At 55.2% G+C, this 57,671-nt stretch carries 48 protein-coding genes and 4 tRNA genes (2 of these 52 cut by a window edge); 30 read left to right on the forward strand and 22 right to left on the reverse strand.

The window, feature by feature from the left end; translation table 11 throughout:
• The 4 genes from fdhF to trpC all read left to right on the forward strand — a co-directional run.
• Nucleotides 1-1,305 carry the end of a formate dehydrogenase subunit alpha gene (fdhF, locus tag ACUN8H_RS16025; protein ID WP_445533063.1) on the forward strand. It extends 1,485 nt beyond the left edge of the window, so the window shows 1,305 of its 2,790 coding nt (coding positions 1,486-2,790); its start codon lies beyond the left edge, outside the window; it ends in the stop codon at nt 1,303-1,305.
• Between the two features lie 132 nt (nt 1,306-1,437).
• Nucleotides 1,438-2,028, forward strand: coding sequence for an anthranilate synthase component II (locus ACUN8H_RS16030; RefSeq protein WP_445533064.1), 591 nt, complete (start codon nt 1,438-1,440; stop codon nt 2,026-2,028).
• A 36-nt stretch (nt 2,029-2,064) separates the two neighbouring features.
• Entirely contained in the window at nt 2,065-3,081 is a 1,017-nt protein-coding gene (trpD, locus tag ACUN8H_RS16035; RefSeq protein ID WP_290696041.1) for an anthranilate phosphoribosyltransferase, read from the forward strand.
• Nucleotides 3,082-3,122: 41 nt separating this feature from the next.
• Nucleotides 3,123-3,926 carry an indole-3-glycerol phosphate synthase TrpC gene (gene trpC, locus ACUN8H_RS16040; protein ID WP_445533065.1) on the forward strand — a complete coding sequence of 268 codons (804 nt, stop codon included), beginning with the start codon at nt 3,123-3,125 and terminating at the stop codon, nt 3,924-3,926.
• A 28-nt stretch (nt 3,927-3,954) separates the two neighbouring features.
• Here the strand turns inward: trpC and ACUN8H_RS16045 are convergent, their stop codons facing one another.
• The 5 genes from ACUN8H_RS16045 to ACUN8H_RS16065 form a co-directional block, all read right to left on the reverse strand.
• Nucleotides 3,955-7,098 (reverse strand): efflux RND transporter permease subunit, encoded by a 3,144-nt coding sequence (locus ACUN8H_RS16045; RefSeq protein ID WP_445533066.1) that lies wholly within the window; start codon nt 7,096-7,098, stop codon nt 3,955-3,957.
• A gap of 16 nt (nt 7,099-7,114) precedes the next feature.
• Nucleotides 7,115-8,170: an efflux RND transporter periplasmic adaptor subunit gene (locus ACUN8H_RS16050; RefSeq protein WP_445533067.1), complete on the reverse strand. Its 1,056-nt coding sequence runs from the start codon at nt 8,168-8,170 to the stop codon at nt 7,115-7,117.
• A gap of 103 nt (nt 8,171-8,273) precedes the next feature.
• Nucleotides 8,274-11,375: a D-2-hydroxyglutarate dehydrogenase YdiJ gene (gene ydiJ / locus ACUN8H_RS16055; protein ID WP_445533068.1), complete on the reverse strand. Its 3,102-nt coding sequence runs from the start codon at nt 11,373-11,375 to the stop codon at nt 8,274-8,276.
• 102 nt (nt 11,376-11,477) lie between these two features.
• On the reverse strand, nt 11,478-12,068 hold the full coding sequence (locus ACUN8H_RS16060) for a DUF4202 domain-containing protein (RefSeq protein WP_445533069.1): 591 nt from the start codon (nt 12,066-12,068) through the stop codon (nt 11,478-11,480).
• A 162-nt stretch (nt 12,069-12,230) separates the two neighbouring features.
• Entirely contained in the window at nt 12,231-13,478 is a 1,248-nt protein-coding gene (locus tag ACUN8H_RS16065; protein ID WP_445533070.1) for a dicarboxylate/amino acid:cation symporter, read from the reverse strand.
• A gap of 313 nt (nt 13,479-13,791) precedes the next feature.
• Between ACUN8H_RS16065 and serS the strand changes: the two genes are divergently transcribed.
• A complete protein-coding gene (gene serS, locus ACUN8H_RS16070) occupies nt 13,792-15,069 on the forward strand; it encodes a serine--tRNA ligase (RefSeq protein WP_445533071.1) in 1,278 nt (425 codons plus the stop codon).
• Here serS and ACUN8H_RS16075 read toward each other — a convergent pair.
• The gene (locus tag ACUN8H_RS16075) at nt 15,014-15,796 is read right to left on the reverse strand and encodes an SIMPL domain-containing protein (protein ID WP_445533072.1); all 783 of its coding nucleotides are present in this window, start codon (nt 15,794-15,796) and stop codon (nt 15,014-15,016) included. The genes serS and ACUN8H_RS16075 overlap by 56 nt on opposite strands.
• A gap of 350 nt (nt 15,797-16,146) precedes the next feature.
• Between ACUN8H_RS16075 and ACUN8H_RS16080 the strand changes: the two genes are divergently transcribed.
• On the forward strand, nt 16,147-17,250 hold the full coding sequence (locus ACUN8H_RS16080) for an AI-2E family transporter (RefSeq protein ID WP_445533073.1): 1,104 nt from the start codon (nt 16,147-16,149) through the stop codon (nt 17,248-17,250).
• Between the two features lie 219 nt (nt 17,251-17,469).
• Here the strand turns inward: ACUN8H_RS16080 and trxA are convergent, their stop codons facing one another.
• Nucleotides 17,470-17,793, reverse strand: coding sequence for a thioredoxin (trxA, locus tag ACUN8H_RS16085; RefSeq protein WP_008959554.1), 324 nt, complete (start codon nt 17,791-17,793; stop codon nt 17,470-17,472).
• A gap of 373 nt (nt 17,794-18,166) precedes the next feature.
• Here trxA and cysB point away from each other — a divergent pair, with 373 nt between their 5' ends.
• Entirely contained in the window at nt 18,167-19,141 is a 975-nt protein-coding gene (gene cysB / locus ACUN8H_RS16090) for an HTH-type transcriptional regulator CysB (protein ID WP_445533074.1), read from the forward strand.
• A gap of 45 nt (nt 19,142-19,186) precedes the next feature.
• Here the strand turns inward: cysB and ACUN8H_RS16095 are convergent, their stop codons facing one another.
• Both ACUN8H_RS16095 and pabB read right to left on the reverse strand, forming a co-directional pair.
• Nucleotides 19,187-19,819 (reverse strand): phosphoadenosine phosphosulfate reductase domain-containing protein, encoded by a 633-nt coding sequence (locus ACUN8H_RS16095; RefSeq protein ID WP_445533075.1) that lies wholly within the window; start codon nt 19,817-19,819, stop codon nt 19,187-19,189.
• A 134-nt stretch (nt 19,820-19,953) separates the two neighbouring features.
• Nucleotides 19,954-21,309 (reverse strand): aminodeoxychorismate synthase component I, encoded by a 1,356-nt coding sequence (gene pabB / locus ACUN8H_RS16100; RefSeq protein WP_445533076.1) that lies wholly within the window; start codon nt 21,307-21,309, stop codon nt 19,954-19,956.
• A 347-nt stretch (nt 21,310-21,656) separates the two neighbouring features.
• Between pabB and ACUN8H_RS16105 the strand changes: the two genes are divergently transcribed.
• From ACUN8H_RS16105 to prpD, 6 genes are all read left to right on the forward strand, one after another.
• Nucleotides 21,657-22,349, forward strand: coding sequence for a GntR family transcriptional regulator (locus tag ACUN8H_RS16105; protein ID WP_445533126.1), 693 nt, complete (start codon nt 21,657-21,659; stop codon nt 22,347-22,349).
• 28 nt (nt 22,350-22,377) lie between these two features.
• Nucleotides 22,378-23,268: a methylisocitrate lyase gene (gene prpB / locus ACUN8H_RS16110; RefSeq protein ID WP_445533077.1), complete on the forward strand. Its 891-nt coding sequence runs from the start codon at nt 22,378-22,380 to the stop codon at nt 23,266-23,268.
• A 74-nt stretch (nt 23,269-23,342) separates the two neighbouring features.
• Nucleotides 23,343-24,470 carry a bifunctional 2-methylcitrate synthase/citrate synthase gene (prpC, locus tag ACUN8H_RS16115; RefSeq protein ID WP_445533078.1) on the forward strand — a complete coding sequence of 376 codons (1,128 nt, stop codon included), beginning with the start codon at nt 23,343-23,345 and terminating at the stop codon, nt 24,468-24,470.
• A 70-nt stretch (nt 24,471-24,540) separates the two neighbouring features.
• Complete coding sequence (acnD, locus tag ACUN8H_RS16120) at nt 24,541-27,150, forward strand: Fe/S-dependent 2-methylisocitrate dehydratase AcnD (protein WP_445533079.1); 2,610 nt, start codon at nt 24,541-24,543, stop codon at nt 27,148-27,150.
• 27 nt (nt 27,151-27,177) lie between these two features.
• Nucleotides 27,178-28,377, forward strand: coding sequence for a 2-methylaconitate cis-trans isomerase PrpF (gene prpF / locus ACUN8H_RS16125; RefSeq protein ID WP_445533080.1), 1,200 nt, complete (start codon nt 27,178-27,180; stop codon nt 28,375-28,377).
• A 51-nt stretch (nt 28,378-28,428) separates the two neighbouring features.
• On the forward strand, nt 28,429-29,913 hold the full coding sequence (prpD, locus tag ACUN8H_RS16130; RefSeq protein WP_445533081.1) for a 2-methylcitrate dehydratase: 1,485 nt from the start codon (nt 28,429-28,431) through the stop codon (nt 29,911-29,913).
• A 79-nt stretch (nt 29,914-29,992) separates the two neighbouring features.
• Here the strand turns inward: prpD and ACUN8H_RS16135 are convergent, their stop codons facing one another.
• Nucleotides 29,993-30,277 carry a ComEA family DNA-binding protein gene (locus ACUN8H_RS16135; RefSeq protein WP_445533082.1) on the reverse strand — a complete coding sequence of 95 codons (285 nt, stop codon included), beginning with the start codon at nt 30,275-30,277 and terminating at the stop codon, nt 29,993-29,995.
• Nucleotides 30,278-30,547: 270 nt separating this feature from the next.
• Between ACUN8H_RS16135 and pyrF the strand changes: the two genes are divergently transcribed.
• Nucleotides 30,548-31,249 (forward strand): orotidine-5'-phosphate decarboxylase, encoded by a 702-nt coding sequence (gene pyrF, locus ACUN8H_RS16140; protein WP_445533083.1) that lies wholly within the window; start codon nt 30,548-30,550, stop codon nt 31,247-31,249.
• Nucleotides 31,250-31,286: 37 nt separating this feature from the next.
• On the opposite strand, the gene lapB is transcribed toward pyrF, so the two are convergent.
• The 3 genes from lapB to ACUN8H_RS16155 form a co-directional block, all read right to left on the reverse strand.
• Complete coding sequence (gene lapB, locus ACUN8H_RS16145; protein WP_445533084.1) at nt 31,287-32,492, reverse strand: lipopolysaccharide assembly protein LapB; 1,206 nt, start codon at nt 32,490-32,492, stop codon at nt 31,287-31,289.
• The gene (locus ACUN8H_RS16150) at nt 32,493-32,798 is read right to left on the reverse strand and encodes a LapA family protein (protein ID WP_445533085.1); all 306 of its coding nucleotides are present in this window, start codon (nt 32,796-32,798) and stop codon (nt 32,493-32,495) included.
• 98 nt (nt 32,799-32,896) lie between these two features.
• Nucleotides 32,897-33,193 carry an integration host factor subunit beta gene (locus ACUN8H_RS16155; RefSeq protein ID WP_008959540.1) on the reverse strand — a complete coding sequence of 99 codons (297 nt, stop codon included), beginning with the start codon at nt 33,191-33,193 and terminating at the stop codon, nt 32,897-32,899.
• 204 nt (nt 33,194-33,397) lie between these two features.
• On the opposite strand from ACUN8H_RS16155, the gene ACUN8H_RS16160 reads away from it, so the two are divergent.
• Both ACUN8H_RS16160 and ACUN8H_RS16165 read left to right on the forward strand, forming a co-directional pair.
• Complete coding sequence (locus ACUN8H_RS16160) at nt 33,398-33,691, forward strand: FAD assembly factor SdhE (RefSeq protein ID WP_008959539.1); 294 nt, start codon at nt 33,398-33,400, stop codon at nt 33,689-33,691.
• Entirely contained in the window at nt 33,651-34,082 is a 432-nt protein-coding gene (locus ACUN8H_RS16165; protein WP_445533086.1) for a hypothetical protein, read from the forward strand. Before ACUN8H_RS16160 ends, ACUN8H_RS16165 begins: the two co-directional genes overlap by 41 nt.
• 25 nt (nt 34,083-34,107) lie before the next feature.
• Here the strand turns inward: ACUN8H_RS16165 and nadB are convergent, their stop codons facing one another.
• The 7 genes from nadB to uvrY form a co-directional block, all read right to left on the reverse strand.
• Nucleotides 34,108-35,691 (reverse strand): L-aspartate oxidase, encoded by a 1,584-nt coding sequence (gene nadB / locus ACUN8H_RS16170; protein WP_445533087.1) that lies wholly within the window; start codon nt 35,689-35,691, stop codon nt 34,108-34,110.
• 312 nt (nt 35,692-36,003) lie between these two features.
• A tRNA-Leu gene (locus ACUN8H_RS16175) sits at nt 36,004-36,090 on the reverse strand.
• Nucleotides 36,091-36,161: 71 nt separating this feature from the next.
• A tRNA-Cys gene (locus tag ACUN8H_RS16180) sits at nt 36,162-36,235 on the reverse strand.
• Nucleotides 36,236-36,321: 86 nt separating this feature from the next.
• Nucleotides 36,322-36,396: transfer RNA gene (locus ACUN8H_RS16185), tRNA-Gly, on the reverse strand.
• An 84-nt stretch (nt 36,397-36,480) separates the two neighbouring features.
• Nucleotides 36,481-37,029: a CDP-diacylglycerol--glycerol-3-phosphate 3-phosphatidyltransferase gene (pgsA, locus tag ACUN8H_RS16190; RefSeq protein ID WP_445533088.1), complete on the reverse strand. Its 549-nt coding sequence runs from the start codon at nt 37,027-37,029 to the stop codon at nt 36,481-36,483.
• Between the two features lie 96 nt (nt 37,030-37,125).
• A complete protein-coding gene (gene uvrC, locus ACUN8H_RS16195) occupies nt 37,126-38,940 on the reverse strand; it encodes an excinuclease ABC subunit UvrC (RefSeq protein WP_445533089.1) in 1,815 nt (604 codons plus the stop codon).
• A 41-nt stretch (nt 38,941-38,981) separates the two neighbouring features.
• Nucleotides 38,982-39,632 carry a UvrY/SirA/GacA family response regulator transcription factor gene (gene uvrY, locus ACUN8H_RS16200; protein ID WP_445533090.1) on the reverse strand — a complete coding sequence of 217 codons (651 nt, stop codon included), beginning with the start codon at nt 39,630-39,632 and terminating at the stop codon, nt 38,982-38,984.
• 218 nt (nt 39,633-39,850) lie between these two features.
• Between uvrY and ACUN8H_RS16205 the strand changes: the two genes are divergently transcribed.
• A tRNA-Ala gene (locus ACUN8H_RS16205) sits at nt 39,851-39,926 on the forward strand.
• Between the two features lie 121 nt (nt 39,927-40,047).
• Here the strand turns inward: ACUN8H_RS16205 and argF are convergent.
• A complete protein-coding gene (argF, locus tag ACUN8H_RS16210; RefSeq protein WP_445533091.1) occupies nt 40,048-40,971 on the reverse strand; it encodes an ornithine carbamoyltransferase in 924 nt (307 codons plus the stop codon).
• Between the two features lie 195 nt (nt 40,972-41,166).
• On the opposite strand from argF, the gene grxD reads away from it, so the two are divergent.
• The 8 genes from grxD (at nt 41,167) to ACUN8H_RS16250 (ending at nt 47,269) form a co-directional block, all read left to right on the forward strand.
• Nucleotides 41,167-41,517, forward strand: coding sequence for a Grx4 family monothiol glutaredoxin (gene grxD / locus ACUN8H_RS16215; RefSeq protein WP_008959532.1), 351 nt, complete (start codon nt 41,167-41,169; stop codon nt 41,515-41,517).
• 140 nt (nt 41,518-41,657) lie between these two features.
• Nucleotides 41,658-43,694, forward strand: a complete 2,037-nt coding sequence (dnaX, locus tag ACUN8H_RS16220; protein WP_445533092.1) for a DNA polymerase III subunit gamma/tau — start codon at nt 41,658-41,660, stop codon at nt 43,692-43,694.
• Nucleotides 43,695-43,753: 59 nt separating this feature from the next.
• Nucleotides 43,754-44,080 (forward strand): YbaB/EbfC family nucleoid-associated protein, encoded by a 327-nt coding sequence (locus ACUN8H_RS16225; RefSeq protein ID WP_290696077.1) that lies wholly within the window; start codon nt 43,754-43,756, stop codon nt 44,078-44,080.
• A 3-nt stretch (nt 44,081-44,083) separates the two neighbouring features.
• Nucleotides 44,084-44,689: a recombination mediator RecR gene (recR, locus tag ACUN8H_RS16230; RefSeq protein ID WP_290696078.1), complete on the forward strand. Its 606-nt coding sequence runs from the start codon at nt 44,084-44,086 to the stop codon at nt 44,687-44,689.
• 46 nt (nt 44,690-44,735) lie between these two features.
• The gene (rnd, locus tag ACUN8H_RS16235) at nt 44,736-45,872 is read left to right on the forward strand and encodes a ribonuclease D (protein WP_445533093.1); all 1,137 of its coding nucleotides are present in this window, start codon (nt 44,736-44,738) and stop codon (nt 45,870-45,872) included.
• A complete protein-coding gene (locus tag ACUN8H_RS16240) occupies nt 45,869-46,189 on the forward strand; it encodes a YcgL domain-containing protein (RefSeq protein ID WP_445533094.1) in 321 nt (106 codons plus the stop codon). Before rnd ends, ACUN8H_RS16240 begins: the two co-directional genes overlap by 4 nt.
• Nucleotides 46,190-46,201: 12 nt before the next feature.
• A complete protein-coding gene (locus tag ACUN8H_RS16245; RefSeq protein ID WP_445533095.1) occupies nt 46,202-46,777 on the forward strand; it encodes an acyl carrier protein phosphodiesterase in 576 nt (191 codons plus the stop codon).
• Nucleotides 46,778-46,813: 36 nt separating this feature from the next.
• On the forward strand, nt 46,814-47,269 hold the full coding sequence (locus tag ACUN8H_RS16250) for a YcgN family cysteine cluster protein (RefSeq protein ID WP_445533096.1): 456 nt from the start codon (nt 46,814-46,816) through the stop codon (nt 47,267-47,269).
• 106 nt (nt 47,270-47,375) lie between these two features.
• On the opposite strand, the gene ACUN8H_RS16255 is transcribed toward ACUN8H_RS16250, so the two are convergent.
• Nucleotides 47,376-49,475 carry a S9 family peptidase gene (locus ACUN8H_RS16255; RefSeq protein WP_445533097.1) on the reverse strand — a complete coding sequence of 700 codons (2,100 nt, stop codon included), beginning with the start codon at nt 49,473-49,475 and terminating at the stop codon, nt 47,376-47,378.
• Between the two features lie 62 nt (nt 49,476-49,537).
• Between ACUN8H_RS16255 and ACUN8H_RS16260 the strand changes: the two genes are divergently transcribed.
• From ACUN8H_RS16260 to ACUN8H_RS16280, 5 genes are all read left to right on the forward strand, one after another.
• Nucleotides 49,538-49,966, forward strand: coding sequence for a hypothetical protein (locus ACUN8H_RS16260; RefSeq protein ID WP_445533098.1), 429 nt, complete (start codon nt 49,538-49,540; stop codon nt 49,964-49,966).
• A gap of 45 nt (nt 49,967-50,011) precedes the next feature.
• On the forward strand, nt 50,012-50,791 hold the full coding sequence (locus ACUN8H_RS16265) for a class II glutamine amidotransferase (protein ID WP_445533099.1): 780 nt from the start codon (nt 50,012-50,014) through the stop codon (nt 50,789-50,791).
• A 237-nt stretch (nt 50,792-51,028) separates the two neighbouring features.
• On the forward strand, nt 51,029-52,699 hold the full coding sequence (locus ACUN8H_RS16270) for an AMP-binding protein (RefSeq protein ID WP_445533100.1): 1,671 nt from the start codon (nt 51,029-51,031) through the stop codon (nt 52,697-52,699).
• 163 nt (nt 52,700-52,862) lie between these two features.
• Nucleotides 52,863-56,867, forward strand: a complete 4,005-nt coding sequence (hrpA, locus tag ACUN8H_RS16275) for an ATP-dependent RNA helicase HrpA (protein WP_445533101.1) — start codon at nt 52,863-52,865, stop codon at nt 56,865-56,867.
• 128 nt (nt 56,868-56,995) lie between these two features.
• A protein-coding gene (locus ACUN8H_RS16280; protein ID WP_445533102.1) for a beta-ketoacyl-ACP synthase III crosses the window boundary here: on the forward strand, nt 56,996-57,671 show its 5' portion. 446 nt of this gene lie beyond the right edge of the window; only the first 676 of its 1,122 coding nucleotides appear in the window; the start codon lies at nt 56,996-56,998; its stop codon lies off the right edge, out of view.

The raw sequence follows: 57,671 nt of genomic DNA on the forward strand, positions 1-57,671 counted from the left end.
GAAGCGCTAAAGCAGAGTGTGGCGATGAGCAGCCCTGAAGCCATGAGCGAACATTGCGGTGTTGCGCCAGACATCATTCGAGATGTCGCCCGACGCTACGCCAATGCCGAGAAAGCGATGATCTTTTGGGGCATGGGTATCTCACAGCATACTCACGGTACTGACAACGCCCGCTGTTTGATCTCGCTGGCGCTGGCCTGTGGCCACACCGGCCGCCCCGGTACCGGGCTGCATCCGCTGCGTGGCCAAAACAATGTGCAGGGGGCTTCGGATGCGGGCTTGATCCCTATGGTGCTGCCTGACTACCAGCCAGTAGGTGACGCTCAGCTGCGCGCCGCTTTTGAAGAACTTTGGAGCACACCGCTAAATGCTCAGCCGGGCCTAACGGTAGTGGAAATTATGGACGCCATTCACGCCGGTCAGATCCGCGGGATGTATATTCTGGGCGAAAACCCGGCAATGTCTGACCCGGACCTGCACCACGCACGGGCTGCGTTGGGCAAGCTTGAACATTTGGTGGTGCAGGATCTGTTTGTCACGGAAACCGCGCAGTTTGCCGACGTCATTTTGCCCGCCTCAGCCTGGCCGGAAAAAGAGGGCACGGTGACCAATACCAATCGACAGGTTCAGCTGGGCCGTATTGCCTTACCGTTACCTGGTGAGGCCAAGCCCGACTGGTGGATCATTCAACAGATTGCCAATCGTTTCGGGTTGGGATGGGCCTATCAACAGCCTGGCGATGTGTTTGACGAGATGCAGCAGGGCATGGCCTCGCTCAATCACATCAGTTGGGAGCGCTTGGCGCGAGAAGGATCGGTGACTTACCCTTGCGCCGCCGACGATGCTCCCGGCCAGGACGTCGTATTCAGCGATGCCTTCCCTCGACCAGGCGGGCGGGCCAAATTCTCCCCCACGCGGCTTTTACCCCCCGATGAGCCGGTCGATGACGACTTCCCGACAGTGCTGACCACAGGCCGCCAGCTTGAGCACTGGCATACAGGGTCGATGACGCGGCGCAGCGTTGTATTGGACGCTTTAGAGCCGGACGCGGTCGCCAGTCTTTCTCCCGGCGAGCTTAATCGCCTGGGGATCGCACCGGGCGACCCACTGGCCATTACGACCCGCCGCGGCACGATTACACTGGCCGCGCGAGTCGACCCGAACATCCCCGATGGAATGGTGTTTGTGCCGTTTGCCTATGCTGAAGCCGCCGCGAATCTACTCACCAATCCGGCACTCGATCCCTATGGCAAAATCCCTGAGTTTAAGTACGCCGCCTGCCGACTCACCCAGGGCGGTACTTAACCCCTGCAAGAGAGGCGCAGGTTGCGGTATCATCGAACGCATGAAGCGGATGGCAATCGACGACTAATCTGGGTAACCGCCTGGATGACAAAAGAGCCATTGCACAGGCTTTTATAGGAGTATCAAGGGGTTATGGCTCAAACAGTCTTAATGCTCGATAACTACGATAGTTTCACGTTCAACATCGTGCAGTACCTTGGCGAGCTGGGCGCAGACGTCATCACTCACCGTAATGACGAGATCACCATTGAGCAGATCGAAGCGCTGGCGCCTACACACCTAGTGGTATCGCCAGGGCCCTGCACGCCCAATGAGGCGGGTATTTCCATGGCCGCCATTGAGCACTTCGCGGGCAAACTTCCTATCTTGGGTGTTTGCCTTGGCCATCAGGCCATTGGACAAGTTTATGGTGGCAAGGTAGTGCGCGCTCCGCAGGTGATGCATGGCAAGACATCAGCCGTACTGCACGATAGCCAAGGCGTGTTCGAAGGGCTGGATAACCCCGTGGAAGTGACCCGTTATCACTCCCTTGTCGTCGACAAAGAGACGCTACCGGATTGTTTGGAAATTACCGCCTGGACCGGCGAGGACGACGTTACCCCCGGCTTGATCATGGGGTTACGCCACCGCGAGCTGGATATCGAAGGGGTGCAGTTTCACCCTGAATCTATTCTTACCCGCCAAGGCCATGAGCTTTTGGCCAATTTTTTAAAACGCGGCTGACGGCCGGTTTCAAACGCTTTAGGGGCTCCTCTGCTCATGCAAATGCGAGACGCGATTAATGCGGTGATGCGCCGCGAAGACCTCTCTTTCGATGCTATGCACGCTTTGATGCGCCAAATCATGACCGGCGATGCCAGCGATGCACAAATTGGCGGGCTGCTGGTCGGCCTGGCCATGAAGGGCGAAAGTGCTATCGAAATTAGCGCTGCCGCCCAGGTAATGCGCGAGCTAATGAAGCGTGTTGAGCTTAACGCTGAAAACGTGGTGGATATCGTCGGCACCGGTGGTGATGGCGCTAATCTCTTTAACGTTTCCACCGCGGCCAGTTTTGTGGCCGCCGCCGCTGGTGCTCATGTGGCCAAGCACGGTAACCGCAGCGTTTCGTCGTCTTCCGGCAGTGCCGATTTATTCGATGTGGCGGGTATCTATCTCGATCTCAAACCTGACCAGGTAGCACGCTGCATCGAGCAGGTGGGCGTGGGCTTTATGTTTGCTCCCAACCACCATCCGGCCATGCGCTACGCTATTGGCCCGCGTCGCGAAATGGGTGTGCGCACACTGTTCAACATTTTAGGCCCGTTGACCAACCCCGCTGGCGCACCTAACCAAGTGCTAGGTGTTTACGCGCCAGAACTGGTGCCGTTAATGGCGGAAGTGCTTAAAACCTTGGGTAGCCGCCACGTGATGGTCGTGCACTCCGAGGAGGGTCTGGATGAAATCTCGCTTGCCAGCCCGACGTTAGTCGCCGAGCTAAAAGAGGGTGAGATTACCCAATACACCATTACGCCCGAGGAACTGGGCATTGAGCGCCAAAGCTTGGCAACGCTGAAAGCCAACAGTGCCGAAGATAGCTTACGCTTGGTTAAAGCCGCCCTTTCGGGGGAAGGCGCCGCTGCTGATATGGTTGCGCTGAACGCAGGCGCAGCACTTTACTGTGCAGGGGTGGCCGACACATTGAAAGAGGGCGTGATGGTCGCCCAAGACGCCCAGGCGTCCAAACTGCCGCTGGAAAAACTCAAAGAGCTTTCGCACTTTACCAGCGTGTTTAAATAGTCAGTTTTCAGCAGCACGCTTTTCAATAAGATGAGATTACTATGACTCAACAGTCAACGCCGACTATTTTAACTCGCATTCTGGCCCGCAAAGACCAGGAAGTGGCTGAGCGCCGCCAAGCCGTATCTGAAGCGGATTTACTCGCGTTAGGAGAGCAGCAGAGTGCTCCGCGTGGCTTTATTGAGGCCCTCAATACACGCATCGCCGACGGGGATGCTGCCATCATCGCCGAGGTGAAAAAAGCCTCTCCCTCGAAAGGCGTTATTCGTGAGGAGTTTCACCCGTCCGATATCGCCAAAAGCTATGCGCAAGTGGGCGCTGCCTGTCTATCGGTGCTCACCGATGCCGACTTCTTCCAGGGCCATGAAGACTACCTGATCGCCGCGCGGGATGTGTGTACGCTACCGGTAATTCGTAAAGACTTTATCACCCATGGTTATCAGGTCAGTGAAGCGCGGGCCATTGGTGCCGACTGTATCTTATTGATCGTCGCCGCCCTGGATGACGCACAGCTGCGTGATCTACAACAGCAGGCCAATCAGTTGGGTATGGATGTATTGGTAGAGGTGCACGATGCTGAAGAGCTGGAGCGCGCTTTGGCGCTGGAGCTAAAACTGGTGGGTATCAACAACCGCAATTTGCACACCTTTGACACCAGTCTCAATACAACGCTGGATCTGCTGCCGCGTATACCGGAGAGCGTTACCGTGATTACCGAATCGGGTATTCACACTCGCGATGACGTTGAGCTAATGCGCGACCATAATGTCAATGGCTTCCTGGTTGGTGAGGCGTTTATGCGCGAAAACGACCCCGGCTTGGCGCTCAAACGGCTCTTCTTCTAATCGAAGCCTCCCCTGATAAAACCCCAGCTTAGGCCGGTCGTGTTGGGTTTTTCCAACTCAGCACGGCCACCGTCAGGGCAGGTAAGAAAGTGACGGTGACAATCGCCGTGCCGAGCAGCCCAAAGAGAACGATGGCACCGACGCCGCGGTAAAGCTCGGTGCCTTCCCCCGGTAAAAATACCAGCGGTGAAAGACCGCACAGGGTCGTCAGCGTGGTCATCGCAATGGGCCGTAATCGGCTCTCTACGGCGTGATGTACGGCGTCACGAACGCTCATGCTCGCCGTGCGCAGATTCTCCCTCGCCTGATGGACCACCAAAATAGGGTTATTGACCACCGTTCCCATCAGAATTAAAAAGCCTAGCATGGTGATCATATCAAACGGCTGACTGATGGCGTTCAAGCCAATTTTCGGTAGTTGGGCGCCGACGGTATTCATTAACCATAGCCCCACAATGCCTCCCGCGGCGCCGAGTGGAATGGTAGCCAGAATCAACAGTGGGTAGCCCCAGTGGGCAAAAATGGCCACCAGTAACAAATAGACGATCGCCAAGGCAATCAAGGCGTTGCCGGTGAGGGCTTGGCGGGTAGCGTCTAACTGGTCGCCTGCGCCGCTGACGGTGACATTAATGTTAGCTGGCAGCGTACCTTCGTCGCTCATGGCATCTATCACTTCCCGCTGCATGCGCTCAATACCGGCTTCCAGCGCCACGCTGCGCGGTGGAATGACGTCCAGCGTGACACTGCGCCGCCCATCGACCCGCCGCAGGGTGGCCGTACCTACGGTTTCACGAATCTCAGCGAGGGTATTAAGCGGCACGTTGATGCCTGATGGTGTGTGGATAGGCAGGGTAGCGAGGTCATCCAGCGCGATATTCCCCGCCCCAGGGCCGTAGCCGTAGAGATCGATTTTTTCGTCATCGAGGTAAAAATCATCCAGGTAGGCGCCATTGGTGAGCACTGCCACGGTAGTGCCCAAGGCGTTGGTGTCCATACCTACCTCAGCGGCACGCTCCCAGTCGGGATACACCTCAATTAATGGCTGGCCGAGATCAAGTGCAGAAGGGCGGGACTGAATGCGTGGGTTGTCGAAAACACCTTGAGCGCGTTGGTAAATGGCATTAGCGGTGGTGTACAGCTCGTTTAAATCGTTCCCGGCGATATCCAGCGTGATACTGCGTGTACCGCCGTCATTGCTGGAAATAATCGAGCCACGCGCGGCAAAGGCACGCATATCCGGGTAGGCTTCAAAACGCTGAGTGAGCGCATCCATCAAGGCTTCGATATGGGTAGGATCGCTGGTTTCAGCAATGATCCGCAGGCTTTGGGCCTCGGCTTGAATGCCCATGGTGCGAATCGGCGGAATATCGGTATCGCCACGCTCAAAGCGTTCAGGATCGGCGCCTACATGGGGCTCGAGCTCTTGCTGCAGGGTTTGGGCAATCGCATCCATGGTGGCTAGGTTATAGCTCGCCGGGGCGTTCATGCTGGCGAACGTTTTGGCCTCTTCGCCCTCAGGCAAGTACTCCGCTGGGGGCGTCAACCAAACGAAAATCCCAATGCCACCGACAATGCCCAGCACGATGGCAAGGACGCGCCGCGAGGCTGTGCGGATCATGCCATCAACCAACCATAGGCAGCCACGCACCCAGCGTGGCGTTGCCGTTGAAGCGCTCTCTTTACCGCGAAAATCGATATGCGCGCCGAGAGTGGGAATGACCGTAATCGCCACCACCATCGAAATGATAATCGAGGTAGAGATGGCTACCGCAATATCCGAATAGAGCTGCCCGGCTTCCTGCTGAATAAAGAAGATCGGCACAAACACCAAGATAGTGGTCAGCGTTGAGGCGAGCACCGCAGGCCATACTTGCTTGACGCCCTCAAGCGCCGCCTCAAAGCGCGCTAAACCACGCCGGCGCTGGGTTTCTATGCTCTCCAGCACCACGATGGTGTTGTCTATCGTCATGCCAATGGCGAAAGCGACACCCGCCAGCGAAATGACGTTGAGTGTACGGCCCGCCAACAACAGGCCTAGAAAAGCAGCGATGGTGCAGATAGGGATACCAATAATCCCGGCCATGGTGGCGCGTGCCGAGCGCAAAAAAGCGAACATCACCAAGGTGGCAAACATTGCGCCCAAGCCCAAGTTGACCCAGACATTGGCAATCGACGACTCCACATAGCGCACGTCATCGCTGGAAAGCGTCATGCGCATGCCTTGTTCTGCCAGGAGCCCTTCGTTAAGCACCGCGACTTCATCAAGCATAGCGCGCTTGATATCGATCACATTGGCACCCGGCTCCCGGCGAACCTGCACGCTCAATACCGGCTGGCCATCCGAGCTGTAAGCCCGGGAGGTCAGTTCGGCGTAGGATTGTTGTACCTTCGCGATATCGCCAAGCCGGGTAACGGCGTCCCCCTCGCGTTTAAGAATGAGCGCTTCAAGACTCTCAACATCTTCAAACCGGCCGACAGTGCGCAGCAGGTAGCGGCGTTTGCCGCTCTCAAGATTGCCGCCGGACACATCCTGGTTGCGGGCCTGAAGCGCGGCCTGAATATCAGGAATACTTAGTTCACGGGCGGCCAGTGCCTCAGGGTCGATCAGCAGTTGCATTTGCCTTTCTGCGCCCCCAGAGACAGTGACTTCCGATACGCCCGCTACACTCTCAAGTCGCGGTCTTACATTGTCTTCCAGGTAGTCGCGCATGGCGGGCATATCAAGCTGGCGCGGGTTGCCTTCCAGGGGGCCAACGTTAAAGTACATAAAAGCGTTGGCGGAAAAGGAGTTGGCGACGATGCGGGGCTGGTCGACGTTGTTGGGGTAGGAGGGCACTTGGCTTAGCGCGTTGTTAACCCGAATCAACGTCTCGGTGAGGTCAACACCAAACGGGAACTCCAGCTCGATTTCGGCGCTACCGCTGCTGGCGGTGGACTCCATGCGCTGCAGGTTGGGCACGTTGCGCAGGAATTCCTCCTGCTCGATCAAAATGTCCTTTTCGATATCCTGTGGCGTCGCGCCCGGCCACTGTGTCTCGATGCCCACGACGCGGGTTTCAAGGTCGGGAATCATTTGCACCGGGATCCGCCAGATAGCCGCGATCCCTAGAATCAGCAGGATCAGCGTAATCACACTGACCAAAATGCCGTGACGAATAATGGCGGCAAACATAGGTGAGGGGGCTCCTTTAGTCGTCGCTTAGGGTCACGTTCTGCCCCTCTTCGAGGCGCTCATTACCAACGACGATGACGCGGTCGCCCGCTGATATTCCCTCATTGACGGCCACCTCTCCCTGATGGCTGCTGCCGATTTCAACGCGTTGCTCAAATGCTTGCCAAATATCGTCGGTTTGGCGGGCGAGCCAAACGCTGACGCTGCCATCGGGGCGGCGAATCAATGCATCCCGCGGTACGCTGGGCCCGCTCTCACCGTTAACCTGTAACCGGCCCTGGACGGCCATGCCCGGCAACATATCGAGCGGAGTATCTGGCGCTGCACGAAGTAGAAACTGCCGCGAACTGGCATCCAAAGGAATACGTGCCAAGGTGCGTGCCGTGTGCCATTGCTCATCGCCTTCCAGGCGCACCTCTAAGGTGGAACCTTTAAAGCGTTGGTAAGCCGACAGTGGTACCGAAAAATCGAGCCTAAGCGACGCTAAATCAACCAGCGTGAGCAACGCATCACCTGGGTTGATCCACTCGCCAACGTTGCTCTCCCGTTGGGTAACCATACCGTCAAAGGGGGCACGTATTTGGTGACGCTCTAGCTGCAGCTGAGTGAGTGCATAGTCTGCGCGGCGCGCTTCAAGCGTGGCCTGCGCGGCGGCCAGCCTGCTTTCACGCTGGCGCCGATCGCTGGCAGCAAAGTTTTGCGCCGAGAGCTGATTCGCCTCGTTAACCAAACGCTGAGCTTCGTCGCGCTCAGCTTCTGCCTGGGCCAAGTCGGCGCGGGCGCGCTGGTTTTCTAAGGTGATATCGCGGGTATCGAGCGATAGCAACGGCTCGCCTTGAGTAACGTTGTCGCCCATTTCAACCGTCAGTTCACTGATCAAGCCTGCTTCCGCGCTCGAAAGCTGTGAAGTACGCAGGGCGCTAACACTGCCCATAAGAGGGAGTATTTCTATCCTCGGTGCGTCGGCCACTATCTGTGTTTCAACACGGTTTTCTTGCGCCGTGATGGCACCCGACAAACTAAGCGTTAACAACCCAGCGCCGAGGCGGGTCAGTAGGGGGAGTAGGGACAACAAGGCAGCTCCTGAAAACGCTTTAATACAGCGCGTCGTGTCTATTGACGTTCCGTGTGTTAACTCCCCCAACCTTATACAAGGCTCGTCGTTTGTACAATCTTTAACCGCTTTTTAGGGCCGTTAATAATGCTTGCAAAGGGTGTGGCAGCGCCGTTTTCGAGTAGCGCTTGGCCTGGCTCCGGCAGGAGTAGCCGGTAGCGAGTAGCTTGCCCGTATTGTCACTTGCCTCTACGTGGGGCTGCCAGGACTGCGCATAGATAGTCTTTGACGTTGCAGCGTTGCGCGTCTCGTGACCATAGGTGCCCGACATACCGCAGCAGCCGGTCGCCATTATCTCAAGCTCAAATCCAAATGCGGCAAATACCTGCTGCCACGCTTTAGGACTGCCTGGGGCGTTGGTTTTCTCCGTGCAGTGGGAAAGCAGCTTAAAGCCTGGGTCGGTTAATGTGGGTTGGCTGGGTGCTAGCGTATTGATGCGAGTTGCCAGCCACTCCTGCAGCATCAGCACTTCCGGCACTGCCTCATTGCCTAGCGTTTTGACGTACTCCTGACGGTAGGTAAGCGTCATCGCCGGGTCGATGCCCACCATAGGGATATCAAAGCGTGCCAAAGTGCGTAGCCGTTCAGCTTGCTTGGCGGCGGTACGCTCAAAGGCGCCTAAAAAGCCCTGCACCTGGAGCGGTTTGCCGTTGGCCGAAAATGGCATGACAAATACACGCAGGTTGAGCCGCGAGAGAAGTTCCACCATGTCCATCACCAGCTTGGCTTCAAAGTGGGTGGTGAAAGCATCTTGAACAATAATCACGCTATTGGCACGCTGCTGTTCGGTTAATAGCCCCAGCGAGAGCGGGGTTGCCTCGGCGATGCCCCACGCTTTCATTTGTTTTTTTACACTGGCCCGGGAGAGCGCTGGCGAATCGCTGATACCTACCGTGGTGCGCATCAGGTTTTCCACCCAACGCTGGCCAAGGAGCGCGTTGTACAGCGGGGCGGTTTTGGCCAGCGTAGGCAGCATAAATTCGGTGCCACCAATAATATAATCGCGCAGCGGGCGCAGGTAGCGACCGTGGTAAACCTCTAAAAACTGCGAACGGAACTGGGGGACGTTAACTTTCACCGGGCACTGTCCCGCGCAGGATTTGCACGCAAGACAGCCCGCCATGGCGTCATACACTTCGTGGGAGTAGTCGTGATGCTGTTGGCGACTCAGTGTGTTGGCCGCGCGTCGCGGAAAGCTTTTGATAAAGCCCAAGCCGCCTTCGGCCTTCTTCTTGCGGGACTCTTCCACCACATCGATCCCTGCCTGTGATTGCAGGCGCAGCCACTCGCGGATAAGGCTGGCGCGGCCTTTGGGCGAGTGGCGGCGATCCCGGGTCGCTTTCCACGATGGGCACATGGGGTCGTCCACATCGTAGTTGTAGCAGGCGCCGTTACCGTTACAGTAGACCGCCGCGTCATACGCCTGCCAGGCACGTTCATCAATGGTGCGGTCAAACTGTCCGCGAATCGGAACGCCATCGACCGTTAATAAATCAGGATCGCTATCTTTGGCGATTAACATCTCTTCTTCAGCAGGGGTCGCGATCTTACCGGGATTCAATTGGTTGTAAGGATCAAACGCCGCTTTCACCCGCTGTAGGCTAGGGTAGAGCTCGCCGAAAAACCTCGGTGCGTATTCAGAGCGCACGCCCTTGCCGTGTTCACCCCAAAGCAGCCCGCCATATTTTTGGGTGAGTGCCGCGACCTCATCGGATACCGCGCGAATCAGTTTTTCCTGTTCGGGATCTTTCATATCGATGGCGGGGCGTACATGGAGTACGCCCGCATCCACATGCCCAAACATCCCATAGGAGAGTCCTCGGGCATCCAGGGCAGCGCGGAACTCGGCGATGAAATCCGCCAGATGCTCCGGCGGCACCGCGGTGTCTTCTACAAACGGAAGGGGACGCTTCTCTCCTTGCACGTTGCCAAGCAGGCCTACCGAGCGTTTACGCATGGCATAGACTTTCTGAATCTGGCCACGCCCTTCTGCCAGGGTGTAGCCCAGGCGTTCGACGCTGGCATCCTGGCTCAGATGGTCGGTAAATGCTTTCACCCGCGCAGCAAGGACAGCCTCGTCATCGTCATTGAACTCGATCAGGTTGATACCGCCAATGGGGACACTCGCGTGAGCGGGGAAGAAGGCCGCCACGCTGTCCCATACGAAATCCTCCATGGCGAGCTTGAGGACAGTGTCATCCACCGTTTCGATGGACGTGGGGCGTGCGCTGGACGCCATCAGCGCCTTGGCATCCCGGAGGGCGTCCATGAAGCTGGTGTAACGAACGTTGACCAGGGTGGCGTGCTTGGGAATCGGCAGCACGTTGAGTACGGCTTCATTCAAAAAGCCCAGCGAGCCTTCCGAACCGCACAGCAAGCTATTGAGATCAAGCTGCCCTTGATCATTGCGCAGGTGGGCCAAGTCATAGCCGGTCAAGCAGCGATTGAGCGGCGGAAAGGTAGTCTCAATCAATGCACGCTGTTGATCGATAATCTCAGCAGCGGTGGTATGGACGCGACCAACAATGCCCTCTTGCTGACGCTCAGCCTGCTCCTCCTCCGGGGTCAGCGCACGGCTATGCAGATGCTTTCCACCCAGCAGAACGGTATCCAGTTCCAGCACATGGTTGCGGGTCTTGCCGTATTCACAGCTGCCCTGGCCGCTGGCGTCGGTCGAGACCATGCCGCCAATGGTGGCGCGATTGGAGGTCGAAAGATCGGGGGCGAAGAACAATCCGTGGGGTTTGAGCGCAGCGTTGAGCTGATCTTTCACCACGCCGGCTTGAACCCGCACACGGCGTTTCTGCACATCGATGTCTAAAATCCGGTTCATATGGCGGGAGATATCCACCACGATACCGTCGGTAAGCGACTGGCCATTGGTGCCCGTGCCGCCGCCACGCGGTGTTAATACGATCCCCCGATGGGTAGTTTGCGCAGCCAGTCGGGTTAGCCGTTCGAGATCTTCAGCATGCTTGGGGTAAACCGCCGCCTGGGGCAAACGCTGATAAATCGAGTTGTCGGTGGCCAGCACCGTGCGGTGGGCGTAATCCGGGGCGATTTCACCTTCGAAGCCGCGTGTCTTTAGCGCATGTAAAAAGCGTACATAGTCTTTGCCCAAGCGTTCAAACGGGGCGGTACGGGTGTCCAAGGGTGCAATCATAGTTGATCAAGTCGTCAGTGCCGGGGGCGCAATAAAAGAAGACCGCTACTTTACCGCAGCGGCTGCTTGGCTGCATCTCACCGTCGCGCTTTCCTCCACGCCTTACTCGGCATCCAGCGCTTCTTTGACCAGCGCTAAGGAGGCGTCCGACATCGGCAGTGCGAGGGCAAGTTCGTGGGCGCGGGGTGACATTTTGCGCCACGTCATCTGCACGATACGCACCATATGGTCGTGTTCGATCTTACGCGAGAAGTCGGCAAAGTAATTCTCCAGAAATACCAGACAGGCGGAGTCTTCCAGCGCTTGAACGTCAGGATCGCGGCCCAGGCCTTTTTTGCCAATTATCGTCGCTGCGCGGTCGGCTTCTTCGGCTGGATAGCCCGCATCACGCATTAACTGGGCAGTGGTCTCGCCCGCCCGCTTGCCCTGGTCGCGTCGCCAGGTCAAATAACCCACACGTCCTTCGGGATACGCTTCACGGGGCACTAGCCAGCGCTGCAAGTGCTGGGCACGCACGGCCAAACGCAGCACCTCATCCGGTGCATCATGGACGCGCTCTAGCCACTCACTCATGCGCTGGGCGTAGGCCAGCTCCTGGGGCATGGATGTGCCATCGGCAAGCGTCGTGGAGCGTGGGTCCTCGGCGTGTAGGGCGTCAATGGCAGCGAGCGTTTGATCAAAGGCAGTAGACATAGTGGCATTGCTCGGCTTCGAGTGAATAAGGACTAGGTTGCCGAGAAAACGCATGAATCACAACTGCGGTGTGGAAGAGATGGTCATTGAAAGGGGGGAAGCGCCCGCTGCTAATCAAAGCGGGCGCTTTTTACACGTTACCTATAAACGGTAGCGTTAACATTAGCGGCGATTGTAAATTTCTTCGTTGAGCTCACCCTCGCTTTTGCCAACCAGGGTGGTCACCATTAAATCACCCGCCACGTTGACGCTAGTGCGCGCCATATCCAGAATGCGATCAATCCCCGCCACCACGGCGATGGCTTCCAGCGGCAGGCCAATTTGCGCCATCACGATTGAGAGCATGATTAAGCCAGCACCCGGTACCCCGGCGGTGCCGATGGAGGCCAGCGTGCCAGTGGCGACAATCATGCCGTAATCCATCATGCTCAAGTCGGTGCCGGTCATTTGGGCGATAAACAGTACCACTACGCCCTGATAAAGCGCGGTGCCGTCCATGTTGATGGTAGCGCCCACCGGTAGCACAAAACCGGATACCCCTTCGGAAACGCCCAAGTTTCTTTGCGCACAGCGGATAGAGACCGGCAGAGTGCCTGCTGACGAAGCAGATGAAAATGCCACCACGATAGCGTCCAGGCTGCCCTGCAGATAGCGTATTGGGTTTAACCGCCCCAGCAGGGAGATAAACCCCGAGTAAATTACCAGTACGTGAAGAATGCTGGCCAGGTACGCCACACCAATCAGCTTGGCCAGCGGCAGTAAGATTTCCAGACCGTACTGTCCCGAGACATGAGCGATCAAGCCAAACACGCCGAAGGGGGCAAATGCCATCACGATGCCGGTGAGCTTGTACATCGCTTCGGCAAAACTGTCGAACACTTTCATGACCGGCTCGCCTTTCTCACCAATCAGCGTCAGCGAAATACCCAAACCAATGGCAAACACAATGATCTGCATAATGTTGCCGTTGGCCAGGGCGTCCAGTGGGTTGCGAGGCACTAAGTTAACCAGAATAGAAACCAGCGATGGTGCTTCGTTAGCGGCCACTTCAGATTCGAAACTTAAATCAACGCCCACGCCCGGCTGTAGCAAGGTGGAAAGCACTAGACCGATGGAGATAGCAAAGGCGGTAGTAACCAAATAAAGCGTAATGGTACGCGCGCCAATACGGCCCATTTTCTGGGGGTCGCGCATGGAAGTAATACCCACCACTAGAGTGGAAAATACCAGCGGTACGATCAGCATCATGATGGCGTTGATGAATATGTCGCCCAAGGGCTTGAACACGCTGGCGGCATCGCCCAACAGCGCACCCGCCAAAATACCCAGCGCCAAGCCCGCCAGAATCTTCTTCCATAGGGCAATTCGTCGCCACCAGGCAAACTTTCCTTGCTTTGCTGTCTCTTGCACTGCCTTTCTCCTGTCAAAAAGTGTGAAAACCTATAATTCAGCGATTCACCAGTCGAATCGGCGCGCACTCTATCACTTTTGGCTAATAGGCGTTGATGGATATACAGAACGGACATGACGCATGTGGATGCTGCCCATCGGGGGCATCAACACACTCAGGCTTGCACAGAAAAAAGAGCAATGCTTTACGCTTAATCCCGTGTCATGTAGTCCCGCCCATGGCTCCCCGGCGCGCTTTTGCCTACAATAGGCGCTTTTCTGCACGCGCATTGGCGCGTTGCTCTTATTGTTTTCAGGCCAAGGGACAGGATTCATGCTCGATCCGAAACTGCTGCGCGGTGATCTTGACACGGTTGCTCAACAACTGGCCCGCCGGGGCTTTGTGCTTGATAAGGCGGAACTGCAGGCGCTGGAGTCGCGCCGCCGCGAACTGCAGACACAAACCGAGCAGCTGCAAAACGAACGCAATATGCGCTCTAAAGCGATTGGTAAGGCCAAAGCCAACGGTGAAGATATTCAGCCGTTGCTGGATGAGGTCAGCGATTTGGGCGATCGCCTGGACAAAGCCAAGGGCGAACTGGCCGAGGTGCAGGAGGAATGGGATGACGCCATTAGTGGTATTCCTAACCTGCCCCACGAGAGCGTGCCGGAAGGCGAAAAAGAAGCCGATAACGTCGAGCTGCATCGCTGGGGCACGCCCCGCGAGTTTGACTTTACGGTGCTGGATCACGTCGATCTGGGTAAGAAGTCGGGGTATCTCGATTTCGAGCTGGCGGCCAAGATCACCGGTGCTCGCTTTGCGGTAATGCGCGGGCCGATTGCGCGACTGCACCGGGCGCTGGCGCAGTTTATGCTGGATACTCAAACCGAGCAGCACGGTTACGAAGAGTGCTACGTGCCGTATATGGTCAACCGAGACTCGCTCATGGGCACCGGCCAGCTACCGAAGTTTGGCGAAGATCTGTTCAAGCTGGACGATGAGCGTGAGTACCACCTGATACCCACTTCGGAAGTGCCGCTTACCAACTTCGTGCGCGATGAAATCGTTGAAGTGTCGGCACTGCCGATGAAACTTACTGCGCACACGCCGTGTTTCCGTTCTGAGGCGGGCTCACATGGCCGCGATACCCGCGGTATGATCCGGCAGCACCAGTTCGATAAGGTCGAGATGGTGCAAATCGTCGAGCCGGAGAAGAGTTACGAAGCGTTGGAAGAGATGCGCGGCCATGCAGAGGCAATACTGCAGGCGCTGGAGCTGCCCTATCGTGTGGTCACGCTATGCACCGGGGATATGGGCTTTGGGGCCACGAAAACCTATGACTTGGAGGTGTGGCTGCCTAGTCAGGAGACGTATCGCGAGATCTCATCGGTTTCCAACTGTGAAGATTTCCAGGCGCGGCGCATGCAGGCGCGTTTCCGCCACCCGGATTCAAAAAAACCACAGTTGTTGCATACCTTGAACGGTTCGGGCCTAGCGGTAGGACGCTGCCTGCTGGCGGTGCTTGAAAATCACCAGCAGGCGGACGGCTCGGTGACTATTCCTGAGCCGCTACGTCGTTACCTGGGCGGTGCGGCGCGTCTGGCCCTTTAAGCGCCCACTCAACGCTAACCCCAGCATCAATACGAATGGTGCCAGGGTTGTAATCACTGCTGACACTGGATTGGCTGGCGCCAGCGGCATCGCTCTCTGCCCGCATTGACATCATGCGTGGTTGGAAGATAGGCGATTGCGTTTCTTCGATACGCTGCACATGGCCTAGTTCGGCATCTAGGCTGTCAGCCATCAGGTTTGCCTTGTGCTGGGCTTTTTCCAGCGCTTTAACCAAGGCTTCGTCAGTGGCAGCATCGCGGTCTTGTAGGTCGAATTGCACGCCGTCCAGCGAGTTAACACCCGCCGCAATAAGGGCGTCTAGCACCTCGCTTAGTTGGTCAAGGTCAGTGAGTTCGACGGTAATCGGTCGCTCTAGGCGTGTGCGCTGGAGTGTTTCATGTTCTCCATCGTCGTTGCGCGGACCTTGAACATGTTCTGGGTAGACATTCAGCGAGCCCGCATTGATGGCATTGCGTTCAAGGCCGGTGGCTTCCATCTGTTCGATTAATTCGCTGGCGCGGCTTTCTAAACGCTCACGGGCGTCACTAAGTGCGCTACTATCGCTCTCTTCCAAGGTAGATAGCGCCGGCGTGTTTTCCCAAAGGCGTGCATTGAGGGTGGCTTTGTTGGGCGCGACTTCCACCCACGACTGCGCTTGGACGTGCAGGCTAGGCGGCACTTGTTGCGAAGGCGACGCCTGAGCAAGCGGTGCGCTTAGAAGTGCCACTAAGGCGCCCCCTAAGAGGCCGTAGCTGAGCTTCTTATGGCTGAGTGTTTTTAGTTTGGAATGATCCGAACCAGGCTTTTGAGAATGTAACGCTCGTGAAATCATCATTAGATTACCTTGTATAATTAGGGGTGGCGCAAAGCGTTATTCGTTTTACAATCCTGTTTTGTAACGGGTTCGAAGTGATTTGCATACGGCTTCAAACCAGTGCTGGACGTCGTTTGGAAGTGCGCAGGAAAAGAAAGTTCAGCAAGGAAGAGTGGACACCATACAGTTGCTTATTGTTTGCACGGTTTGTGCACTATGATCAATGCAGCCATTATAGTTGGATAACAGGCTAGGGAAGGGTTATGTCGAAAGTGTCTGATGAGGATTACCGCAGTATTCCGCTCAATGCCACCCTGGCGCTTGCCGCGTTGGTAGTGATTATTGCTGGGATGAAAGTAGGCGCTGATTTATTGGTGCCGTTGCTGCTGGCGATATTTATCGCGGTGGTGTGTACCTCGCCCGTGCAGTGGCTGCATCGCTGTGGCTTGAGCATGCGTGTGTCGGCCTTTCTAACCTTGATGGTGTTGCTGGCGTTTATATCGCTCATTGGTCTGCTGGTGGTTAATAGTTTTAGCACTTTTTTGACGGCGCTACCGGAAATTGAGTCTCGGCTGTATGAACAGTATTGGAACTTGCTTAATGCGCTCTCTTCACGCGGATTGGCAATCAATCCAGATCAGATCAACTCCCTCTTTGAAGGCGAGGACGAAGGCTCCTGGATGCCAGCGCTGTTGAGCCAGCTTGGCAATCTCTTCATGCAGAGCATTATTGTCGGGCTGCTGGTCATCTTCATGCTGTTTGAAACATTGAATGTACGTGACAAAGTCTCCAGGGCATTAGAGAACCCTGCGCCTAGCTTGAAGCGTTTCAGTGAGTTCAGCCTAACGCTAAAGCGCTACCTTGCCGTTAAAACCATGATCAGTCTAGCCACGGGTGTGCTGGTTTGGCTCTCCTGTCTAATTGTGGGTGTTGAGTTTCCGTTGCTATGGGGTGTATTGGCCTTTGCACTCAACTTCATTCCTAATATTGGCTCCGCGCTGGCCGCGATACCGCCAGTTCTCTTGCTACTGATTGCCCAAGATGGTGGCGCTTTTCAAGCGATGCTTTTAGCTTCGGCCTATCTGGTGATCAACTTTGTGCTCGGTAACTTGATTGAGCCGCGAGTAATGGGGCAAGCGCTCGGGCTTTCTACCTTTGTAGCGTTCTTATCACTGGTCGTATGGGGATGGATATTTGGTGCGGCGGGAATGCTGCTTTCGGTAATGCTGACAATGACGCTGAAAATTGCCTTGGACAGCCACCCGGAAACGCGTTGGATTGCTCGGCTGTTAGGGCCTGGAAAGCGGCGTTTAAAAGATAGTAGGGCAAGCGATGCGACCCTGCCGCCGTGGAGGCGCAAGCATTAGAAAAAATAATACCGCCGACACTGTCGGCGGTATTTATACATGCTAGCAGCCTGTCGGGCTTGACCGATCGTCGCGAGAATCACGGATTTTGAGCCAGATTTATCGATCGATTGAGGCGAATAGCGCGCTATTTAACGAAATCGATCGAATAAAGTTGGCCAAAATACCGGGGTTCGCAGTAGATCAGTGTTAAGTCCGACAGGCTGCCAGGTGCAGCTATCAAGCGTTTTGTTCGATGAACTGCGTTAGTTGGGATTTAGATTGCGCGCCAACCAGTGAAGCGACCTTGGTGCCCGCTTTAAAAAGCATCACGGTCGGTACGCCGCGTACGCCTTGCTCCGCTGCAATTTCAGGTGCATCGTCAACATTAACACTGACTACTTTCAGGCTGTCTTGACGCTCTGCAGCTACTTCATCAACGACCGGGGCCATGACTTTGCACGGGCCACACCAGGGCGCCCAGAACTTCATTAGCACAGGCTGTTCAGCGTTGAGGACTTCTTGCTCAAAATTGGCGTTGGTGACATCAACATTATTAGCCATTTGCTTCTCCCGTTTGCGTTGCTCTTACTGTTTCGTTGCCTCAAATGGAGCAACGGTCATTCCGCGATCCATTGGCGTTCTTTCACCACGCCTCATGACTATCGCGATAAGCGTGGGCAGATGTTAGCGGGCGCGGAGGTTGCTGGCAAATTTCCCGAGGGGTGTTTTATCTGAATAGCAGAAATTGATGGATGCTGGTAAGAAGATTTTTTTATAATATAAAAGTATTCATCAAAGGGTTTTTATTCTATCTGGTGCTGTAAAGTGCGGCACCAGCGCTGCTGCCCATCAATTACAACGTAGTAGCTGCACCGTTAGCTGCTTCCAAGCGCGCCCTACATATATCTGTTGAGAGAATAAATAAGGTGAGGATATGAAGCTACAACAGCTACGCTATATCTGGGAAGTCAATCGGCATAACCTGAACGTCTCAGCCACAGCGCAAAGTCTATTTACCTCACAGCCGGGGATCTCCAAACAAATTCGCCTTTTGGAAGACGAGCTTGGCGTTGAGATTTTTGCCCGTAGCGGTAAGCACCTAACCCGAGTAACGTCTGGTGGCCAAGCGATTATCGATCTGGCCGGGCAAGTACTGCGCCTGACCGATAATATCAAGCAGGTGGCCCAGGAGCACAGCGATGAGCGGCGCGGTAGTCTGGCGATTGCGACCACGCACACACAGGCGCGCTATGCGCTCCCGCCGATCATCAGCGAATTCAGGTTAAAGTATCCAGACGTGGCCCTGCATATGCAGCAGGGGACACCCAAACAGATCGCGCAGATGGTCAGCGAAGGTCAAGCCGACTTTGCGATTGCGACTGAATCGTTGGAATTGTTTACCGACTTAGTCTTACTGCCATGCTACCGTTGGAACCGCTGTGTGATGGTGCCCAAGGACCATCCTCTGGCGCAACAAGAAGGCCCTCTGACCCTTGAAGCGCTCGGTGAACATCCCCTGGTGACCTATGTGTTCGGGTTTACTGGCCGTTCTCAGTTAGACGACGCCTTTAAGGCGAAAGGTTTGACGCCAAATGTGGTGCTAACCGCTGCCGATGCCGATGTCATCAAAACCTACGTGCGGTTAGGCATGGGGGTTGGGATTGTGGCGCATATGGCCGTCGATGAGACGCTTGATCAGGATTTGGTAGCCCTGGAGGCAAGCCACTTGTTTGCCAGCTCTACTACCAAGATCGGTATTCGTCGCGGTACCTTTATGCGCGGCTATATGTATGATTTCTTGGAACGGTTCGCACCACACTTGACTCGCGACCGAGTGGACGAAGCGCTTACCGCAGGTCCGCGTCACGAGCAGTCGCTGTTCGATGATTTGGACCTGCCTGAGTATTAATGACTAGCGATGTTTAGGGCTGTCAATATTCAGTGCTGTCAGTGTTCAGTGCTGTAAATGCAGCCCGCATTCGCGCTTCTCTTCGACCTTGGTGGGATCAAAGTAGTCGAAGTTATTGGGTAGGTCATGCGCCTGTAGGTATTGATACATCTCCTTAGCGCTCCAGTGCAGTAGTGGGGCGACTTTTAACAGGCCGTCGCTGTTGCGACTCACCGGTTGCATTTTGGCGCGCTCGGGGGTGTCTTCTGCGCGTAAGGCGGTAAACCATACGTCGGGCTGCATATCACGTAGCGCACGCTCGAAGGGCTCCAGCTTGACCTCTTGAGTAAAAGCCTCATGGCGAGGGTCGTCAATGCTCGGCATTGGGCCATCCAGCGCTTCGCGGTGAGCGCGAGTACGACGGGGCACAAAACTAACGATATTAAGGTTAAGCTGCTTGATGACTTGGTCGGCGAACTGATAGGTCGCCTCGGTGTTATAGCCGCTATCCATCCAGACCACGGGAATATCGGGACGTACCTGGCTCACCATGTGCAGAATCACCGCCTCGAAGGGGCGGAAGTTGGTGGTGCAAATAGGCCGCGCGCCCTGGTTCAGTGCCCATTCAATCAAGCCTTGCGGGTTTTTGTTACCGCTGCTAGCAAATTCATTATTGATTTCGTCAAGCTCCGAGGACATGCCGCCTCCTATTGGGGGTAGTTTACCTGTTGAGGGTAGGTTGATAGTGACTAGGCTATCAAACAATAGCCGTGTCTCCCCAATACCGTTTGGTTAGGCTTTTATATTTCTTTTTGATATAGAAAGTTTGCTGCTTATTCCAGAGCGCCAATTAGGTGGCGAATTTTATCCAGCGTTTCGGTGTACTCTTCGCCCGCTTGAGAGTCTGCCACTAAACCGCCGCCCCCCCACACATGCAATCTTCCCGCTTCGGCAACCATCGTACGAATGGCGATGGAGGTGTCCATGCTACCGCGTACATCGACATAGCCTAAACTGCCGCAATAGACGCTGCGTTGGCAGGGCTCTAGCTCATCAATAATCTGCATGGCGCGTATCTTGGGCGCGCCTGTGATTGAGCCACCGGGGAATGCCGCTTTTAACAGGGCAAGCGGCGTATAGTCACTGGCCAGCGTTCCCTGTACCACGCTGACCAAGTGGTGCACGTTGGGGTAGCTTTCCAGGCGGCACAGCAGTGGCACACGAATGGAGCCAGGCTGGCACACACGCCCCAAGTCGTTGCGCAGCAAGTCGACGATCATTACATTTTCGGCGCGATCCTTGCGACTGCTCATAAGCTGCGCCGACAACGCCTGATCTTCCTCCGGCGTTTCGCCGCGGGGGCGAGTGCCTTTAATGGGCCGTGTTTCCACCTCTCCGTCGCGGCAGCGAATAAAGCGCTCTGGCGAAAGCGAAAGGACGGCCTTGTCATCCCAGGCCATGAAGCCAGAAAAGGGCGTCGGGGTCGCCTGACGCAAGCGTAGATACGCTTGCCACTCATCCCCTATATAGTCGGCAAAAAAGCGCTGAGCCAAATTGATCTGGTAACAGTCGCCTGCCCGTATATAGCGCTGCACGGCATTGAAACGGTTCACGTATTGCGCGTGGCTAAGTTCGCCCTGGAAAGGGCTGACAAGTGCGAAAGGCGCTGCTGGTAACAGTGCTTCGGAGAGCCACGCCATCACTTGAGCGCGGCGCCTGGGTGAGGCGACTAACCACGCTTGCCGGGTCTCGTGATCCAGGGTAATGCACCAGTCGTAAAGCCCTAGGCGTGCCTGGGGCAACGACACCGCGTTGGCTTGTAGGCTGGCAATGGCTTGCGCTTCGCGGCCAAGGTCGTAGCCCCAATAGCCTATCAGCCCACCCAGGAAAGGGAGTTCACTGTACTCCTGAGGCGTGTCCAATTGTGCTACCAGCCATTGCTGAAGCTCGAAGGCGTCGTTGGCCAGGCTTGCCGGTGGTGTAAGCTGGTCCGATATGACGAAAGGGGCGCCGTCACTGGTCACTTCCAGCGTGGCCAGCGGGTCGCAGCTGATAATGTCGAAGCGGCCATTGGCGACAGGGCGACCGCTATCAAGTAGTACCGCGCCGGGTCTGGGGCGTAGGCAGGCGAAGACTCCCAGCGGGTCGGGTGAATAGGGTAGGGGAGTTATCGACAACGTCTCAATCATCAAGCAAACGCCTCGCCAGTTAAGGGCGAGCCATTTTAGAGGGGTGTAGGCAATGACACCAGCATTAGGCGCCGCGCTTATTTAACGCTGCACCTTGTCGTTCAACCAATCGTTAGCTGACAGTAATGGGATGATTGTTGACAAGATTGATGGGTATGCCGCTACTAATACAACGAAAGACTTATAAAATCGACAATCTAGCTAGGTTGACGGTTTAATCGGCACGCGCTAAAGTTTGGTTACTCTTCAATTGTCGACAATTAACCATGGCAACTCTCGCTTCTAACTCGTCTACTGCCGCCAACGTTTCCTCGGTGACCGCTGGTTCCGAGACAACCGTCTCTGGAATGGCTATTCCCGAAGTGCGCACGCTCGCAGAACGGGTGTTTCACCAATTGCAGGACGCCATTGTGCGCGGTGAACTCGCCCCCGGTAGCAAGATCACTGAGCCGGGCTTATCCAAGACCTATGGCATTTCACGTGGGCCACTACGCGAAGCGATGCGTCGGCTTGAAGCGCATCGTCTGATTGAGCGTGTTCCCCATGTGGGGGCTCGGGTGGTCAAACTCTCGATGAAAGAGCTTTTAGAGCTGTTTGACCTGCGCGAAGCCCTGGAGAGCATGGCCGCCCGGCTAGCGGCAGAAAACATGTCGCCGGAAGAGGTGCAGGGGTTGCGAGATGTACTGGCGCTGCATGAAGGTCAGGCCGACTTAAAGCGCGGCGAAGCCTACTACCAGCGAGAAGGCGATCTCGATTTCCACTACTGCATCGTTCAAGGCAGCCACAATAAGATGCTAATGAACCTGCTATGCAACGATCTCTACTATTTAGTGCGCCTCTATCGCACGCAGTTCAGTGCGAGTGGCACACGGCCGCAGCGGGCTTTTGTAGAGCACCATCGTATTGTTGATGCCATCGAAGTCGGAGACGCCGAGTTGGCTGAGCTGTTAATGCGGCGCCATGTAAGTGCTTCTCGCGCTAACGTAGCGGACCGCTATGCAGTCACCCTCGAACAGACAGCCTCTTCATCACACTCATAACTAAAATTAACAACAGGAGCAACTCCTCATGTCTCAGATGACTCCCGGTGCCCGTTTTCGGGCCGCGCTAGAGGCGAATCGTCCGCTGCCAATCCTCGGCACTATCAATGCCTACACCGCGCTGATGGCCGAGAAAGTCGGCCATCAGGCGATTTACCTTTCCGGTGGTGGTGTTGCCAATGCTTCGTTTGGCTTGCCGGATCTGGGCATGACGACCATGAATGATGTTGTAGAAGATGCTCATCGGATCTGCGGCGCCACCGAGCTGCCGCTGCTCGTGGATATCGACACCGGCTGGGGCGGCGCTTTCAATATCGCCCGAACGGTCAAAGAGATGCAGCGTGCCGGCGTGGCGGCTGTGCATATGGAAGACCAAGTCGCGCAAAAGCGCTGTGGCCACCGTCCCAATAAGGCGATTGTCACCCAGCAGGAGATGGTCGACCGTATCAAAGCCGCCGCAGATGCCAAGATTGACCCAGATTTCTACTTGATTGCCCGTACTGATGCGTTTCAAAAGGAGGGCCTTAATGCGGCTATTGAACGAGCCAACGCCTGCGTTGAAGCGGGTGCGGATGCTATTTTCGCCGAAGCGGTCCACACGCTGGATGATTACAAAGCTTTCTGTGAAAGGGTCAACGCGCCCATTTTGGCCAATATCACCGAGTTCGGCGCTACGCCCCTGTTTACACAATCTGAACTGGGTGAGGTTGGCTGCCGCATGGTGCTTTACCCGCTCTCAGCGTTCCGTGCTATGAACGCCGCGGCACTGCAGGTCTATCAAAGCATCCTCGACAATGGCCATCAAAAAGATGTGATGCCGCTGATGCAAACCCGCGATGAACTCTACGATTTTCTGAACTACCACGACTTTGAACAAAAGCTCGATGCACTGTTTGCCGAACAGGGCGACGACCAGTAAGCCAAACGCCAGTTAACTTTCGTCCATATTTGAAAGACACAATTTAAAATAAAAGCAGTAATAGGAGACACACCATGGCTGATAAACCCGTGACAGGTGCAGGGCTGCGTGGCCAAAGCGCTGGTTCCACTGCGCTGTGTACGGTAGGCAAAACAGGCTCAGGCCTGACCTATCGTGGATTTGATATCAAAGAGCTCGCCGAAAAGGCTAAATTCGAGGAAGTCGCCTACCTGCTGTTAAAGGGCAAACTGCCCAGCCAGGATGAGCTGGATCACTACATCAGCAAGCTGAAAAGCCTGCGCGGCCTGCCCGAAGCGCTGAAAACGGTACTTGAGCAGATTCCCAAAGATGCGCACCCCATGGATGTCATGCGCACCGGCACCTCAATGCTGGGTAATCTTGAGACCGAGGAGAATTTTGATCAGCAGCAAGACGTGGCCGATCGCCTGCTGGCGGTGCTGCCTTCAATGATTTGCTACTGGTACCGCTTCTCCCACGACGGCGTACGCATTGATACCGAGACCGACGATAATTCGGTCGGTGGGCATTTCCTCCATATGCTGCGCGGCGAACCCGCCTCTGAGCTGCACGCGCGGGTCATGAACGTATCGCTGATTCTTTACGCCGAGCACGAGTTCAACGCCTCTACCTTTACCGCAAGGGTATGCGCCTCGACGCTTTCCGATATGCACTCCTGCGTGACCGGGGCGATCGGTTCCCTGCGTGGCCCGCTGCATGGTGGGGCCAACGAAGCGGCCATGGCGATGATCGAGGATTGGCAGTCGCCGGAAGAGGCGGAAAGCAAGATTATGGGAATGCTGGAGCGCAAGGATAAGATTATGGGCTTCGGTCACGCGATTTATCGCGAATCCGACCCACGCAACGAGATCATCAAGCACTGGTCCAAGAAACTCTCAGACGATGTCGGCGACACAGTGCTTTATCCGGTTTCTGAGCGAGTCGAAGCGGTCATGTGGCGCGAGAAAAAACTATTTTGTAACGCAGACTTTTTCCATGCCAGTGCGTACCACTTCATGGATATACCCACCAAGCTGTTTACACCAATTTTTGTCATGTCGCGGCTGACTGGCTGGGCAGCCCACGTGTTCGAACAGCGCGCCAACAACCGCATCATTCGCCCCAGCGCCGATTACACTGGGCCCGAAAAGAGCGAGTGGGTACCAATAGAAGCGCGAGACTAACCCGCTTGCTGCCCGGTGGCTTGGCGACCGGGTTTTTTTTCCGCTCCTCTTTCTTGTGAGTCTGCCTGCTATGAATACCCTCTATCGTAAACCTCTGCCTGGCACAGCGCTTGAGTTTTTTGACGCGCGCGAGGCGGTGGAAGATATCCAGCCCGGTGCCTATGCGCAGTTGCCTTATACCTCTCGTGTGCTGGCCGAGCAGCTTGTGCGCCGCTGCGATCCCGAGCTTCTCACCGATGCGCTAAAACAGCTGATTGAGCGCAAGAACGATCTGGATTTTCCCTGGTATCCGGCGCGTGTCGTCTGCCACGATATCCTCGGCCAGACCGCCCTGGTCGACCTGGCTGGGTTACGTGACGCCATCGCCGAAAAGGGCGGTGACCCCGCCAAGGTCAACCCGGTGGTGCCGACTCAACTGATTGTCGATCACTCGCTGGCGGTGGAACACGCAGGCTCCGAAGAGGGCGCTTTTGAGAAAAATCGTGCCATTGAAGATCGCCGCAACGATGACCGTTTCCATTTCATCAACTGGACCAAGACGGCATTCGAGAACGTTGATGTGATCCCGCCCGGCAACGGCATTATGCATCAAATCAATTTGGAGAAGATGTCGCCAGTGGTACAGAACCGCGACGGCATTGCCTACCCGGATACTTGTGTGGGCACTGATAGTCATACACCGATGGTGGACGCGCTCGGCGTGATTTCCGTCGGCGTAGGTGGTCTCGAAGCCGAAAGCGTTATGTTGGGGCGTGCTTCCATGATGCGCCTGCCGGATATCGTCGGTGTGAAGTTGACCGGTAAGCTGCAGCCGGGCATTACCGGCACGGACATGGTGCTGGCGATTACCGAATTCCTGCGTAAAGAGCGGGTCGTGGGTGCGTATCTGGAGTTTTACGGCGAAGGTGCCGACGCGCTCACCGTGGGTGATCGTGCCACTATCTCCAATATGACCCCCGAGTACGGCGCGACCGCCGCGATGTTCTATATCGATGGCCAAACTATCGACTACCTGAAAATTACCGGCCGTGAAGATGAGCAGGTGGCGCTGGTGGAAACCTACGCCAAGCATACAGGCCTCTGGGCAGATAGCTTGACCGAGGTTGAGTACGAACGCGTGCTGACCTTTGACCTCTCATCGGTACACCGTACCTTGGCTGGGCCCTCGAATCCTCATGCCCATCTGCCTACTTCGGAGCTTGCCCAGCGTGGTATCGCGGTAGGTTTGGAAGCCGCGCGGGAAGAGGAAAAAGCGGGCAAGATGCCCGACGGTGCCGTCATTATTGCCGCTATCACCAGTTGTACCAATACTTCCAACCCGCGCAACATGGTGGCGGCAGGGCTGATCGCCCGTAATGCCAACCGGCTAGGGTTACTGCGTAAACCCTGGGTAAAGTCGTCGCTGGCGCCCGGCTCTAAAACCGTCAAGATGTACCTGGAAGAAGCCGGGTTGATGAGCGAGCTGGAAAATCTCGGCTTTGGGGTGGTGGCTTACGCCTGCACCACTTGTAACGGCATGTCCGGCGCGCTGGAGCCGAAAATTCAGCAGGAGATTATTGAGCGCGACCTTTATGCAACCGCTGTACTCTCCGGCAATCGTAACTTCGATGGCCGTATTCATCCTCACGCGCAGCAGGCGTTTTTGGCGTCACCGCCTTTGGTGGTCGCCTACGCCATTGCGGGCACGATTCGTTTTGATATCGAGAAAGACGCCTTGGGTGTGGATCAGGCGGGTAACCCCGTCACGTTGAAAGATATCTGGCCAGCCGATGAAGAAATCGATGCGATTGTTAAGTCATCGGTGAAGCCGGAGCAGTTCCGCGAGACTTACATTCCCATGTTCGATCTGGAAAAAAGTGTGCGCGCCCAGGTCAGCCCGCTATACGACTGGCGCCCCCAGAGTACCTATATCCGTCGCCCGCCCTACTGGGAGGGTAATATGGCTAAAGAGCGCACGTTGAAAGGCATGCGCCCATTGGCAATCCTGCCTGACAACATTACCACCGACCATCTCTCGCCCTCCAATGCGATTCAGTTGAACAGCGCGGCGGGTGAGTATCTGGCCAAAATGGGCGTGCCGGAAGAAGACTTTAACTCCTACGCGACCCACCGCGGCGATCACCTCACTGCCCAGCGCGCTACCTTCGCTAACCCCAAGCTCTTCAATGAGATGGTGCGCGATAGCGACGGCACCGTGAAACAGGGGTCGCTGGCGCGGGTAGAGCCGGAAGGCGAGGTGACCCGCATGTGGGAAGCCATTGAAACCTACATGGCGCGCAAACAGCCGCTAATCATTATTGCCGGTGCGGATTATGGCCAGGGCTCGTCACGGGATTGGGCGGCCAAAGGCGTGGCACTAGCGGGCGTGGAAGCGATCGCCGCAGAAGGCTTTGAGCGTATTCACCGCACCAATCTGGTCGGGATGGGGGTAATGCCACTGGAGTTTGAGCCGGGCACTACCCGTACCACGCTAGGCTTGGATGGCACCGAAACTTATGATGTCGAAGGTGCCGTTTCGCCAGGGGCAATGCTAACACTGGTTATCCATCGCCAACATAGTGATAGCGAGCGGGTAGCGGTGAAGTGTTGCCTGGATACTGCTGAGGAAGTATCGATTTACGCGGCGGGTGGCGTGTTGCAGCGCTTTGCTCAAGACTTCCTCGAATCCACGGCGGCCTAGTCGTGCTGCCTCTTGGAGGGAAAGCAAATGACCGATATCGTAACGAAAAGCAGCGTGCCACAAATAAAGATTCCCGCGACCTACATGCGCGGTGGTACCAGCAAGGGCGTGTTCTTCAACCTGCATGATTTACCCGGTGCTGCCCGCACGCCCGGCCCCGCACGGGACAAGCTGTTGCTGCGAGTGATTGGTAGCCCTGATCCCTATGAAAAGCAGATCGATGGCATGGGCGGGGCGACCTCAAGCACTAGCAAAACGGTCATTCTGTCGAAAAGTGAGTCTGCCGAACACGATGTGGATTACCTGTTCGGCCAAGTCTCGATTGATAAACCTTATGTGGACTGGAGCGGCAACTGCGGCAATCTTTCCGCAGCCGTCGGGCCCTTTGCGATAGCCAATGGGCTTATCGATCCCGCTCGGGTTCCGCAAAACGGCGTCGTCGAGGTACGCATTTGGCAGGTAAATATCCAAAAAACCATCGTCTCCCAGGTGCCGGTCGTAAATGGTGAAGTGCAGGAAATCGGTGATTTCGAGCTGGACGGCGTGACCTTCCCTGCGGCGGAAATTCCGGTGGCCTTTATGGACCCGGCGGACGGTGAGGGGGCCATTTTTCCTACCGGTAACCTGGTTGATGACCTTGACGTGCCGGGTGCCGGAAGCCTGAAAGCGACGCTGATCAATGCGGGTATTCCTACTATATTCATTAACGCCGCCGATATCGGCTACGTCGGTACTGAGCTGCAAGATGATATCAATGGCGACAGTAAAGCGCTGGCGATGTTTGAAGCCATTCGTGCCCATGGCGCAGTGCGAATGGGGTTGATCAGCGACATCAGCGAAGCCGCTAACCGTCAGCACACGCCTAAGGTGGCGTTTGTAGGTCCGCCATCGGATTACCTCTCTTCGAGCGGTAAGGCGGTGAAAGCGAGTGATATCGATCTGGTGGTGCGAGCGCTCTCGATGGGTAAGTTGCATCACGCCATGATGGGCACGGCCGCCGTTGCCATTGCCGCGGCAGCCGCCATTGAAGGCACGCTGGTCAACCTGGCGGCAGGCGGTGGAGGGCAACGTAATGCGGTCACTTTCGGCCATCCGTCTGGCAGCCTGCGGGTCGGGGCGGAAGCAAGCTTGATCAACGGGCGTTGGCATATTGAGCAAGCGGTGATGAGCCGCAGCGCGCGGGTATTGATGGAGGGCAGTGTGCGTATACCTGGCGATAGCTTTTAGAGGCGGTTCTTGGTCCATACTGAGTAGGTGATTCAACAGCAGGAGAGAGCCATGTCCGCTACATCCGAAGCCAACGAACGGCCTGATTACGATCCCGAGTTACAGGCTATTGCCGACTATGTCCTGAACTATCAAGTGGCGTCCCAAGAAGCCTTTGAGACGGCGCGTTATTGCCTGATGGATACGCTGGGCTGTGGGTTGTTAGCACTGCGTTTTCCAGAGTGTACCAAGCACCTTGGGCCCATTGTGGAGGGTACGCAGGTGCCGTTTGGAGCGCGGGTGCCGGGTACGTCGCTGCGGCTTGATCCGGTTAAAGCGGCATGGGATATCGGCTGTATCATCCGCTGGCTGGACTATAACGATACCTGGCTGGCTGCCGAGTGGGGACACCCTTCCGATAACCTGGGGGCCATTCTCGCCCTAGCTGACCACCTTTCCCAGCGTCGAGTCGCCCAAGGCGACGCGCCGCTGGTAATGCGTGATGTGCTTGAAGCGATGATCATGGCCCATGAGATTCAGGGCGTGCTGGCGTTAGAAAATAGCTTTAACCGAGTCGGGCTTGATCATGTAGTACTGGTGAAGGTGGCGTCCACTGCGGTGGCCGCTAAACTATTGGGCGCCAACCGTGAGCAGTTGCTCTCGGCGCTTTCTCATGCCTGGGTGGATGGCCAAAGCCTGCGAACCTATCGCCATGCGCCTAACGCGGGTTCGCGAAAAAGTTGGGCCGCAGGGGACGCCACTTCAAGAGGGGTGCGTTTAGCGGACATTGCCCTGCGCGGTGAAATGGGTATTCCCAGTGCGCTGTCAGCACCCCAGTGGGGCTTTTACGATGTGCTGTTTAGCCACGCCAATAAAGATTTGAGTCTGAAACCTGAAGCAGAGCGCAGGCTGCGTTTCCAGCGCGAGTTTGGCAGCTACGTAATGGAGAACATTCTCTTCAAAATCGCTTTTCCCGCTGAATTTCATGCCCAAACCGCCTGCGAAGCCGCCGTGACGCTTCATCCCCAGGTAAAAGATCGTCTGCACGAGATCGATAAGATCGTACTGACCACCCACGACTCGGCTATTCGAATCATTTCCAAAACTGGAGCACTCGCTAACCCAGCCGACCGCGATCACTGCCTGCAATATATGACGGCGGTGCCGCTTATCTTTGGTGAGCTTAACGCAGAGCATTATGAAGATAGCTTCCACCGTGCCCATCCGCTGATTGATCAGTTGCGGGACAAGATGGTGGTAGAGGAGAGTGCGGAATATTCAGCGGATTACCATGAACCGGAAAAACGCTCCATCGCGAATGCTATTCAGGTCTTTTTCACCGACGGTAGTAAGACGGATAAAGCAGCCGTTGAGTATCCGATTGGCCATCGACGTCGCCGTGAAGAGGGTATGCCGCTACTAGTAGATAAATTTAAGCGGCATTTGGCCACACGCTTCCCGGCAAATCGCTGTCAAAAAATTATCGATCTATGCAGCCATCAGGAAAGCTTAGAAGCATTGCCGGTCAATCAATTCATCGATGAGTGGATGATTTAGCGAGCAGTATGAAAGCCCCTTAAATACCGTGTGCCCGGTGCACGTAGGCGCACCGGGTAATGCGAGGGGTTGGGTTAGATTACTCCTCAAACGTTACTTGATCTTGCATGCGATCAATAGTAGCGGGCCCAATACCGCTTACACGCTCGAGATCCTCAACGCTATCAAAGGCCCCATTGGTTTCCCTCTCTTCAATAATAGCTTCTGCTCGGCTGGGACCGATGCCAGGTAATTCAGCCAACAGCTCGGCATCGGCAGTATTCACGTTGATGGGTGCCACCTCTTGCGCCATCACCCCACTGGAAAGTCCCAGGCAAATACTAAACAGAAGTGTGGCCAGGGCTTTTTTTAGTGTCGTGTTCATCTTCGATGCTCCTTTTAATAACGTTTGGTTTCTACGCTTTAAGTGAAAAGTGCAGAGATAGCGGGATCAAGCGACTGAATTTCAATGAGCGTTATAAGCGTCGCTGCATTAACAACTTAGCTTTTTTTAATGAGTGAATATGTCAGCGATCTAGGACGGTACTTGTAAGATTTTAGCTATATGCTTGTAGTAAATGACTTACAAGGGGCAAGGGGAGAGGAGGGCGCGCGAGGCTGGTATAATGGTAAAAATTGTCTTCGGAGTAAGCTAATGGTCACTGATTCCCCGCTTATTATTGCGCTCGATTACCCTTCGCTAGATGCCGCGCTATGTATGGCCGATCAGCTCGATCCTGCCCGCTGCCGAGTTAAAGTCGGGAAGGAGTTATTTACCCGTAGTGGCCCCGCCGTGCTTGAGGCGCTTCACGGGCGCGGTTTCGAGGTGTTTCTTGACCTCAAGTTTCACGATATACCCAATACGGTAGCCAGTGCCGTTCAGGCAGCGGCAGAGCAAGGAGTCTGGATGGTCAACGTCCATGCCAGCGGTGGCCAGCGGATGATGGAGGCCGCCATTCAGCGGCTTGAGCAACACCGTTTAGCCACTCACTTAATTGCCGTTACGGTATTGACCAGTATGGGGGCCGGAGACTTAGCCGATGTAGGAGTCAATGCGCCGCTGGCTGAACACGTGGAGCGCCTGGCGTTGTTGACACAACAGAGTGGCCTGCACGGGGTGGTGTGTTCGGCGCAGGAGTCCGCTCACCTTAAAGCACGCTGCGGTGATGCGTTTTTGAAAGTGACGCCGGGCATTCGTCCAAGCTTCGCAGCGACGAATGACCAGCAGCGTATCATGACCCCTAGCGAAGCCATGCGCGCGGGCAGTACCCATCTAGTCATCGGTAGACCGGTGACTCAGGCGGAAGACCCTATGATGGCGCTTGAGTCAATTGAAGCCGAATTAAAGCGTGTTTAAATAACGTTAAAGACTAATAGCGTTAATGACCCTGCGGCTATTCGCCCTCTACGCCAATAACGGGTTTGATGGTTCCCCAGTAACGACAACTGGGGCACTGCCACTGTAGTGCATCACTTGCAAACCCGCAGTGGCGGCAGCGGTGCCGGATGCGGTTAAGCATAAGCGCATCGGTATGGTGTTTTAGCAGCAATAGGCGCGTATCGGGAGAGGGTTTTCCGTTCAACCGCTGACTCTCAATATACAGATCGATCAAATAATCCAATCCACCTAAGCTAGGCGCCGCACGCAGGTGTTCGCCGATGAGTTCGATGGCTTTGTCGACGCCGTCACGCTGATGCACAAGCTGCCCCAGAGCAATAATGATGCTGGTATAGGGGGCTTGCTCAAGCAGGCGATAAAGATGCGCTTCATATCCCGCTTCATCGTTGTTGCGCAAATAAGCGTGCTTGAGAGCGGGCAGCATGGTTGGGATATGGGCTATCTCCTGGCGTGGAATATGGTCCAGTCGCTCAATAGCGCGGTTATAATGGCCGTTATCCATTTCCATTTCAGCCAAAAGCAGAGTGGCGCGAACGCATTTTTCATCCAGCTGTAGCGCTTTTTTAAGGTGCTTTTTGGCTATTGGCCGGCTAGCTTCGCTAATCGCTTCGATCGCTAATTCACACAGCCAATGTGCAGCCGGGCGGCGCAGTTTGGGATGCTGTTTAAAAAGCGGTTGAATCACTTCTAACGCCTGTTGCCAGGCTTTTTCACGCTCCAATAAATCGACCAGCAACTGTTTGGCAGCATAGCGGTGTTCATCATCGCTACTATGTTCCAAAACGGTGTTAAGGAGCCGCTGTGCACGATCGTGTACGCCCAGCGCCATAAAGTCACGGGCGAGCTCAAGCTGAATCTGTTCGTTGGTACGTTGTGACAGGGCAGGGCGTGCTAACAGGTTTTGGTGAATACTCACCGCTTTATCGGCTTCGCCTCGTGCACGAAAGAGTCTGCCAAGCGCTATATGGGTATCCACTGTGTCGCTGTTGACTGCGAGCACATTTATAAACGTATTGATCGCTTCGTCGGGCTGCTCGTTCAGCAGGTAGTTAAGCCCGACGAAATACTCTTTGGAAAGCGCCTGGGAGGAGGGCGTAGGTGATTGCGTTAGATGTTGGCGGCGTCCAAATTGGCGGTAGCCCAACCCATAACCGATGGCAATAGCAACCAGTAGCAAGCTTAGCAGCGCGACATCCCGCATTTATGCCAGTTCCTTGAACTCCTGAGTGCGCAGACTATCAAGCTCTTTACGCTGTTGCTTGTTTTGTCGCTGGCTACGCGCCAAGGTTGCCTTCAATCGCACATACACGCCCAGCATCGCCAGCATTCCCAGCACAACGCCAAAAACTAGTGTCGCCAGTAACCAAACAGAGAGCGATATGGCCGGCAGCTCTAGCCAAATGAGGTTCAAGGCAACCGTTTGCTGATTATTAACGGCAAACAAAATACCTACGAGCACTACTATCAGCAAAATTACGGCTAAAAACAGCCCTTTGATCCAACGCATTTGAGTTTCCTAGTCTGTGACGTTCACGATAGCGCTATTGTGTACGACTCGAGCGGCGGCGTCATCCTGCAGAAGGTCGGATATCGTAATCGCCGCCTTTAATAGCCGAGTGCACGGCTTGCATCCACCTGCTCACGTAGCTCTTTACCTGGCTTGAAGTGGGGAACATATTTACCTTCCAGGTCGACCGCATCGCCGGTTTTAGGGTTACGCCCGACACGCGGCTCCCGGTAATGCAGTGAAAAACTGCCGAAACCACGAATTTCGACGCGACCTCCACTGGCAAGAGAGTCAGTCATATCATCCAAGATAATACGCACCGCCGTTTCAACATCTTTGGCGGACAGTTCCGGCTGACGCATCGCGATTTGTTCGATTAGTTCAGATTTAGTCATCGGTTGGCTCCCTGCGAACATTGAAGGCCGTGCCATGCTCGGCCTAGCTACTATCAAATTCAGCATACTGCGCAATTCAGTATAAAACAATTCAGATAAAACAAGGTTCTAGACTGATAAACAGCATAGGTGATGGAGGGCGCTGGCGCGACCCTACAGCTTAGGTATACTGGCACTTCATTTACTTAATCGGAGCGGCTGACGTTGAACGACGACAATTCCCCTGCAGCCATTTTGCGTAAACGGCTTTATTGGCACTCGCGTCGTGGTATGTGGGAGCTTGATTTACTGCTAATTCCGTTTCTAGAGCAGCGTTTTGACCACATCAGTGAAGCAGATCAACTAGCCTACCAGCAGTTAATCGAAGGTGAAGACCAAGACCTGTTTGTCTGGCTGATGCATCGTGAATGGCCTGAAGAGCCTAGTCAGCGTCGTATCGTACAAATGATTGTTGAACATGCTGAAACCACCGATAATTCTGCCTATCGTACCCTCTAAACTATGGCAGTTAACGCAATGCCTACTGCTGATTGGGATCGCTGCACTGAGCTATTGGGTAGGCGGTAAACCGGCAGGCATGACGGTAATAGTGCTAGGGGGAGCGTACGCGTGGCGTATTTATCAGGGCAAACCCAAGCGAGTGCTCTCCCTGACATCGACGGGGTTGCTGTTACATGGCCGCTGGCTATCAAGTGCTCAGCGGCCTGCCGAGCCTGCGTGGCCAACGAACACTCCTCTCAGTGAAGCGTATGAAGTACGTTGCGACTATTTAGGCCCATGGTTAATCGGGCTTTATGTCGGTAAACAGCGGGTTTGGTTATGGCCCGACAGCGCGCCATCAGAACACCTACGTGAAGTGCGCAAGCTTTTCCATCGCCCTGGTCAATAACCGAACTAGCCAATCGTGCCGTTATCTAGCAACGGCTAACCAAGTCTTGCAGGGTAAGCGTCGAGGCGGTAGCGATTGTCTGCTGCTGCGGCCAATCGGTTATGTAGTGCAAACCACGCGACTCATGGCGTTGTTGCGCTGCCAGCACCGTCAGTCGCGCTAACTGTAGGGCTTGATGCAAGCGCTTACCTTCCGGAGTAGTTAGGGCATTTTCTAGCGCTTCGAGAGAATGCGTAAGCGCTTTTAGTTGTGCTTGGGCCGACGTGAGGCCTGCTTTACTGCGCACAATGGCAACATGCTGGCTCATGATTGCCCGCATGCGTTGGCGGGTATCGCTGAGAACAGCCTTGGGTAAGGTGGCTATTGGCGATAAGGTGGGTGGCTCAACGTCATCATCGGCGAGAGAATGACGTTGTGCCAGCAGTGCCTGTGCACAACTGCGCGCAAACACCAGGCATTCCAGCAACGAGTTGCTGGCCATTCGATTAGCGCCATGAAGGCCCGTGCAAGCCGTTTCCCCGACGGCATAGAGGTTGGTGACGTTGGTAGCCCCCTGCAGGTCGGTGGCAATGCCGCCGCAGCTATAGTGAGCTGCAGGTACCACGGGGATGGCTTGCTGGGTAATATCAATGCCGCGAGAAGCACAATGCGCCAGGATAGTGGGAAAGTGGTGACGAATTGCCTGTTCACCCAAGTGACGAATATCCAGCCACACGTGACCTAGTTTGCTGCGCTGTATCTCTGCGTCGATGGCGCGTGCTACTACATCCCTAGGGGCTAGCTCAGCGCGAGGATCCAGGGCGGGCATAAAGCGCTGCCCTGCTTCATTGAGTAAATGGCCGCCCTCACCGCGAACTGCTTCGCTAATCAAGAACGCTGGGCCTTCCGGATCAAAAAGGCAGGTCGGGTGAAACTGTTGAAACTCAAGGTTCTTCAAACAGGCACCTAGTTCTGCCGCCATCATCATGCCTTCGCCGCTGCTCGGGGCTGGCGTAGTGGTGTGGCGGTAAAGGCCGCTGGCCCCACCGGTAGCTAAAACGGTATGGCGTGCAATAATCGAGTGCCACTGCTGATCGGCATCGCTACCATAGGCGCCGCGGCAGGCGCCCTGAGCATCCTGCAATAAGCCAACCATCGTTAAATCGTTGCGCTGGGTGATATTGGGGTGTTGGGCCACTTTATTTAGCAGCGTATCCACTACGGCACGTCCAGTGGCATCATCGGCATGGATAATGCGTCGCGCATTGTGGCCCCCTTCGCGGGTCAAGTGATACGGGTAGCGTGCAGTGGGGTCGGTTTCTGGCGTAAATGGAACGCCTTTATCGATAAGCCATTGTATGGCAGCGGGGCCATGGGTAACGGTAAAGCGCACTGCCGCTAATTCGCAGAGACCATCGCCTGCTATCAAGGTATCGTTAATATGCGCATCCAGATCGTCATCCGGCGAGAGAACGGCGGCTATGCCTCCCTGTGCCCAGCGGCTAGCCCCTTGGTCGTCTTGAGCGGGACGAACTAGCGTCACTGATTTTTGATCAGCCATTTCCAAAGCAAGAGTTAACCCTGCGACACCGCCGCCAATGATAAGAACATCAGATAGTGGCGTGCTCATTGCACTCGCTCCTTACTTATGCAGGCCAAAACCGTGTAAGCCCTAACCGTAAAAAACCTAACAGCCCCTAGCGAGGTAGTGCGCTAAACGGGGGGGGGTAGCATCATAGCGTGGCGATATGCGATTAGCGATATTTAGGCGCTAATAACTGCTTAGGCTAATAAATACACAGGCTAATAAATACTTAGCAAACGGCACCAAAAACGCAATGATAGCGAAACAGCGTTAGCAGAAAGAAAAAGGGGGTAATAGGAGAGATGTAGAGTGAAGCTAAGAATAGAAAGAAGCGAGGAAAAGAATAAAACTAAGAAATGGTGCCCGGAGCCGGACTTGAACCGGCACGGGGTTGCCCCCGAGAGATTTTAAGTCTCTTGCGTCTACCGATTTCGCCATCCGGGCAAAACATCGCAATGTTGTTTAAAAAACTGTTTTAAAAAAACACTCTTTAATACATCACTGCTTCACAAAGATGGAGGCTGGAGTCGGAATCGAACCGGCGTACACGGAGTTGCAGTCCGCTGCATAACCACTCTGCCATCCAGCCTCAAAAGTCATTGGAGCGGGAAAAGAGATCGACCGGGCTGGCGTTCCAGCTCACGACCCTCTCTTGCTTTACCACGCTATCCAAGTTGGAGCGGGAAAGGAGATTCGAACTCCCGACCCTCGCCTTGGCAAGGCGATGCTCTACCACTGAGCTATTCCCGCTCGACTCGAGGGCGAATTATACGGATCACCGCTCGCTTGTCAATCAATGAATTATTGCGTATTCATTATCTACTTATCAGCAGCTTACATCGAGCGGCTTAGATGTGGCCAGGCGGCTTTCAGGTACTGAATCATCGACCACAGGGTTAGGATCGCTGCAGCATAGAGAACAACAATCCCTAATAGCGCAAGCGGCTGTGCTGGTGGAAGCGCCAGTAAGATCAACAGCGATACCATCTGCAGCGTTGTTTTCAGTTTGCCTACCCATGACACGGCCACCATGCCCCGCTTGCCCATTTCGGCCATCCACTCGCGTAATGCCGAAATGACGATTTCTCGGCCAATAATCACTAGCGCTGGAAGCGTGAGTACCAAGGTGTCGTATCGCTCAATGAGTAACGCAAGGGCCACGACAACCATTAGTTTGTCGGCCACTGGGTCTAGAAACGCGCCAAAAGGCGTTGACTGATTCCAGCGCCGCGCTAGATAACCATCCAGCCAGTCGGTCACTGAAGCTAACGCAAAGAGGCCAGCGGCGACAGGCATGCTCCAACTGAAGGGTAGATAAAACAGCACCACCAGCAGCGGAATAAAGGCAATTCTTGCCAGTGTCAGTATGTTGGGTATATTCATCGCAGGGTGCGATCCTTGCCGGAAAATCAGAGGATTCGAAGTGTCTGGGGCTCATTCTATCCCCCTTGGCCGATAGCATCTATGCCAAGAGGCGCTTTATCCATTTAGCGCCCGATAAATACTCTTCGCCAGTGAGGCATTGATACCCGGGACGCGGGCAAGTTCATCCTGGCTGGCCTTTTGTACGCCCTGCAGGCCGCCAAAGAATCGCAACAGCTCCCGCCGGCGCTTAGGGCCAATGCCAGGAATATCCTGCAGCGTAGAGGTACGCCTTGCTTTGTCACGCTGGGCGCGGTGGCCAGCAATCGCAAAACGGTGCGATTCATCACGAATGTGCTGTATTAAATGTAGGGCCGGTGAGGCTGGGTCCAGATCGAGCGGATTATCGGCCGTTTCGAGGAATAAACTCTCAAGCCCCGCTTTACGCGTGGTGCCTTTGGCGACACCCAGTAAAATGATGTTGGTGATCTCGAGCGCCTTGAATACTTCACGGGCCATGTTGAGCTGCCCTTTACCACCGTCCACGATCAGTATGTCGGGTGCGACCGCCTCACCGTTTTTTACTCGCTTCAATCGTCGGGTGAGTGCCTGCTGCATGGCCGCATAATCGTCGCCTGCGGCCACTCCTTCGATGCGGAAGTGGCGATAATCGCTTTTACGCGGCCCTTGGTGGTCAAACACCACACACGAGGCAACGGTCGCTTCGCCATGGCTATGGCTAATATCAAAACACTCCAGACGTTGAGGTGTTTCTTCCAAGCCAAGTGCTTTCTGTAGGGCGGTAAAGCGCTGAGTAAGCTGCGTTTGATTGGCAAGCTGCGACGCCAATTGCTGCTCCGCGTTGGTAATCGCCAGCTGTTGCCACTGGGCACGGTGACCGCGTACTTGGCTGGTGACGCGTATGCGCTTACCCGACTGTTGGGTCAGCGCCTCGGCGATCAGTTCGCTATCGTCGAGTGGATGGCTGGTAATCACTTCGCTGGGAACATTATGCGGTTGGCCAAAATAGTATTGGCTCACCACCTCGGTGAGTAACGTTTCTAGCGGAAGATCCAGGTCGTTTTTTGGCGTGTGATGGCGAGCGCCCAGCAGGCGTCCATCGCGGACGCTTAATACTGAAACACCCATTGCGCCGGGTCGCTGTGCCAGGGCGAAAATGTCGGCATCACCGCCGCCGGTGTCGACGAATTGACGCTGCTGAAGCTGGCGTAGCTGCTGAACCTGGTCGCGTAGACGAGCGGCTTCCTCAAAGTTAAGCGCTTTGCTGGCCACTTCCATGGCGGCCATTAACTCTTGAGTCACGTTCTCGCTTTTGCCTTCCAGGCACATCACCGCGTGTTCAACGTCGCGCTGGTAGTCTTCGGCAGAGATATAGTCCACGCAAGGCGCGCTGCAGCGCTGAATCTGATACTGCAAACAGGGGCGCGAGCGGTGTGCAAATACGCTGTCTTCGCAGTTACGGATAAGAAATATTTTTTGCATCAGCGCTAGGCTTTCCCGTACAGCACCGCTGCTGGGGTAAGGGCCTAAATAGCGGCCATCGTCGCTACGCTGGCGAGCGCGCTTATACTCAAGTGCCGGGTAGGGGTGGCGGTCGGTGACAAAGACAAATGGATAGGACTTATCGTCGCGCAATAAAATATTGTAAGGCGGACGCAGTTGTTTGATGAGTGTCTGTTCGAGCAGAAGCGCTTCGGTTTCCGTACGGGTGACGGTGACCTGGACATCAGCGATGCGTCCCACCATGGCCTGGGTCTTGGTATTTAGCTGGCCACGAAAATAACTGGCAAGACGCGCTTTTAAGCGCTTTGCTTTACCCACATAAAGCGTGTTGCTTTGCGCATCAAGCATGCGATAAACACCTGGAGAGGTGCTGACCGAGCTCAGGAATTGTTTCGAATCAAAGGTCATATCTGTGTATCGGTACCCAATAACAGCAGGGGAGGATGGGGTTAAATCTGGGTAGCGTCAAACCCTTCGACCAGCCCGTGGCGTAGCGCTAAATGCGTCAGCTCAACGTCAGTGGCCACCTGAAGTTTATCGAACAGTCGATAGCGGTATGTGTTTACCGTTTTAGGACTTAAATGTAGACGATCAGAGATATCTTGCACGCGCTGGCAGTTAACAATCATCAGGGCAATCTGTAGCTCACGATGAGAAAGATGGCTAAAAGGATTGTCCTCATTGGTAAAGTGCGACAGTGCCAAGCGTTGCGCAATTTCCTGACTGACATAGCGCCGCCCATGAAAGACTTGGCGTATGGCGTCGGTCATTTCTATCGCGTCAGCGCCTTTGCTTAAAAAGCCGGAGGCGCCAGCTTCCAGCATGCGCCGCAACACGCTGTCTTCCATGTGGGCAGTTAGGATCAACACCTTGACGTCTTCCATGGTGCGATGAATGCGGCGTGTGGCCTCAAGGCCACCGATGCCCGGCATGCGTATGTCCATTAGCACGATATCAGGCTTTAGATGGCGGCACTGTGACACCGCACTTTCACCGTCGTCGACCTCGCCCACAATTTTAATGTCGCACTCTTCGTTTAGCAGATGAGCAATGCTAGTTCTTACTAGGTGATGGTCATCGGCGATAAGGACGCTGATCAATGGACAGGCTCCTGCATGGAAACATCATGGGCTCAGGCGTTGGCCTTGTAGGCTACTCAATCTTACTAACTGCATCTTACTAAATGCATCTTATTAACTGCCTATAGAGTGCCACAGCTGGCGACAAAGGAGAATTAGTTAGCGCTGATGGTTCGAAAACTTGACCGAGTTAGGTGATCATCGTAGTATCCGCCTCGCTGTAGGAAAGCGCGGTATACGGGGCCTTAGCTCAGCTGGGAGAGCGCAACACTGGCAGTGTTGAGGTCAGCGGTTCGATCCCGCTAGGCTCCACCATGTTTTATATACACGATTCTATTTCCGATAGAAGACCTGATTTTCGATACCAGTTTATTGCAAAAAAGCCTCGTTGATTAACGAGGCTTTTTTCGTTTTACGTGCTACTAAGCTGCTTGCATTACTGGTTGGCCACTTTGCCCAATAGTAAAAACTCGATCAGTGCTTTTTGTGCATGCAGGCGATTGCCCGCTTCCTGCCAGACCGCTGCGCGTGGATCGTCAAGCAGGGTCATGCTGATTTCCTCGCCGCGGTGGGCTGGCAGGCAATGCAGGAACAGCACCTCTTGATTTGCCTGATCAAGCATCGCTTCGGTGACTTGAAAGCCGGAGAAATCGGCTTCGCGTTTGGCCTGTTCCTCTTCCTGGCCCATAGAGGCCCAAACATCGGTAGTGATCAGGTCAGCACCTTTCGCCGCAGCTTGTGGGTCATGTAGCAACGTGACGTGATCGCCTGCCGCCGCCATGATGTCAGCACGTGGCTCATAGCCTTTCGGGCAGCATATGCGCAGGTGAAAATCGAACTGACGGGCTGCATTGATCCATGAATGGCACATGTTGTTACCATCGCCAATCCATACTGCCGTGCGCCCCTTTACACTGCCGCGCAGCTCGGTCCAGGTCATTACGTCGGCAAGTAATTGGCACGGGTGGTAGTCATCGCTGAGCGCGTTAATGACGGGGACGCTGCTGGCGCTGGCGTAGGTTTCCAGCCCCGCGTGGGAGAAAGTGCGGATCATAACCGCATCGACCATTTCTGATAAGACACGGGCGGTGTCTTCAATCGGTTCACCACGACCTAGCTGGGTGTCGCGGGGGGAGAGAAAGAGTGCGTGACCCCCGAATTGTGCCATGCCCGTTTCGAACGATACGCGGGTACGCGTTGACGATTTTTCAAAAATCATCGCCAAAGTGCGGTTGGGAAGTGGCGTGTAAACAGGACCTTGAGCCTTTAATTCGGTCTTGATGGTAATGGCGCGCTGAATCAAATAATTCAGCTCATCCGGGGTCAAATCTAACAAGGTCAGGAAATGGCGTGTCGCCATAAGGGCTTCTCTCCGCGCAAAAACACTATCCTAGCTATGCGGCAGGGGATGCGCAACGCGAACGGCATGCGTAGAATAGCCCCACACTTTAAAGCCGAGCGCTTTACTCAGGTACTTTTTAAACTGCTACGCTCTAGTGCTATGTTTCAAGAACGTAGAGAGTGAGCATCGGCCATCAACAAGCGAGGACATTGTATGAGCACTACCGCCGAAAACATTCAGCGTCAAATCAGCGAAAACCCGATCCTTATCTTCATGAAAGGGTCGCCACAGTTGCCACAGTGCGGGTTTTCCGCCCAGACCGTGCAAGCCTTGATGAGCTGCGGTGAGCGCTTTGCGTTCGTTAATGTGCTGGATAACCCGGACATTCGCGCTGAACTACCTAAAATCGCTAACTGGCCGACATTCCCTCAATTATGGGTAGAAGGCGAGCTAGTCGGTGGCTGTGACATCGTGGTGGAAATGCATCAAAACGGTGAGTTGGAAAAACTGGTTAAAGCTGCCGCTGAGCGCGCAGGTGCCGCAGAGGGTGGAGATAACGCTTAACGGTTGCCGAGCACTCCGCCTCAAGCGGTTGGCGGGCTATGGTGCAACCGCTAGAATGACCTTTTGTTATGCACCGTGGCACTTGCCCCGCGCTGTCCTCAGCGTGGGGTAAGTTAACCCGTCGAAGGAAGTAAAGCTTCATGAGCTATCAGGTTCTGGCCCGCAAGTGGCGACCTCGCACATTCCACGAACTCGTTGGTCAGGCCCATGTTCAACGCGCCCTAGTAAATGCCCTTGATCAGGGGCGTCTCCATCATGCCTACCTGTTTACAGGTACCCGCGGGGTGGGCAAGACCACCTTGGCGCGCATCCTTGCTAAATGTTTAAACTGCACGGCCAACGGCCGTGGCGATGAAGGTATTACATCCACTCCCTGTGGGCATTGCGACAGCTGCCAAGCTATTGATGATGGCCGTTTTGTCGATTTGATTGAGGTCGATGCAGCGTCAAGAACCAAGGTTGAAGATACCCGCGAACTGCTCGACAATGTTCAGTATGCGCCGACCCAAGGGCGCTACAAGGTGTACCTGATTGATGAGGTGCACATGCTATCCACCAGCAGTTTTAATGCGCTCCTTAAAACGCTGGAAGAGCCACCCCCTCACGTTAAATTTCTGCTAGCAACCACCGACCCGCAAAAGCTGCCACCTACCGTGCTTTCGCGCTGCCTGCAATTTACGCTCAAACATATGCCGCCTGAGCGCGTCGTGGAGCATCTCACCTTTGTGTTAGGCGAGGAGGGCGTCGCATTTGATGAGAGCGCCTTGTGGCTACTGGGTAAAGCGGCTGAAGGCTCGATGCGCGATGCCATGAGCCTGACTGATCAAGCCATTGCCTTTGGCCAGGGGGCGGTGCGCCATGCCGATGTGGCCGCCATGTTGGGCACACTCGATCATCGTCACATTCTTGGCTTAGCCGACGCCCTGGCCGAGGTGGACGTACAACGTTTGCTGGCAGAGGTGGCGCAGTTAGCAGAACAGGGCCCCGACTTTGCCGCTGTGTTGGATGAGCTGTCGAGCATGTTGCACCGCTTGGCGGTTGCGCAAATGGTGCCGGACGCTGTGGATAATAGCCACGGCGACCGTGACGTGGTTCTGCAGTTGGCGAGCCGTTTTACCGCGGAAGATATACAGCTCTATTATCAAATCGGTATTCAGGGGCGTGGTGATATGGTCCACGCGCCGGATCTACGCAGCGCTTTGGAGATGACGCTGCTGCGTATGCTGGCGTTTCGTCCGCAAGGTGTCCCTAAACCGCCACGCACGCCACTGCCCCTACGTCGCGAGCCCGTAGAAGAAGCAACAGCAAGTGCTCAGGCATCTCAGCCAGTCCAAGTGCCCACCTCCGCGGGTAGTTCAGCGCCAACGACTGACACAGTTTCGCAGGCGCGGCCGGCGCCAAGCGCTGCGGCTGCGCCACCCTCAGAACTAAGTGATGAGCGTAGCGAAACGCACGATCAAAAAGGGGTGCCAACGTCTACACCGCCAGAAGCGCCTGGAGCGGCCCCCGCCGCGCCAGCGTCTGAACAGGCTCCTTCCGTCCAAGGGCCATCTCAAAGTGAAGAGGCACCGCCCCAGGAGCCGCCGCCATGGGTTGTCGATGCCGAAATGGTTGACGCCGACAATACTCCGCCAGCGCCCCAGCCAGCGTCTGACATGGCGTCGCCAATAGCTCCCGAGCTAGACACTTCGCCTATACAGGTAACGCCTGCGCCTGCGCCTGTCCAGGAACAGGTAACTCCTGCCCAGGACGAGGCTGCTCCGGCAACCACCGCTGGCGCGATAGATAACGACCGATGGTTAGCATGCTTCGACGCACTGGGGTTAGGCGGTTTGACGCGCAACCTAGCAGGAAACTGTTTGGTCGAGAGTGATGACGGCAGCTTGCTGACTCTTCGCCTGGACCCTAGCCAGGAGGCTATGCAGGCCGAAGTACACCAAACGCGTATCGAGCGAGCCCTAAAAGAGCAGAGCATGCCGCGGCGAATAGCATTTTACGTCGCTGAGTTGCCCACAAACATTGAAACTCCCCGTCAACGAGAAGATCGACTGAATCAGGAGCGTCATGCCCAGGCGGTTGATCTACTCAATCATGACCCCCATGTACAGAAATTACAGCAGGCGTTTGGGGCAAAGCTGATAGAATCCAGCGTTAAGCCTGCCGATGAAATACGCTAAGCTAGCGCTCATATCATGGCAACATTGACCTATCTTTTAACACCGTTGGAGATCAGACCATGCTTAAAGGTGGAATGGGCAACTTGATGAAACAAGCCCAAGAAATGCAGGAAAAAATGCAGCGCGTTCAGGAAGAAGTCGCCAAGGCAGAAGTGCAGGGCGAGGCGGGCGCCGGTATGGTCAAGGTCACCATGAATGGTCGGCACGACGTTTCAAATGTGTCCATTGACCCCAGCGTGATGGAAGAGGACAAAGAGCTATTGGAAGACTTGCTAGCCGCGGCCGTTAACGATGCGGTGCGCAAGCTGGAAGTTAACTCGAAAGAAAAAATGGAAGAGGCGACAGCAGGCTTGAACCTTCCTCCCGGCTTTAAGATGCCGTTCTAAGCAATGCGTTTTTCTCCTCTCGTTGAGCAGTTGATGGATGCTTTTCGCGTGCTGCCAGGCGTTGGACCTAAAACGGCCCAGCGCATGGCCATGCATTTACTTGAACGCGAACGACCAGGCGGGCAGCGTCTTGCGGCGGTTATTCAACAGGCGATAGACGAAGTGGGCTACTGTCAGCGTTGCCGAACGCTAACGGAAGCCGATATTTGTCTCCTCTGTGAAAGCCCGCGTCGCGATGATGCGCTGCTGTGTGTGGTCGAGTCGCCGGCCGACCAGCTGGCGATCGAGGAAGCCGGTGGCTTTAAAGGCCGCTATTTTGTGCTGCACGGCCATCTTTCGCCGTTAGACGGTATCGGGCCTGAATCCATTGGGCTTGATTTGCTCGAAGCGCGCGTCGCAGAAGGGCTAATCGAAGAAGTGGTGTTGGCGACCAATCCTACGATCGAAGGAGAGGCGACGGCGCATTATATTGCCTCACAGCTGGCCGAATACGGTGTCAAACTCTCGCGGCTAGCCTATGGTGTTCCCATGGGCGGTGAGCTGGAGTATGTCGATGGCGGCACGTTGAGTCGTGCGTTTAATGGCCGTTTGCCCTTTGCTAGCGAATAAGCCTACCTAAACGCAAACGCTTTCGCGTTTGCGCCAACTTGGAAGATTGCTTTTGTCCTCTCTTACTCCCTCTTATCAATGGCTTGATACCCCAGAGGCGCTTGATGCCGCGTGTGATCAAGTGGCTAACGCCCACGTCATCGCCCTGGACACCGAGTTTTTCCGAGAGAACACGTTCTTTCCAGTGCCTGCGTTGATTCAATTCACGGCGGGCGAAGAGGCTTATCTCATTGATCCCGTCGCGGTCCCCTGTACCGACACGTTTCGCGCACTGCTACAAAATAGCGCGATTAAGTTACTCCACTCCTGTAGCGAAGACCTCGAAGTCTTCCAGCACTGGTCTGGGGTGCTGCCTGCACCATTAATTGATACGCAGGTGGTGCAGGGGTTTCTGGGAGAGAACCCAGGCATGGGTTACCAAAAATTGGTGGAGTTTTGGGTGGGCGAAACGCTTCCCAAAGAGGAGACGCGCTCGAACTGGTTAGTGCGCCCGCTAACGCCTGCACAGTGCCACTATGCAGCTCTTGACGTTATCTATTTGCTAAAAGTATGGGCGCTGCAAGCGGAAAAGCTTGCCATGCTGGGGCGGCGTGACTGGGTAGATGCCGAGTGCGCAAGCTTGATCGAGCAAGCGGGACGAAGTGTAGATAACGACCAGCAGTGGTATACCCGGCAGCGCCAACTTTGGCGTTTGACGCCTCGTCAAATGGAGGCCTACCGACTGATGACCACCTGGCGTGAAGGCGAAACACGCCGGCGCGATTTGCCGCGCAATTGGCTCATTAGCGATAAGCTTTTGTTTGCCATTGCTGAAAAGATGCCGAGCAACCGCTTTGAGCTGGCGGACGTGGAAGGTATCAAGCCAGTGCTGATTAAAAAAGAGGGCGATGCGCTTTTGGCAATGGTGAAGCAAGCGCAGCATTGCGAGGAAGCGGCACTCCCGCCTCGCTGGCCAGACCCAATGCATCCTACGTTCAAATCACGTTTCAAGGCGCTTAAAAAGGCAGTGACGGCTAAAGCCAACGATTTGGGCGTCGCGCCGGAAATGCTGATGCGTCGACGTGATATTGAAACACTGGTCATGCAGGATCTCGCTGGCGAGCCTTTGTCTTGGCCCAGCGGCTGGCGAGGCGAGTGTTTAAATGCCTGCTTGGCCAAAGCCCTTGAGGAGCGCACATCATGAGCGACAAACTGATCTGCGAAGTTTTCAAAAGCTCGCGCAAAGACGAAATGTACCTGTATGTCGACAAGCGTCAAGGACTCGTCGACGTGCCCGCGCCACTACTGGAAACCTTCGGTAAGCCTGTGCCAGTTTTTACCATGTTGCTCACGGCGGATAAAAAACTATCTCGTGTTAATGCAGCCGACGTGATCGAAGGGATTAACGACAAGGGGTTCTATTTACAGATGCCGCCCCCGAAAGAGGCTGACTTGCTCGACGTGCATCGCGCCCACGTTGCCTCCCGTGTTGATGCAGATACAGATGCAAATGATCAATAGCGTCAGCTTTTTATGAATTTCCTTGCTCATGCTTGGCTTGTCAGCGCGGGCAGTGATGATTTTCTTTTTGGCAATTTAATTGCCGATGGGGTGAAGGGGCGCGACTTAAGTGATTGGCCTGCTGCGATTGCGCAGGGTGTTCGCCATCATCGCCGCGTGGATGCCTGGGTGGATAGCCATCCAAGCGTTGTGAATGCACGGCGACGCGCCCCGGTTGCTCAGCGACGTTATGCAGGCATTGCGCTGGATATGCTCTGGGATCACTTTTTGGCTCGGGACACGGCGGGCCAAGCCGAACAGGACGCTATTGTCGAACGCTGCTATCGGTTACTCTCGGCGCGGCCAGCGCCGAACCGGTTGGCGACAATGATGCCAGTGCTTGTCGAGCAGGACTGGCTAAGAGGCTATGCGGATTTTAATTTTACCTGCCGCGCCATTACTGGCATAGGACGGCGGTTGTCGGGTCCCAACCAATTGGCGGCATTGGTGCCTTGGCTGGACGATGACTACCAAGCGCTAGAGAAGGATTTTCAGATCCTGTGGCCAGCGCTATTGGCAGAACTAAGCCACACTGATTCATTACCATAGGGAGAGTGTCTCCGCGAGGTCATGAAGGAGCAAACGATGGAAACTGCGATGCGCGAGCGTTTTTGGGAACGTTTTTCTCTTGAGGAGCTAACACCCCAAGAGTGGGAGGCGCTGTGCGACGGCTGCGGACAGTGCTGCCTGCTAAAGTTGCACGATGAAGATACCCAGGAGTTGGCAGTACTGAACGTTGCTTGCCGTTTATTAGATACCCATAGCTGTCAGTGCAGTGACTATGCCAATCGATTCAAGACAGTGCCTGATTGCACCCAGCTTACCCCAGCTTTGGTGAAAGAGTTCACTTGGCTACCACAAAGCTGCGGTTACCGGCGCGTGGCGGAAGGGCGTAAGCTGGCGGGGTGGCACCCGCTATTGAGCAATGATGCCGAGAGGGTTCATCGTAAAGGGGTGAGTGTGCGCAGTTTTGCCGTATCTCAAGATGAAGTGCCGGAGCATCAATTAGAGTCGCACATCATTGCCGTCTTACCGATGTAATCATCGTCGGCTTAAGCGCTGGGCTGCTTTGGCGTATCCCAAATACTGCCCACTGCCCACGTGGCCTGCTGCGTGAGGGCGCCCAGCAGGCCTTCGCGCATTTTGCTCAGGGGTTGGCGTCGGAGGTTGTCGCCAAACCTAACGCCCAAAGGATAAAGGCGTCTTGACGCGCGGTATCGCGCCAAGCTTTGAAGCGACCCGATGCACCGCCGTGGCCACTGCTCATATCAGTGCGCATTAGAATCGGCGCTGAACCTTGTTGCTGTCTGGCCACTTGGGCGTAAAACTTGGCGGGCTCCCAGTAGCTAACGCGCGTATCAAACCAGCTGCCTTCAATCCAAAGCGCCGGGTAGGCTTGTGGCTTGATGTTATCCATGGGGGAATAAGCGCGGATTCGCGACGCGACCTCTGGCGCCTCGGGGTTTCCCCACTCGCTGTACTCTGCGGTAGTCAGTGGCAGGTCTGGGTTCTGCATCGTGCGCAGTACGTCTAGAAACGGCACGTCTAAAAGAGCAGCGCAGAACGCGTCAGGCGCACGATTAATGCAGGTGCCAACCAACAGCCCGCCAGCGCTGGCGCCATAGGCCGCTATACGCTGCGAGTCGCTTACCCCCTCTGCCACCAGGGCCTCCCGGGCGGCCAGGAAATCATCGAAGCTGTTCTCCTTATGGGCCATCTTACCGTTTAAATACCAGGGTTCACCGCGCTCACCGCCGCCGCGCACGTGGGCAACAGCAAAAGCTGCGCCGCGCTCTAAAAGCTCTAGCCGCGCAATGGAAAACCATGGGTCTAACGCCTCGCCGTAAGCGCCGTAGCCATAAAGCAGGGTGGGTAAGGGTTGGTCCGCCAGATCAGCGCGCATGACCACTGATACCGGCACCCGCTCGCCATCCTGGCTGGTGGCCCAGATGCGCTTGCTGGTGAGTTGTTCGGGCTGAAGATTGCCATAAATGGGCACCCGCTTGAGTATTGTTCGTTCGCCGCTGGTAAGGTCGAGCGCGAACCAACTGGGCGGCTGAGTAAACGACTCTTCGCGTAGGCGCAGGACTAGGCTATCGAAATGTGGCGCATCTTCGAGCATCTGTGAGCAGGGCTGTTCTGGCAACGCCAAGTACGTATCTAACTGGCAGGCATGTTGCGCATCAAAGACTAATCGCCTTAAGCGCATTTGCGCTTGCTGGTGATCACGCTCGCCCAGCATCAACCCCCAGGAAAAGGCATCGACGCCTTCCAGCGTGGCGTCTTCGCGGTGAGTAATGAGCGTTTGCCACGTTAAGGGGTGCTGGCCAAGCTGGCTTTCCGGCAGATAATCAAGCTGAAAATGAGCGCCTGCTTGGTTATGCAGGCGATAAAAGCTGCCAGGACGGTGATCGATACTGTATTCGACCCCGTTTTGCCGTTGCTGAATACATAGCGGCTTAGTAGCAGGCGCATGAGCGGGTATCAGGTGAATTTCGCTGGTGTCTTTTGAACCACTTTCGAACAGCAGCCAGGCGCGTGAGCGCGTTTTGCCAATGCCAATCCAGAACTCGGTGTTCTCCTCGCGTAATACAAGCGCTGGTGTGGGCGAGGCGTTTGGGTTATCCAGGCATAGTGGTAAACGCCATACGCTATCGGGGCGCTGGGTGTCATCAAAACGGGTGAATAGCAGGGTAGCCGCAGTGACGGTTTGATCCTCTGCCCAGCACAGGCCAGCGCCAATATCAGTAAGTAACTGGACGGGGTCGCCGTCGGGTAACGCCTTCAGCCATAGCGTAAAACGCTCATCGCCTTGGGTATCTTCTGTCCAGGCTAGCCACTGCTCATCGGGTGATAGGGCCATATCACCCATGTCATAGAATTCATGGGCTGCGGCGCGGGCACTCACATCGAAGAAGCAGACCGGCTGATCGGGTTGCTGGTTGGGGTGGCGCCACCAGCAGGGGTAGTCGTCTTCGGCACTGGTCTCGTTCCAGAACGTAAAATGGTCAAGCGTTGTCTTAAGACTGCTCACGGCCAATTCGCGACGGGCCAGGTGGCTCTGGTATAACGCTTCTTCCAGTGGAGCAAGCGGGGCAAACCAGTCGGCTTGTTGCTGGTTGGCGGCTTCTAAAAAGTCGCTCGTGTCAGCGTCATCACGCTCTTCTAACCAGTGCCATTGCGGGTCATTAGCGCGATAATAGCGCGCAGCGGGTAAGCTTGAGTGTATGCCGTGCTGTGCTTTCATAAATTGATAGGTACCATAACGGGAAATCAACGTCGGGTGAGTTCACCCACATGAGGGGTATTATGCTGTTTGGAAATTCCACGTCATTGCTGTGGTTGAGTTATTACGGTCTGTCGCTGTTAGTGATCGTTGCGGTCTATTTTGCGTTTATTTTTCTGCCTCGCTTACCACGCCTAGTGCTGACCTGGGCAGTCGCAGGCGCAATATGGATGCCTGCCGGTTTTCGCTTGCCGCTGATTGAAGAGGGTGAATTCTATACCGGTTGGGCCCCTTCGGCGATGGTGGCAGCGGTTGGCTTTCTGGAGAATAACGGGGCAGCACTACGTGGCGGCTTGATGTGGTTAGTGTTGGGCATAACGCTAGGCGCGCTTATCGGTGTTGCGCTTTGGTGGTGGCGTCGCCCTGGTGATGCTGAGTATGTTACTCAGCAGGAAGAGGATGATGACAGTGTGCAGCCGCCCCAGCGTCGTCGTGAGCCGGTGATTGGTTAATGTACGGTCTACCAACGCATTTAGAGCCTGGTATGTGTAAAGCGTATGTGTGAACTGCTTGGCATGAGTGCCAACGTGCCTACCGATATCTGTTTTAGCTTTTCGGGTTTTTTGCACCGTGGCGGGGGCACCGGCCCCCACCGCGATGGCTGGGGCATCGCCTTCTATGAAGAGGGCGGTTACCGCGATTTTCGTGACCCGCACCCTTCGGTTGATTCTCCCATCGCGAGGCTAATTTGCGACTATCCCATTAAGTCTCACGTGGTGATCAGTCACATCCGTCAAGCGAATGTGGGCGGCGTGAGGCTTGCTAATACCCACCCTTTTACCCGTGAGATGTGGGGGCGTCCCTGGTGCTATGCGCATAATGGCCAATTAAGCGGCTGGGAGCGCCTAGCATTAGGAAACTACACGCCGGTTGGCAGCACTGATAGCGAACACGCCTATTGCTGGCTAATGGGTGAGCTACGCCGCATTTTCCCAGCGCCACCTGCGAACCCCGAAGCGCTTTGGGAGCAGTTACATCAGCTGTGTGAGCAACTCAGGGCACTGGGCGTATTCAATATGCTGCTCTCTGATGGGCGCTATTTATACACCTATTGCGCCACCAAGTTGGCGCATATCACTCGCTGCGCGCCCTTTGGGGAGGCGGAGCTTTCTGACGCGGAAATGACGGTCAATTTTGCCGAGCACACCACGTCTAAAGATATCGTATCGGTGATCGCTACCGAGCCTCTCACGCATAACGAAGCATGGCAGCGTATGGTGCCGGGTGAGCTATTAGTATGGCGCGATGGAGAAATCCAGGCGCGTTACTGTCCATAATGGGCTGAGTGACTTACGTTATAGTGAATCGTGCTACTTTTTTCTGAGACTTACCTAGGGCTAAAGTTGAAACGTAAGTTTCAATCGATCGTTTTACAGCTTGTCATGGGTCGTATATCGTTGGCTTCTTTCACAAGGGCTTGTTTGGAAGTCAGCGAGCGCTGCTAGTTTTCAGAAAAAGCCTAGCGACAACAACAAGGTCGGTGAGCACGCCGACATGGATAGCGGAGATTGCCCATGAGCGAACACGCCAACGCCGCCGTTTTACGTGGCCCAGCGCTTGAAGGGTTGGATCAGTACGATTCAGTCACGGATGTTTTTCATACCGCAGTAGCGCGTTTTAAGGAGAAACCGGCGTTTTCCTGTATGGGGAAAACACTCACGTTTTCCGACCTTGACCGTTTTTCAGCTGACTTTGCCGCTTGGTTACAGCACGCAACCGATCTTGTGCCAGGTGACCGAATTGCTATCCAACTCCCCAACGTCCTTCAGTTCCCGGTCGCGGTGTTTGGTGCACTGAGAGCAGGGCTAGTCGTGGTCAATACCAATCCGCTCTATACCGAGCGTGAAATGGCCAACCAGTTCAAGGACTCTGGTGCGAAAGCTATTTTAATATTGGCCAATATGGCGGATAAGCTGGAGAAAGTGCTCGATAAAACAGACATCAAGCACGTTTTAGTCACTCAATTAGCTGATTTACATGATGTGCCTAAGCGTTGGTTGATCAATGCGGTGGTTAAGCATGTCAAAAAAATGGTGCCCGCCTATTCGTTACCCAGTGCGATTGGCTTTCGCGATGTGCTGAAAAAAGGGGCCTCGCTTAATCATACCGAGGTCAAGAGAAGTTCCGATGATTTAGCCGCGCTTCAATACACCGGTGGCACGACAGGCATGCCGAAAGGGGCGATGCTTACACATCGCAACTTGATCGCCAATATGCTGCAAGCACGCGAAGCTATCGGACCTCACCTAACCAATGGTGAAGAGCTGGTCATTGCACCGTTGCCGGTCTACCACATTTACACATTTACCGTTAACTGCTTATTTTTGATGGAGACAGGCAACCACTCTTTGTTGATTACCAATCCTCGCGATTTGGATGGTTTTGTCAAAGAACTTAAGGGATTGCCCTTCACCGCCTTTATTGGCCTCAATACGCTGTTTAATGCGCTATGCAATCGGGACGATTTCAAACAGCTGGATTTTTCCAAGCTGAAGCTGACCATCTCAGGTGGCATGGCACTCACGAAAGCGGCTGCTCAGCGCTGGGAGCAGACCACCGGTTGTCCTATCGCAGAAGGGTATGGGCTTACCGAAACGTCGCCGATCGTTAGCTTTAACCCGACCGATGCCATACAACTAGGCACCATTGGTAAACCCGTCGCGGGCACCGCCGTCAAGGTGGTCGACGCGGATGGCAACGAGGTGGCGCTAGGGGAGCCAGGCGAGCTCTGCGTACAAGGCCCGCAGGTGATGAAAGGCTACTGGCAGCGTGAAGACGAAACACGCGTGTCTATTGATGAGAGTGGCTGGTTCCACACCGGTGACATAGCCATCCTGCAGGAGGATGGCTATATCCGCATTGTTGACCGTAAAAAAGATATGATCCTGGTCTCTGGCTTCAATGTTTATCCCAATGAGATTGAGGATGTTGTGGCGGCTCACCCTGATGTACTGGAGTCAGCCGCGGTGGGTGTGCCGGATGAAAACGCAGGGGAAGTGATCAAGCTATTCGTGGTGAGCAAAAATAGTCAGTTGGATGAGAAAACCCTACGCGACTGGTGCAAAAAAGAGCTAACAGGCTACAAAGTGCCTAAAATTATTGAATTCCGGGAGGAATTACCTAAAACCAACGTTGGCAAAGTGCTGCGCCGCCAACTGCGTGATGAGGAACCTTCAAAAGCCTGACCTGCTCGCCAATATTCAACCCCCGATCCGCGGTTAGGCGTCGAGGAGTTGAAAGCGTTACACTACACAACTGTGTTTCAGACCCGCTCAAATGAGCGGGTTGATTTTTTGTATCTCTTGTTACTTTTTCTTATTCAATGTCTTTTGTTTAATACCCAAGCGAATGGAAACCGACGCTATCGTGACCACCGATACAGCCTCAGCCCCTACCGATAGTCAACGTCTTGCGGCGCTTCAACAGGCGGCGGGCGATGTGATGCTGCGCGATGCCGAGCGGCTGGAACGCCGCTTGGCTGGCTTAAAACGCCGCCTACGCGATAACAAGCCCATTAGCCGTGGCTTAATCGAGGTAGAGCGTGAGCTTAGCCGTGCCCAGCAACAGCTCAGCCTACGTGAGGCCCAGCAGGTCGTGTTTAATTATCCGAACGAGCTACCGGTCGTCGAACGCAAAGAGGATATTGTTAACGCGATACGCGACCATCAAGTCGTGGTGGTGGCAGGGGAGACCGGCTCAGGTAAAACCACGCAGCTACCTAAAATGTGTTTGGAGCTGGGTCGGGGGCGTCGTGGTTTGATTGGCCACACCCAACCACGGCGGTTGGCTGCCCGCAGCGTTGCGGCTCGTTTGGCAGAAGAGCTGGAGGTTTCTCTGAGCGAGCAGGTCGGCTACCAGGTGCGCTTCACCGACCAAAGTAGCCCGAGCACGCTGGTGAAATTGATGACCGATGGCATTTTGCTGGCCGAGACCCAGCACGATCCACTGCTGCTGCGCTACGACACCATCATTATTGATGAAGCTCACGAACGTAGCCTGAACATCGATTTTCTACTTGGCTACCTCAAGCGTTTGCTGCCAAAGCGGCCAGACCTAAAGGTCATCATTACCTCGGCGACCATTGACGTCGATCGCTTTGCTAAACACTTTGGCACTGCTACGACGCCCGCCCCGGTCGTTGAAGTCACTGGGCGCACCTACCCCGTTGAGGTGCACTACCGGCCACTGGTTCGGGATGATGCGGATGAGGAAGACCGTACGCTGCAAGAAGGTATTCTGCACGCGGTGGGTGAAATTGAAGCCATCGAGCGTGAAAAAGGCTGGCTACACGGTCCCAGAGATGTGCTGGTGTTCCTGCCCGGTGAGCGTGAAATTCGTGAAACCGCCGATATCCTGCGCCGGGCCGATTTGAAAGGCACTGAAATCCTGCCGCTCTACGCCAGGCTCTCCAATGAAGAGCAGAACCGGGTGTTTGCGCCTCACCGCGGTCGCCGCATCGTGCTTGCCACTAACGTGGCGGAAACCTCGCTGACGGTGCCGGGCATCCGCTATGTGATCGACCCTGGTCTGGTGCGTATCAGTCGCTACAGCTATCGCTCCAAAATTCAGCGTCTGCCGGTAGAAGCGGTAAGCCAAGCCAGTGCCAATCAGCGCAAGGGTCGCTGCGGCCGGATTGCGGAAGGCGTGTGTATTCGCCTTTACAGTGAAGAAGACTTTCTATCCCGGCCAGGGTTTACCGACCCCGAAATTCAGCGCACCAACTTGGCGTCAGTCATTCTATCGATGCTGGGGCTCAAGCTGGGCGATATTGAGGCGTTTCCGTTTGTTGATCCGCCGGACAGCCGTTTTGTCAAAGATGGCTTTCGACTGCTGTTCGAGCTGGGGGCGGTTGACGAGCGGCAGCATCTCTCGCCGCTTGGCCGCAAATTGGCGCGGCTGCCGATAGACCCCCGTTTGGCGCGCATGGTGTTGGCGGGTGCCGAATTCGGCAGTCTGCGTGATGTGCTGATCGTGGTCTCGGCGCTGGCCATTCAAGACCCACGTGACCGGCCTGCTGACAAACGGCAAGCCGCCGATCAAGCCCATCAGCGCTGGCACGATCCGGATTCAGACTTCGTTGCGTTGTTGAACCTCTGGCACGGCATTGAGAACGCTCGCGAGTCTCTGTCGGGCAATCAACTGCGCCGCTGGTGTCGAGAACACTACATTAATTATCTGCGCATGCGGGAGTGGCACGATACCTTTCGTCAGCTGCGTCAGCTGTTACGCGATATGGAAATCGAAGTGCCCGCGCCGGCTGCACGTGATGAAGAAGAGAGTGAAGAGCAGGCGAAGCAGGTACGTCGTAAGACCTCCGGTAAAGTGCACCAAGCGTTGCTTTCAGGGCTACTTTCCAATTTAGGTACGCTGGTGGAGAACCGTGAGTATCTCGGCGCCCGTAATCGTAAGTTTATGATCCACCCAGGTTCTGGGTTGGCCAAGAAATCGCCAAAATGGATCATGGCGTTCGAGATGGTGGAGACCTCCAGGCTGTTTGCCCGCACCGTGGCTAAAATCGATCCCCAGTGGATTGAACCCCAGGCACAACATCTGGTGAAGCGCAGCTACAGCGAGCCGCATTGGGAAATGAAGCGCGCACAGGTGGTGGCATTTGAGCAGGTAACACTATTTGGCCTGCCGATCGTGGCGCGCCGCCGGGTGCATTACGGCCCAATCGCCCCGCAGGAGTCCCGTGAGCTGTTTATTCGCCGCGCGCTGGTAGAGGGTGAGTTTCACACCAAAGGTACCTTCTTTGACCATAATCGCGCCCTGATCGATGAAGTTGAAGCATTGGAAGATCGCGCTCGGCGGCGTGACATTTTAGTCGATGAAGAGACGCTGTTCGATTTTTATCATGAGCGCATCCCCACCGAAATCGTCAATGGCAAGGGATTTGAGCACTGGCGCAAACAGGCCGAGCAACGAGATCCGCAATTACTGCATTTCGATCTTGATTCGCTAAAAGCTCGCGACACGGGCGATGTCACCCAGGCACAGTACCCGGACCATTTAACCCTGGCAGGCGTCGCCTACCCGGTCAGCTACCACTTTGCCCCTGATGCCGAAGACGATGGCGTCACCCTCACCGTGCCGGCCGCCATGCTCCCCCAAGTACCGGTGCATGCGCTGGAGTGGCTGGTGCCGGGGCTGTTGCGTGAAAAATGTATCGCGTTGCTTAAGTCGCTGCCGAAAAGCATCCGTCGGCAAGTCGTGCCGATCCCTGATTGGGTGGATGCGGCATTGCAAACCCTGGTACCCGATCAGCGCCCATTAACCGAGGCGTTAGGGGAGTTTATCCGCCGCCGCACATCGACGCGGGTTCATCCCGATGATTGGCGGCTGGATTTGCTCGAATCGCATTTGATCATGAATATTCGCGTGGTGGATCACGCCGGTGAAACTCTTGGCCAGGGTCGCGATCTTCGCGCGTTGGAGCAGCGCTTCGAAGCCGCCGCCAGCGCGGGCGCTCAGGCGTTGGCAGAAGAGGTCAATGCTGAGCCTGCCGTTGCCGGGTTGCCTCAAGCGCCGCTGCCTACTTCTCGTGTTACTACCCAAGCGGGTATTCGTGTAGAGGCGTATCCGGCACTAGTGGTCGACGCCAGCGAGTTCAAAGTTGTGCTGTTTGATCATCCCGCCAAAGCGGAGGCTGCCCACCAAGAAGGTATCGCCAAGCTGGCGATCGCCAAACTACCCGAGCAGGTGAAAGCGATAAAGCAATTGCCGGGGGTTGAGAATTGCGCGCTACTGTTCGCCAAGGTGGGCAGTAAACAACCGTTGATCTATGATCTACTTCTCGCGGTGTTTGCTCAGGTCATTGCTCAGCACCCTCTGCCGCGCTCGGAAGGGGAGTTTAGCCAGCGATTAAACGCTACTCAGGGTCAACTCATAGACGAAGCGAAAGCACTGCTGATACGTATAGAGGAAGCTTTAAAAGGGCACCTGGCAGTTACTAAAGTACTCAAAGGCAAGCTTAATTTTGCTTTAGCTCTGGTCTACAGCGACGTTAGTGCACAGATGCAGCGGTTGGTCTACCCAGGCTTTATAAAAGATGCCGGTGAGTGGCTGGATGAGTACCCACGATATACTGAGGCGGCGCTTATACGGCTTGAAAAAGCCGCCCGGGAACGCGGTCGTGACCAAATGATGATGCAGGACGTCCAGGCGCTAGAAGCCCGTTTTGATGCCCGCCGTGAAAGCGAGCGGCGAGGGCGGGTTGAAGACCCAGAGTTAGTGACCTTTGGCTGGTGGCTGCAAGAGCTGAGAGTGTCTTTATTTGCACAGCAATTGGGTACCCATATGCCCGTCTCGGTGAAACGCCTTGAAAAGCGCTGGCAAGAGATGACTAGCGTTTAGCCAGTGGTTGAAAAAGGTGCTGGAAAAACCGCTATTTTACGCACACAGTTACGTTATAGGTTTGCCACAGAGTATGCCCTAGCCATGCTAGGCCAGCGCCGATGGCAAGCCGCTTAGAGGAGATTGGCATGACACAAGTGGTGATTACCGGTACAGGACTCTATACACCGGAACACGCCATTGATAATGCAGCGCTGGTGGCGGCATTTAATGCATGGGTCGATGGTGAGAACGAGCAGCACGCTGAGGCCATTGCGAAAGGCGAGCGCGAGCCGTTGGCTTACTCGAGCAGCGAGTTTATTGAAAAAGCCTCTGGGATTAAAAGCCGCTATGTACTCGATGCGTCAGGAATCCTTGACCCACAGCGTATGCGGCCTAAACTGCCACAGCGGAGCAATGACGAGCCTTCACTGCAGTGTGAGATGGCGGCAGAAGCCGCGCGTCAGTCGCTGGCGACCGCGCATGTGGATGCCGCTGACATTGAGTTGGTGATTGTCGCCTGTTCGAATTTGGAGCGCGCCTATCCTGCCGTGGCGGTGGAAGTCCAGCAAATGCTGGGTGCCGGTGGCTACGGGTTCGATATGAATGTGGCCTGCAGCTCGGCGACATTTGCGCTAGAAACAGCTGCCAATGCCATTGCCTCGGGCAGCGTCAAGCGTGCATTGGTGGTTAATCCAGAAATTTGCTCAGCACATCTGAATTTTCGGGACCGTGACAGCCACTTCATTTTCGGCGATGCCTGTACCGCTGTGGTACTAGAAAATAGCGCGGTTGCCGTGGCTGATGAGCAGTATGAAATTCTCG

The sequence above is a fragment of the Vreelandella sp. V005 genome (assembly GCF_052645115.1).

Excerpts from the sequence above, each read along its gene's own strand:
- ydiJ (WP_445533068.1), bottom strand. The coding sequence starts at position 11,375 with ATGATTGCACCCTTGGACACCCGTACCGCCCCGTTTGAACGCTTGGGC.
- hrpA (WP_445533101.1), top strand. The coding sequence starts at position 52,863 with ATGGAAACCGACGCTATCGTGACCACCGATACAGCCTCAGCCCCTACC.
- ACUN8H_RS16255 (WP_445533097.1), bottom strand. The coding sequence starts at position 49,475 with ATGAAAGCACAGCACGGCATACACTCAAGCTTACCCGCTGCGCGCTAT.
- ACUN8H_RS16150 (WP_445533085.1), bottom strand. The coding sequence starts at position 32,798 with ATGCGTTGGATCAAAGGGCTGTTTTTAGCCGTAATTTTGCTGATAGTA.
- trxA (WP_008959554.1), bottom strand. The coding sequence starts at position 17,793 with ATGGCTAATAATGTTGATGTCACCAACGCCAATTTTGAGCAAGAAGTC.
- prpC (WP_445533078.1), top strand. The coding sequence starts at position 23,343 with ATGGCTGATAAACCCGTGACAGGTGCAGGGCTGCGTGGCCAAAGCGCT.
- argF (WP_445533091.1), bottom strand. The coding sequence starts at position 40,971 with ATGGCGACACGCCATTTCCTGACCTTGTTAGATTTGACCCCGGATGAG.
- recR (WP_290696078.1), top strand. The coding sequence starts at position 44,084 with ATGCGTTTTTCTCCTCTCGTTGAGCAGTTGATGGATGCTTTTCGCGTG.
- ACUN8H_RS16030 (WP_445533064.1), top strand. The coding sequence starts at position 1,438 with ATGGCTCAAACAGTCTTAATGCTCGATAACTACGATAGTTTCACGTTC.
- prpF (WP_445533080.1), top strand. The coding sequence starts at position 27,178 with ATGACCGATATCGTAACGAAAAGCAGCGTGCCACAAATAAAGATTCCC.
- ACUN8H_RS16045 (WP_445533066.1), bottom strand. The coding sequence starts at position 7,098 with ATGTTTGCCGCCATTATTCGTCACGGCATTTTGGTCAGTGTGATTACG.
- ACUN8H_RS16225 (WP_290696077.1), top strand. The coding sequence starts at position 43,754 with ATGCTTAAAGGTGGAATGGGCAACTTGATGAAACAAGCCCAAGAAATG.
- prpD (WP_445533081.1), top strand. The coding sequence starts at position 28,429 with ATGTCCGCTACATCCGAAGCCAACGAACGGCCTGATTACGATCCCGAG.
- trpC (WP_445533065.1), top strand. The coding sequence starts at position 3,123 with ATGACTCAACAGTCAACGCCGACTATTTTAACTCGCATTCTGGCCCGC.
- pyrF (WP_445533083.1), top strand. The coding sequence starts at position 30,548 with ATGGTCACTGATTCCCCGCTTATTATTGCGCTCGATTACCCTTCGCTA.
- ACUN8H_RS16240 (WP_445533094.1), top strand. The coding sequence starts at position 45,869 with ATGAGCGACAAACTGATCTGCGAAGTTTTCAAAAGCTCGCGCAAAGAC.
- ACUN8H_RS16250 (WP_445533096.1), top strand. The coding sequence starts at position 46,814 with ATGGAAACTGCGATGCGCGAGCGTTTTTGGGAACGTTTTTCTCTTGAG.
- pabB (WP_445533076.1), bottom strand. The coding sequence starts at position 21,309 with ATGATTGAGACGTTGTCGATAACTCCCCTACCCTATTCACCCGACCCG.
- grxD (WP_008959532.1), top strand. The coding sequence starts at position 41,167 with ATGAGCACTACCGCCGAAAACATTCAGCGTCAAATCAGCGAAAACCCG.
- ACUN8H_RS16095 (WP_445533075.1), bottom strand. The coding sequence starts at position 19,819 with ATGTCCTCGGAGCTTGACGAAATCAATAATGAATTTGCTAGCAGCGGT.
- ACUN8H_RS16270 (WP_445533100.1), top strand. The coding sequence starts at position 51,029 with ATGAGCGAACACGCCAACGCCGCCGTTTTACGTGGCCCAGCGCTTGAA.
- ACUN8H_RS16080 (WP_445533073.1), top strand. The coding sequence starts at position 16,147 with ATGTCGAAAGTGTCTGATGAGGATTACCGCAGTATTCCGCTCAATGCC.
- ACUN8H_RS16105 (WP_445533126.1), top strand. The coding sequence starts at position 21,657 with ATGGCTATTCCCGAAGTGCGCACGCTCGCAGAACGGGTGTTTCACCAA.
- serS (WP_445533071.1), top strand. The coding sequence starts at position 13,792 with ATGCTCGATCCGAAACTGCTGCGCGGTGATCTTGACACGGTTGCTCAA.
- ACUN8H_RS16245 (WP_445533095.1), top strand. The coding sequence starts at position 46,202 with ATGAATTTCCTTGCTCATGCTTGGCTTGTCAGCGCGGGCAGTGATGAT.
- acnD (WP_445533079.1), top strand. The coding sequence starts at position 24,541 with ATGAATACCCTCTATCGTAAACCTCTGCCTGGCACAGCGCTTGAGTTT.
- dnaX (WP_445533092.1), top strand. The coding sequence starts at position 41,658 with ATGAGCTATCAGGTTCTGGCCCGCAAGTGGCGACCTCGCACATTCCAC.
- ACUN8H_RS16060 (WP_445533069.1), bottom strand. The coding sequence starts at position 12,068 with ATGTCTACTGCCTTTGATCAAACGCTCGCTGCCATTGACGCCCTACAC.
- ACUN8H_RS16135 (WP_445533082.1), bottom strand. The coding sequence starts at position 30,277 with ATGAACACGACACTAAAAAAAGCCCTGGCCACACTTCTGTTTAGTATT.
- cysB (WP_445533074.1), top strand. The coding sequence starts at position 18,167 with ATGAAGCTACAACAGCTACGCTATATCTGGGAAGTCAATCGGCATAAC.
- ACUN8H_RS16155 (WP_008959540.1), bottom strand. The coding sequence starts at position 33,193 with ATGACTAAATCTGAACTAATCGAACAAATCGCGATGCGTCAGCCGGAA.
- uvrC (WP_445533089.1), bottom strand. The coding sequence starts at position 38,940 with ATGACCTTTGATTCGAAACAATTCCTGAGCTCGGTCAGCACCTCTCCA.
- pgsA (WP_445533088.1), bottom strand. The coding sequence starts at position 37,029 with ATGAATATACCCAACATACTGACACTGGCAAGAATTGCCTTTATTCCG.
- ACUN8H_RS16260 (WP_445533098.1), top strand. The coding sequence starts at position 49,538 with ATGCTGTTTGGAAATTCCACGTCATTGCTGTGGTTGAGTTATTACGGT.
- nadB (WP_445533087.1), bottom strand. The coding sequence starts at position 35,691 with ATGAGCACGCCACTATCTGATGTTCTTATCATTGGCGGCGGTGTCGCA.
- ACUN8H_RS16165 (WP_445533086.1), top strand. The coding sequence starts at position 33,651 with ATGCTGAAACCACCGATAATTCTGCCTATCGTACCCTCTAAACTATGG.
- ACUN8H_RS16265 (WP_445533099.1), top strand. The coding sequence starts at position 50,012 with ATGTGTGAACTGCTTGGCATGAGTGCCAACGTGCCTACCGATATCTGT.
- trpD (WP_290696041.1), top strand. The coding sequence starts at position 2,065 with ATGCAAATGCGAGACGCGATTAATGCGGTGATGCGCCGCGAAGACCTC.
- prpB (WP_445533077.1), top strand. The coding sequence starts at position 22,378 with ATGTCTCAGATGACTCCCGGTGCCCGTTTTCGGGCCGCGCTAGAGGCG.
- lapB (WP_445533084.1), bottom strand. The coding sequence starts at position 32,492 with ATGCGGGATGTCGCGCTGCTAAGCTTGCTACTGGTTGCTATTGCCATC.